At 61.8% G+C, this 56,159-nt stretch carries 58 protein-coding genes and 1 pseudogene (2 of these 59 running past the window's edge); 26 read left to right on the top strand and 33 right to left on the bottom strand.

Annotation, left to right across the window (positions count from 1 at the left end):
* From AB1555_07310 to AB1555_07290, 5 genes are all read right to left on the bottom strand, one after another.
* Positions 1 to 147: the start of a hypothetical protein gene (locus tag AB1555_07310; GenBank protein MEW6246501.1), read on the bottom strand. It extends 300 nt beyond the left edge of the window; only the first 147 of its 447 coding nucleotides appear in the window; it begins with the start codon at positions 145 to 147; the stop codon falls past the left edge of the window.
* Positions 148 to 625: 478 nt separating this feature from the next.
* A complete protein-coding gene (locus AB1555_07305) occupies positions 626 to 1,372 on the bottom strand; it encodes a TIGR04283 family arsenosugar biosynthesis glycosyltransferase (GenBank protein MEW6246500.1) in 747 nt (248 codons plus the stop codon).
* 82 nt (positions 1,373 to 1,454) lie between these two features.
* Positions 1,455 to 2,096, bottom strand: coding sequence for a hypothetical protein (locus AB1555_07300; protein MEW6246499.1), 642 nt, complete (start codon positions 2,094 to 2,096; stop codon positions 1,455 to 1,457).
* Positions 2,080 to 2,883, bottom strand: coding sequence for a DUF547 domain-containing protein (locus AB1555_07295; protein ID MEW6246498.1), 804 nt, complete (start codon positions 2,881 to 2,883; stop codon positions 2,080 to 2,082). The genes AB1555_07300 and AB1555_07295 overlap by 17 nt, the downstream gene beginning before the upstream one ends.
* The gene (locus AB1555_07290; GenBank protein MEW6246497.1) at positions 2,880 to 3,863 is read right to left on the bottom strand and encodes a radical SAM protein; all 984 of its coding nucleotides are present in this window, start codon (positions 3,861 to 3,863) and stop codon (positions 2,880 to 2,882) included. Before AB1555_07290 ends, AB1555_07295 begins: the two co-directional genes overlap by 4 nt.
* 373 nt (positions 3,864 to 4,236) lie before the next feature.
* On the opposite strand from AB1555_07290, the gene AB1555_07285 reads away from it, so the two are divergent.
* On the top strand, positions 4,237 to 4,599 hold the full coding sequence (locus AB1555_07285; GenBank protein ID MEW6246496.1) for a hypothetical protein: 363 nt from the start codon (positions 4,237 to 4,239) through the stop codon (positions 4,597 to 4,599).
* Positions 4,600 to 4,707: 108 nt separating this feature from the next.
* Here AB1555_07285 and AB1555_07280 read toward each other — a convergent pair whose 3' ends face one another.
* From AB1555_07280 to AB1555_07230, 11 genes are all read right to left on the bottom strand, one after another.
* Entirely contained in the window at positions 4,708 to 5,721 is a 1,014-nt protein-coding gene (locus AB1555_07280; protein ID MEW6246495.1) for a molybdopterin-dependent oxidoreductase, read from the bottom strand.
* Between the two features lie 55 nt (positions 5,722 to 5,776).
* On the bottom strand, positions 5,777 to 6,295 hold the full coding sequence (locus AB1555_07275) for a redoxin domain-containing protein (protein ID MEW6246494.1): 519 nt from the start codon (positions 6,293 to 6,295) through the stop codon (positions 5,777 to 5,779).
* Positions 6,296 to 6,340: 45 nt separating this feature from the next.
* Complete coding sequence (locus AB1555_07270; GenBank protein ID MEW6246493.1) at positions 6,341 to 6,871, bottom strand: DM13 domain-containing protein; 531 nt, start codon at positions 6,869 to 6,871, stop codon at positions 6,341 to 6,343.
* A gap of 40 nt (positions 6,872 to 6,911) precedes the next feature.
* Positions 6,912 to 7,352 (bottom strand): hypothetical protein, encoded by a 441-nt coding sequence (locus AB1555_07265; GenBank protein ID MEW6246492.1) that lies wholly within the window; start codon positions 7,350 to 7,352, stop codon positions 6,912 to 6,914.
* A gap of 87 nt (positions 7,353 to 7,439) precedes the next feature.
* Positions 7,440 to 8,000: a peroxidase-related enzyme gene (locus AB1555_07260; GenBank protein ID MEW6246491.1), complete on the bottom strand. Its 561-nt coding sequence runs from the start codon at positions 7,998 to 8,000 to the stop codon at positions 7,440 to 7,442.
* 348 nt (positions 8,001 to 8,348) lie between these two features.
* Positions 8,349 to 8,984 carry a TetR/AcrR family transcriptional regulator gene (locus AB1555_07255; GenBank protein MEW6246490.1) on the bottom strand — a complete coding sequence of 212 codons (636 nt, stop codon included), beginning with the start codon at positions 8,982 to 8,984 and terminating at the stop codon, positions 8,349 to 8,351.
* 79 nt (positions 8,985 to 9,063) lie between these two features.
* Positions 9,064 to 10,275 (bottom strand): hypothetical protein, encoded by a 1,212-nt coding sequence (locus AB1555_07250; GenBank protein MEW6246489.1) that lies wholly within the window; start codon positions 10,273 to 10,275, stop codon positions 9,064 to 9,066.
* A complete protein-coding gene (locus AB1555_07245) occupies positions 10,272 to 10,934 on the bottom strand; it encodes a DUF3047 domain-containing protein (protein MEW6246488.1) in 663 nt (220 codons plus the stop codon). The genes AB1555_07250 and AB1555_07245 overlap by 4 nt, the downstream gene beginning before the upstream one ends.
* A 197-nt stretch (positions 10,935 to 11,131) precedes the next feature.
* Entirely contained in the window at positions 11,132 to 12,682 is a 1,551-nt protein-coding gene (locus tag AB1555_07240; protein MEW6246487.1) for a mercuric reductase, read from the bottom strand.
* 81 nt (positions 12,683 to 12,763) lie between these two features.
* Complete coding sequence (locus AB1555_07235) at positions 12,764 to 13,501, bottom strand: TVP38/TMEM64 family protein (GenBank protein MEW6246486.1); 738 nt, start codon at positions 13,499 to 13,501, stop codon at positions 12,764 to 12,766.
* Positions 13,502 to 13,720: 219 nt separating this feature from the next.
* A complete protein-coding gene (locus AB1555_07230) occupies positions 13,721 to 14,254 on the bottom strand; it encodes an EF-hand domain-containing protein (protein ID MEW6246485.1) in 534 nt (177 codons plus the stop codon).
* A gap of 283 nt (positions 14,255 to 14,537) precedes the next feature.
* Between AB1555_07230 and AB1555_07225 the strand changes: the two genes are divergently transcribed.
* Positions 14,538 to 15,344, top strand: a complete 807-nt coding sequence (locus tag AB1555_07225; protein MEW6246484.1) for a TVP38/TMEM64 family protein — start codon at positions 14,538 to 14,540, stop codon at positions 15,342 to 15,344.
* Here the strand turns inward: AB1555_07225 and AB1555_07220 are convergent.
* The 3 genes from AB1555_07220 to AB1555_07210 form a co-directional block, all read right to left on the bottom strand.
* Positions 15,334 to 15,588 carry a hypothetical protein gene (locus AB1555_07220; protein ID MEW6246483.1) on the bottom strand — a complete coding sequence of 85 codons (255 nt, stop codon included), beginning with the start codon at positions 15,586 to 15,588 and terminating at the stop codon, positions 15,334 to 15,336. The genes AB1555_07225 and AB1555_07220 overlap by 11 nt on opposite strands.
* Positions 15,589 to 15,597: 9 nt before the next feature.
* Positions 15,598 to 15,816, bottom strand: a complete 219-nt coding sequence (locus tag AB1555_07215) for a hypothetical protein (protein MEW6246482.1) — start codon at positions 15,814 to 15,816, stop codon at positions 15,598 to 15,600.
* Between the two features lie 251 nt (positions 15,817 to 16,067).
* Positions 16,068 to 16,205 carry a hypothetical protein gene (locus AB1555_07210; GenBank protein MEW6246481.1) on the bottom strand — a complete coding sequence of 46 codons (138 nt, stop codon included), beginning with the start codon at positions 16,203 to 16,205 and terminating at the stop codon, positions 16,068 to 16,070.
* A gap of 242 nt (positions 16,206 to 16,447) precedes the next feature.
* Between AB1555_07210 and AB1555_07205 the strand changes: the two genes are divergently transcribed.
* The 7 genes from AB1555_07205 to AB1555_07175 all read left to right on the top strand — a co-directional run bounded on the left by AB1555_07205 (position 16,448) and on the right by AB1555_07175 (position 28,804).
* Positions 16,448 to 21,634, top strand: a complete 5,187-nt coding sequence (locus tag AB1555_07205) for an RHS repeat-associated core domain-containing protein (GenBank protein MEW6246480.1) — start codon at positions 16,448 to 16,450, stop codon at positions 21,632 to 21,634.
* Positions 21,635 to 21,658: 24 nt separating this feature from the next.
* The gene (locus AB1555_07200) at positions 21,659 to 21,871 is read left to right on the top strand and encodes a hypothetical protein (protein MEW6246479.1); all 213 of its coding nucleotides are present in this window, start codon (positions 21,659 to 21,661) and stop codon (positions 21,869 to 21,871) included.
* 84 nt (positions 21,872 to 21,955) lie between these two features.
* Entirely contained in the window at positions 21,956 to 24,445 is a 2,490-nt protein-coding gene (locus AB1555_07195) for an RHS repeat-associated core domain-containing protein (GenBank protein MEW6246478.1), read from the top strand.
* Positions 24,446 to 24,479: 34 nt separating this feature from the next.
* Complete coding sequence (locus tag AB1555_07190; protein ID MEW6246477.1) at positions 24,480 to 24,851, top strand: hypothetical protein; 372 nt, start codon at positions 24,480 to 24,482, stop codon at positions 24,849 to 24,851.
* A gap of 257 nt (positions 24,852 to 25,108) precedes the next feature.
* Positions 25,109 to 25,966: an IPT/TIG domain-containing protein gene (locus AB1555_07185; GenBank protein ID MEW6246476.1), complete on the top strand. Its 858-nt coding sequence runs from the start codon at positions 25,109 to 25,111 to the stop codon at positions 25,964 to 25,966.
* A gap of 60 nt (positions 25,967 to 26,026) precedes the next feature.
* Positions 26,027 to 27,373 carry a hypothetical protein gene (locus AB1555_07180; GenBank protein ID MEW6246475.1) on the top strand — a complete coding sequence of 449 codons (1,347 nt, stop codon included), beginning with the start codon at positions 26,027 to 26,029 and terminating at the stop codon, positions 27,371 to 27,373.
* A 48-nt stretch (positions 27,374 to 27,421) separates the two neighbouring features.
* Positions 27,422 to 28,804: a hypothetical protein gene (locus tag AB1555_07175; GenBank protein MEW6246474.1), complete on the top strand. Its 1,383-nt coding sequence runs from the start codon at positions 27,422 to 27,424 to the stop codon at positions 28,802 to 28,804.
* 67 nt (positions 28,805 to 28,871) lie between these two features.
* On the opposite strand, the gene AB1555_07170 is transcribed toward AB1555_07175, so the two are convergent.
* The 3 genes from AB1555_07170 to AB1555_07160 form a co-directional block, all read right to left on the bottom strand.
* The gene (locus AB1555_07170) at positions 28,872 to 29,330 is read right to left on the bottom strand and encodes a YHS domain-containing (seleno)protein (GenBank protein MEW6246473.1); all 459 of its coding nucleotides are present in this window, start codon (positions 29,328 to 29,330) and stop codon (positions 28,872 to 28,874) included.
* A gap of 92 nt (positions 29,331 to 29,422) precedes the next feature.
* Complete coding sequence (locus AB1555_07165; GenBank protein ID MEW6246472.1) at positions 29,423 to 30,526, bottom strand: glucose 1-dehydrogenase; 1,104 nt, start codon at positions 30,524 to 30,526, stop codon at positions 29,423 to 29,425.
* Between the two features lie 55 nt (positions 30,527 to 30,581).
* Positions 30,582 to 30,986: a hypothetical protein gene (locus tag AB1555_07160; protein ID MEW6246471.1), complete on the bottom strand. Its 405-nt coding sequence runs from the start codon at positions 30,984 to 30,986 to the stop codon at positions 30,582 to 30,584.
* 120 nt (positions 30,987 to 31,106) lie between these two features.
* Between AB1555_07160 and AB1555_07155 the strand changes: the two genes are divergently transcribed.
* Together AB1555_07155 and AB1555_07150 are read left to right on the top strand one after the other, a co-directional pair.
* Complete coding sequence (locus AB1555_07155; GenBank protein ID MEW6246470.1) at positions 31,107 to 31,751, top strand: sulfite oxidase-like oxidoreductase; 645 nt, start codon at positions 31,107 to 31,109, stop codon at positions 31,749 to 31,751.
* Positions 31,752 to 31,812: 61 nt separating this feature from the next.
* Complete coding sequence (locus AB1555_07150; GenBank protein MEW6246469.1) at positions 31,813 to 32,928, top strand: dipeptide epimerase; 1,116 nt, start codon at positions 31,813 to 31,815, stop codon at positions 32,926 to 32,928.
* Here AB1555_07150 and AB1555_07145 read toward each other — a convergent pair.
* Both AB1555_07145 and AB1555_07140 read right to left on the bottom strand, forming a co-directional pair.
* On the bottom strand, positions 32,918 to 33,130 hold the full coding sequence (locus AB1555_07145) for a DUF3565 domain-containing protein (GenBank protein ID MEW6246468.1): 213 nt from the start codon (positions 33,128 to 33,130) through the stop codon (positions 32,918 to 32,920). The genes AB1555_07150 and AB1555_07145 overlap by 11 nt on opposite strands.
* Before the next feature lie 84 nt (positions 33,131 to 33,214).
* Complete coding sequence (locus AB1555_07140; protein MEW6246467.1) at positions 33,215 to 33,538, bottom strand: cupin domain-containing protein; 324 nt, start codon at positions 33,536 to 33,538, stop codon at positions 33,215 to 33,217.
* Between the two features lie 301 nt (positions 33,539 to 33,839).
* On the opposite strand from AB1555_07140, the gene AB1555_07135 reads away from it, so the two are divergent.
* Together AB1555_07135 and AB1555_07130 are read left to right on the top strand one after the other, a co-directional pair.
* Positions 33,840 to 34,433 carry a DUF1566 domain-containing protein gene (locus AB1555_07135; GenBank protein MEW6246466.1) on the top strand — a complete coding sequence of 198 codons (594 nt, stop codon included), beginning with the start codon at positions 33,840 to 33,842 and terminating at the stop codon, positions 34,431 to 34,433.
* A 500-nt stretch (positions 34,434 to 34,933) separates the two neighbouring features.
* Positions 34,934 to 35,479, top strand: coding sequence for a DUF3365 domain-containing protein (locus AB1555_07130; protein ID MEW6246465.1), 546 nt, complete (start codon positions 34,934 to 34,936; stop codon positions 35,477 to 35,479).
* A 96-nt stretch (positions 35,480 to 35,575) separates the two neighbouring features.
* Here the strand turns inward: AB1555_07130 and AB1555_07125 are convergent, their stop codons facing one another.
* Positions 35,576 to 35,989, bottom strand: a complete 414-nt coding sequence (locus AB1555_07125) for a DUF86 domain-containing protein (GenBank protein ID MEW6246464.1) — start codon at positions 35,987 to 35,989, stop codon at positions 35,576 to 35,578.
* Positions 35,982 to 36,377, bottom strand: coding sequence for a nucleotidyltransferase domain-containing protein (locus AB1555_07120; GenBank protein ID MEW6246463.1), 396 nt, complete (start codon positions 36,375 to 36,377; stop codon positions 35,982 to 35,984). Before AB1555_07120 ends, AB1555_07125 begins: the two co-directional genes overlap by 8 nt.
* Before the next feature lie 139 nt (positions 36,378 to 36,516).
* On the opposite strand from AB1555_07120, the gene AB1555_07115 reads away from it, so the two are divergent.
* Positions 36,517 to 37,488 carry a hypothetical protein gene (locus AB1555_07115; GenBank protein ID MEW6246462.1) on the top strand — a complete coding sequence of 324 codons (972 nt, stop codon included), beginning with the start codon at positions 36,517 to 36,519 and terminating at the stop codon, positions 37,486 to 37,488.
* Positions 37,489 to 37,503: 15 nt separating this feature from the next.
* Positions 37,504 to 37,740 carry a hypothetical protein gene (locus AB1555_07110; protein MEW6246461.1) on the top strand — a complete coding sequence of 79 codons (237 nt, stop codon included), beginning with the start codon at positions 37,504 to 37,506 and terminating at the stop codon, positions 37,738 to 37,740.
* Between the two features lie 66 nt (positions 37,741 to 37,806).
* On the opposite strand, the gene AB1555_07105 is transcribed toward AB1555_07110, so the two are convergent.
* Positions 37,807 to 38,307 (bottom strand): hypothetical protein, encoded by a 501-nt coding sequence (locus tag AB1555_07105; protein ID MEW6246460.1) that lies wholly within the window; start codon positions 38,305 to 38,307, stop codon positions 37,807 to 37,809.
* A gap of 17 nt (positions 38,308 to 38,324) precedes the next feature.
* Complete coding sequence (locus tag AB1555_07100; GenBank protein ID MEW6246459.1) at positions 38,325 to 38,834, bottom strand: heme-binding protein; 510 nt, start codon at positions 38,832 to 38,834, stop codon at positions 38,325 to 38,327.
* A gap of 217 nt (positions 38,835 to 39,051) precedes the next feature.
* Here AB1555_07100 and AB1555_07095 point away from each other — a divergent pair, with 217 nt between their 5' ends.
* The 11 genes from AB1555_07095 to AB1555_07045 all read left to right on the top strand — a co-directional run bounded on the left by AB1555_07095 (position 39,052) and on the right by AB1555_07045 (position 53,183).
* Entirely contained in the window at positions 39,052 to 40,401 is a 1,350-nt protein-coding gene (locus AB1555_07095) for a hypothetical protein (GenBank protein MEW6246458.1), read from the top strand.
* Between the two features lie 51 nt (positions 40,402 to 40,452).
* Entirely contained in the window at positions 40,453 to 42,696 is a 2,244-nt protein-coding gene (locus AB1555_07090; GenBank protein MEW6246457.1) for an FdhF/YdeP family oxidoreductase, read from the top strand.
* A 151-nt stretch (positions 42,697 to 42,847) separates the two neighbouring features.
* Complete coding sequence (gene fdhD / locus AB1555_07085; protein MEW6246456.1) at positions 42,848 to 43,690, top strand: formate dehydrogenase accessory sulfurtransferase FdhD; 843 nt, start codon at positions 42,848 to 42,850, stop codon at positions 43,688 to 43,690.
* 67 nt (positions 43,691 to 43,757) lie between these two features.
* On the top strand, positions 43,758 to 43,991 hold the full coding sequence (locus AB1555_07080; GenBank protein ID MEW6246455.1) for a hypothetical protein: 234 nt from the start codon (positions 43,758 to 43,760) through the stop codon (positions 43,989 to 43,991).
* Entirely contained in the window at positions 43,988 to 44,434 is a 447-nt protein-coding gene (locus AB1555_07075; protein MEW6246454.1) for a type II toxin-antitoxin system VapC family toxin, read from the top strand. Before AB1555_07080 ends, AB1555_07075 begins: the two co-directional genes overlap by 4 nt.
* A 121-nt stretch (positions 44,435 to 44,555) precedes the next feature.
* Entirely contained in the window at positions 44,556 to 45,893 is a 1,338-nt protein-coding gene (locus AB1555_07070; GenBank protein MEW6246453.1) for an FAD-dependent oxidoreductase, read from the top strand.
* Between the two features lie 471 nt (positions 45,894 to 46,364).
* The gene (locus AB1555_07065; protein MEW6246452.1) at positions 46,365 to 46,700 is read left to right on the top strand and encodes a YnfA family protein; all 336 of its coding nucleotides are present in this window, start codon (positions 46,365 to 46,367) and stop codon (positions 46,698 to 46,700) included.
* 75 nt (positions 46,701 to 46,775) lie between these two features.
* Positions 46,776 to 47,000, top strand: a complete 225-nt coding sequence (locus AB1555_07060; protein MEW6246451.1) for a DUF4160 domain-containing protein — start codon at positions 46,776 to 46,778, stop codon at positions 46,998 to 47,000.
* The gene (locus AB1555_07055) at positions 46,981 to 47,322 is read left to right on the top strand and encodes a DUF2442 domain-containing protein (GenBank protein MEW6246450.1); all 342 of its coding nucleotides are present in this window, start codon (positions 46,981 to 46,983) and stop codon (positions 47,320 to 47,322) included. Before AB1555_07060 ends, AB1555_07055 begins: the two co-directional genes overlap by 20 nt.
* Before the next feature lie 832 nt (positions 47,323 to 48,154).
* Entirely contained in the window at positions 48,155 to 51,589 is a 3,435-nt protein-coding gene (locus AB1555_07050) for a glycosyl hydrolase family 8 (protein ID MEW6246449.1), read from the top strand.
* Positions 51,590 to 51,599: 10 nt separating this feature from the next.
* Positions 51,600 to 53,183, top strand: coding sequence for a tetratricopeptide repeat protein (locus tag AB1555_07045; GenBank protein ID MEW6246448.1), 1,584 nt, complete (start codon positions 51,600 to 51,602; stop codon positions 53,181 to 53,183).
* A 3-nt stretch (positions 53,184 to 53,186) separates the two neighbouring features.
* Here the strand turns inward: AB1555_07045 and AB1555_07040 are convergent, their stop codons facing one another.
* The 5 genes and pseudogenes from AB1555_07040 to AB1555_07020 form a co-directional block, all read right to left on the bottom strand.
* A complete protein-coding gene (locus AB1555_07040) occupies positions 53,187 to 53,345 on the bottom strand; it encodes a sigma factor-like helix-turn-helix DNA-binding protein (GenBank protein MEW6246447.1) in 159 nt (52 codons plus the stop codon).
* A 145-nt stretch (positions 53,346 to 53,490) separates the two neighbouring features.
* Positions 53,491 to 53,847 (bottom strand): annotated as a pseudogene (locus AB1555_07035) (serine protease).
* A gap of 34 nt (positions 53,848 to 53,881) precedes the next feature.
* Positions 53,882 to 54,550 (bottom strand): hypothetical protein, encoded by a 669-nt coding sequence (locus tag AB1555_07030; GenBank protein MEW6246446.1) that lies wholly within the window; start codon positions 54,548 to 54,550, stop codon positions 53,882 to 53,884.
* A gap of 123 nt (positions 54,551 to 54,673) precedes the next feature.
* Positions 54,674 to 54,928, bottom strand: a complete 255-nt coding sequence (locus AB1555_07025) for a hypothetical protein (GenBank protein ID MEW6246445.1) — start codon at positions 54,926 to 54,928, stop codon at positions 54,674 to 54,676.
* 912 nt (positions 54,929 to 55,840) lie between these two features.
* A protein-coding gene (locus AB1555_07020; protein ID MEW6246444.1) for a tyrosine-protein phosphatase crosses the window boundary here: on the bottom strand, positions 55,841 to 56,159 show its 3' portion. 101 nt of this gene lie beyond the right edge of the window; the window shows 319 of its 420 coding nt (coding positions 102-420); its start codon lies off the right edge, out of view; the stop codon is at positions 55,841 to 55,843.

Here is a 56,159-nt window from a genome sequence, read left to right as displayed (position 1 = left end):
CACCCACTCTCCTCCGGAGCAATGCGCCTCCGCGATCGTCGCCCGTTTGACATCGTCCCGCACCAGCGTCGTCGAACACCCGGACAGAAAGAACGCACACGCAACGCCGAGCGACAACCACCGCAAGGCGCGAGATGGCCGCTCCATATGGATCCTCCTCTCGAACTGGCCTGTTTTGAAAATAGGCGCGAGGCTAGCGGCCCGAGGCTAGCGCGCATAATTCATGACGGTTCGTCGCGTTACACCCGTTGCATCGAGAAGAGCAACGGGTACCCGGCAGTCGCCAAGCGAGACTGGCACGCGGAGCCCCACGAGGCTGAGGCGTACTTGCAACAGTACGTTGAGGCCGCGCGGGGCGAGCCTGCCCGCCGGCATGCCGTTCAGGTGCATGCCGGCTTGTCGCAGCGGCGAATCCGCCATTGCAGCAGAAGCGTTCATGAATTATGCGCGCTAGAGGTCGGAGACTGTTCCCCCCTCGCCCCGAGCCCCGTGCCTCTCACCAAACCGTCATTTTCCTCCTGCAGCGTGAGCCGAAGGCTCATGACGACCGTCATGAAATTAGACGAAGCGTGACGGAGTTTGTAAACGGAGAGTTTTGGCTTGAACCACCGAAAGTTAGCAATGCTCAGCGGATATCCTGAAAGAACGCGCGGGGGAGGGTCGGCAGGCGGAACTGCGCATGGAGGATGATAAGGAGGACGCGGACGAAGCTGCGCCACACCCCCATCTTCACGAACTTTCGGGAATCGGTCACGACCGGCGGTGAGAGCAGGATGGGCCTGGTGTAGGCCAGCAACCGCTCGCCGAACGCCACGTCTTCGAGCATCGGCCGATCGGGGAAGCCTCCGAGACGATCGAACAGCGAGCGGCGGACGAACAGGGCCTGGTCGCCGTAAATGATGCGGCTGCGCGAGCAGCGGAAGTTGTCGAGACCCGAAATCAGTTTGAGCCGCCAATCGTCACCGGAGAACCGGTGCAGGAATCCTCCGGCCTGGACGGCGCGATCCGCTTCCAGCGCATTGAGCCGTTGAATGGCGCCGGCCGGCAAGACGGTATCGGCGTGCAGAAAAAGCAGCCATTCGCCGATCGCGTACCTTGCGCCGGCGTTCATTTGGGAGGCGCGGCCCTTAGGAGCGACGATCGAGATCAGGCGCGGGGCACGAGGCGCCTGGCAATGGGCAGGGATTTCGGGCCTCTTGCCTCTCGCCTCTTGCCCTTTGCCCACGTGCGAAGCCACGATGTCGAGCGTGCGATCCGTGCTGCCGCCGTCGACGACGATGACTTCGTAGTCGCCCGGCTGGTCGAGCAGGTGCCGGAGGGTCGCCGGTAGCGCGGTTTCTTCGTTGTAAGTGGGAATGACGACGGAAACCATATCGCGTACGATGGCGAGCGGCGAGAGGCTATGAAGCCGAGCATGTATATTCCGTCACCGACTCGCCCTTAGCCTCATGCCCCTAGCCTTCCCCGGTCAGCCATTCCGGCAGAAACTTTCTCGTATCGTTCGCCCAGGCGGCTGGATCTTCGGCGATCGACTCGAACAAGTCGCCGAGCGTCAACACCATCCGATCGGCGAGCAGCAGATATTCCTGCGCCCGAAGCCGGAGTGTCGCCGCATCGATCCGGCCCTCCGCCATGGCCCGTTCGAGCAGGCGGCAGCCGAATCCGTGATGGGCTTCCTCCTGGCGCAAGAGGATGCGCCTGAGCCGTCCGAACGGAGCCGCGCGTTTGGCCAACCCCTCTTCAATGCGCGTCAGGATCGCTTCGCCCAGCCCTTCCAAAATCACCTGTTCGGCCAACACGGTTTCGAGCAGATCCTGCCGATCCAGCGCGGTGTCGAGCATCTTCCGATAGGCTTCGAGCGGCGGCAGAAAAGGCGCGTCGCCCAGATGCTTGGGCCCGAGCCAGGCGATGGCGCCCTGAAAGACCAGCGCATGTCCGGCCTCCTGCCGAGCCTGGCTGGTGAGAAACCGTTGTGATCCGGAATCCGCCGCCAGCAGAGCCTGCCGGCCGGCGCACTCCTGCGCCAGACGTTCCCCACGCTCGAGGAAGGTGAGCAACCGGGCTATCGGTGTCCGTTCGTCAGGGCGAACCAGCATGGCGTTCCTCCATGGTCGGCTCGGGGCCGTTCAAACTCCAGTCGTACTCCAGAAACTCGACGGTGTAGGGGGCGTCGGTCAGATCTTTCGCCAGGTCGGCGGCGGCCGCATAACGCGCCACATATGCCAGGAGGGACCCGGCCTGGGTCTCAAAGTCCTCGCGGAACCACTTGAAGATCATGGACAGAGAGGCGACCCGGCGCCGGCGGTCGAACCGATTCCGCGTCGGATCGTTGATAAATTCCGCTGCGGCCCGGTCCAGTTGCTCGTTCAGACGTTCGCCGCTGTACGCCCAGGATTGCAGCTTGGGGCACGAAGCCGACGCGCACACGATCGCGAAGTGCACGCGCGGCTCGCGAAAATCCGGAATCAGAAGCTTGCGTTCCAGATCGTAGAGATTGATCGTTCTTCCGCCGACCCGGTAGTCGCGCGCGATAAAGTAGCGGTAGCGCCCCCAGAGCGTCGCCGGCGACAGGCGGTCCAGAATGCCTTTGATCGCGAAGGCGTTGTAGGCGTTGATCCAGAAGGCCAGGCGATCTTCGCGCGTCGGCAAGGCGTTCGGATCGACGCGATCGAGCTGCCTCAAATAGGTCGTCAACCGCTCATCCGACTGAATGCCGGGGTAATTCACCTGACCGTCCCTCACATGCGCCCGCAGGAGTTCGTCGAAGACTCGGTGGGAAAAGTCGCGCGGAGCGATGGGGTCGGGCGGGCTGAAGGACTTGGGAACCGCGGAGCAGCCGGCCAGGAATGCGACTGCAACGGCCAGGATACCGAATCGCTTCATCGGGTCACCGTTGGCTTGATCGATCGGGGCGTCAACAGCGCCGAGACCGGATGCCGGAGCGCCGACCCGACCACACGGCTGCAGAGCATGTTGCAGGACGACCGGTCGGAGCAGGCCTGGATCGCTTCTCCGTCGAAGCGCGTCAGGATGTCGTCGAGCGACGATTCCAGCAGATTGCCGGCCGGCTTCAACGCCAAGCAGGGCGCGACATTGCCCGACGCATCGATCGCGATGCTGTAGCGGCCGGCGTCGCACGGCTCCAACGACTCTCCACCCAGCCAGCGGACGTTGTCGCGCAGATACCGCCGGAAATACCCCGGCGGCACCAACCCCAATTCGAGCACCTGCGAGAAGACGGCCCGCGCGACCTGCCGTTCGTAGAGGAGCGCCGGCTCCACCTTCCCATACCGCTCGATGCCCCAGTGATAGGCGCCCACGACCGGCACAAATCCGCGCGCCCGCGCGAACCGGACGACATCGAGGACATCGCCTCGGTTGACCTCGCTCACGATGCACGTCAGGTACTTGGCGCGGGGAAAATCGGCGAGCAATTCGATCCCCTTCAGCACTTGGTCCAACTGATCCGCCCCTCTGATTTGTCGATAGCGCTCGCGATCCAGCGTGTCCAGACTCACCGAGACGCTGATCTTGAGGCGAGCCAACGCGGCGACCAGGTTCGGAGTCAACCGGGTGCCGTTCGTGATCAGCGTCAGGGCGAACCCGATTGCCGCCAGGTCGTCAAGAACCTCCGGCAGATCACGTCGCAGCAGCGGCTCGCCTCCCTGGATGAACAGAAAGCGAAGGCCATCCCGGTACAGGCTGGAAAAGACCCGCCGGATTTCCTCACGCGTCATCTCGTACCGGCCGACATTGAGCGGGAGATTGCAATAGCCGCAGGCGGAATTGCAGCGCAAGCAGACTTCGAAGACGGCCAGGATCGGCCGCCCGCACAGGAGATTGCCGAGAGGGCGCAGGGTCACGTCACCATCCTCGTTTCACGCTCAATTATGCTTTTTCTGAGCGGTCATCCCGACCCTTCGACCATTCGGCAGGATGAAATAGGTTTCAGCCGGGAGCGAAGAACCAATCGCGAATAGCTCGGAGCTGTTTCTGCTCGCTGTTTTCAGAACAGAATTGCACACTCACGGACGATTTTTCTCCCGTTCCCCATCAGCACACTCAGCTCCTCCTGCAATGTGCCGCCTAACTTCCTGAGAAATCGCGCGATTCACGCTGTGAAGTGTACGGCATAACGTTTGCTGAGCCCTCCGGTCTGTTCCGACGAACGAAATGAACGAGGGCCGAGGCCCACGTCATCGGCCTTTTAACCAGAGACGAGGGAGGGCTACCATCATGAAGAAGAAAAAGAAGAAGACCATCGGCATCGTCGCCCTGGTCGTGGTCGCGGGATGCCTGATCGCCGGCTTGGCCGACGCCGCCGGTTCGAAAAAATCTTCGAAGTCCACCCCGCCCCCGAAGGTTGCATCCAAGCCGGCTCCGATGAAGATGGACACCAAGCCCGGGCCGGCCTTCCAGATGGTCGAGGGCAAGCTGAACAAGATCGACGGGGACATTTACGTGGTCGAAGACTACAACGGGAACGAAGTCCGGTTGTACGTAGGAAAAGACACCAAAAAGCTTCGCGGGAACAAGAAGGTGGGGGACACAGTCCGCGCGGAAATCACCCGCGGCGGCTTCGCGAACTCCATTCAATAGGACAGACCCCGCGAACCCGCGCGGATAGGACTGTGTCCCACGATGGGCTGACCGGTCGGCGGTCGGCCCATTTCGTTTGTGGAGACCGGTTTCGCCCAACTTTCCCCCTTATGTTTCCACGGTTACGGTGATCTGGTGCAGACCGCTGGCCCCATCGGGGGCCGGGTCCTGCTCAAACGATGTCTGCAGTTTCCCCAGTCCATCGGTGGCCCGAACCGCCAACGAATGACGCCCGATAGTCGCCACAGCCCACTCATACGACCAGAACACCCAGGCATAGGGAGATAGCGGGACATCCAGCTTCGCGGGCGCCCAGGTGCCGCCGCCGTCCGTGCTGACCTCCACTTGCCTAATCCCGCGAGTGCCGGCGAACGCCAACCCTTGCACGATCTGCCGACGTCCCTGCAGGACGGCGCCGTGACCCGGCACATCGATGCGCGACATGGTCTTGACGGTCGCGTCGTCCGACCAGCCTTTTTTCTGGTAGTATCCTTGATAATCGAAGTCCACAACCTCGATGTCGGTCAACCACTGGACGCTCTTCATGCCGTAGATCCCCGGCACGATGATTCGCGCCGGGAATCCATGTGCCTGGGGCAAGGGCACTCCGTTCATCCGATAAGCGACAAGCACGTCTCCCGCCATCGCCCGTTCGATCCGGATGCTGTCCGAGTAGCCGTCGGCCGCTCGAAAGACCACGTCGAAGGCGCTCGGGGAGACCCGAACGTCCTCAAGAAGCTGCCTCAGCGGTACCCCCTCCCACGCGGCCGTGCTGATAAACTCCCCGCCCACCGTGTTGCCGACGCATTCCAGGGTGACGATCTCCGCGACCCTCGGTCGAGCCAGCAGGTCGGCGTACGTCAGCGTCATCGGGCGCTCGACCAACCCTTTCACGAACAATTGCCAGTTCTCCAATCGGACCGACGGGGGGCTGCGATAGGACGTGATGTAGAACTCCTCGTTCGGCGTGATAGGCGGCGTCGGTTTGGCTTCCAGCGCCGAGCCGAGAAGACGGTCCAACACCCCGGAGACCGCCGGAAGCGGTTGAACGAGCGACGCCATCGCGGCGACGCCCGCGACCCTGAGCACCTCCCGCCGCGACAACGGTCGAATGCTTAGCATTCTTCCTTCCCTCTCTGCCCCATCGCCCCTGGCCTATCGCCACTCGCCGCCGGGCTTATTCGCCCTCCGCCAACAACCGCTGGATCAGCCGCTCGGTCTCCCGGTACCCACCTTCGCCGATTCGCACGTAGCGGACGATGCCTCGCTTATCGATCAGATACATGGCCGGCCAATAGCGATTGCCGTACCGGCTCCAAGTCGTGAAGTCGTTGTCGATGGGAACCGGGTAGTCGATTCCGTGATCTTGCAAGTAGCGCCGCACCTTCTCAACGTCGCGCTCGTAGTTGAATTCCGGAGAATGGACTCCGATCACGACGAAGCCTTGGTCCCGATACTTCCTGTGCCACGCCTTCACATAGGGTTCGACGTTGCGACAGTTGTAGCAGCCGAACGTCCAAAACTCCACCATGACAACCTTGCCCCTGAGATCCGCCATGCGGGTCGGTGAAGCGTTCAGCCATGTCTCGTTCGCGATCTCCGGCGCCGGCAGGCCTATCCCGGCAATGGCAACGACTGGAGTCATGAAAAGACCCAGTACAACGGCTCCCACCGCCGTAAAGATTCGTTGTGCCATGCAGATCCTCTCCGTATGACGGTGACTTTAACTTTTGAGAATCGACTACATCGTTCTCTTCTCAAAGGATCCTCGGCCGATCACGACATTGAATTTCTTGCACCAGATCACGACGCTGTCGAAGTCCTCGCCGTTGATCCCGGCCGGAATGGGAAGGGTGACCGTTCCGGAAAATTGCGTGAGCTTGCCGAGTTCCACCCCGTTGCGGTAGTCCCCGTTCCTCGCCAGATACACTCGTCCATCGGGCACCTTGTCCACCGTCATGTCTTTGAATTGCAATGTGGCGATCCCGTTCCGGTCGGTTGTGAGCACGACCGTGCCGGTTGCATGGTGGCTCTCAGAACCCTGTAGCTTCGCTATCCTTATCATATTCCCGCGTTGCCCTTTCTCCATCACCGCAACCGAGGTGTCCTTGGAGTCAGCCAGACTCGGCTCCGTCATGGACCGCCCTGTGCTCATGACATCTTTTTCGACCATCATTTCTTTTCCGCTTTCCATCCGTCCTACGCAAGCGGGCACCCCCGTCAAGCCAAGGAGCGTGAGCGCTAGCACGATAGCAACAATCAGGCTTTTCATGATAATCCCTCCATAGCTGGTCGTCCGGTCGAGTGAGTTCTTACAAGTCGGCCACCACCTGTGTGGGAGGTTTCTCGCTTCCCAGCAGCGCTTTTTTGACGTTTTCAAACTCTCTCTCAAGACTCTGGTATTGCCTCTCAAAGTGCTCATCGTCGGTTTCCGGGAATTGAAACATGGTGAACAGGAACGCGGTCGAGCCGCCCCGCAATTCGACAACTCGGCATGAAAACAGGGCCATTTGGTCTTCACTCGGCCCCGTAATCATATCGATCACCCCCGTCTTCTCATCCGCGCGTATCTCAAAAAGCAGCTCCTGCTTGCCGAGCGCCGCGCAGGTCACGACCTTGTGCTTGCCGTCGACCTGTTTGAGTTCGCTGCAAAACTCGGTCGCCCAGCGGGGCAAATTCCGAATGGACGCCAGATATCGAAATACCTGCTCCCGAGGAACCGGCAACACGATGACCGCAATCCTGGAATTCATAACTTGTCTCTTTCCCCGTGCTCGCTTCGTTCAATGCTTGGACAAGAGCAGGATCGGGCTGAAAGAATGCGTTCGCCCTCTCCTTGTTCAGCAGGAACAAGCAGGCTCGTTCGACAGCGCCGGCGCCGCAGGGAAATCCACCTCGGTCCGGGCCACATGGTTGAAATAGTTGGTGAACAGATTGAGCGCAACATTCGCGACAACTTCGGCGATCTCGCCGTCGGTGAACCCCAGCGTCCGCAAATGATCGATATCCTGATCCCGCACCTCGCCGCGCGTCCGGACGACGGTCCGCGCAAACTGAAGCGCCGCTCTGTCCTTGCTGTTTTCCGAGTCGGCGCGGCGACTTCCGATCAAGGTGTCCTCACTGAGTCCGATTTTCTTGCCGATGGCGGTATGCGCCGCCAGGCAATAGGCGCATCCGTTGGTTTCCGCGACCACCAGGGCGATCTGTTCGCGAAGTCTTGCGCTTAGCATCCCCTTGCTCAGCGCCTGGCCGAAGCCGAGATAGGCTTCCAGCACAGCCGGCGAGGCGGCCATGGTTCGAACAAGGTTGGGTATGGCTCTAAGGCTGGTCCGGACCTTCTCCATAAGGTCCTTGGCCTTTCCGGTCGCGGCTTCAGGATCGATCGCGGTGATTCGTTGCATGATCGTTTCCTCCGTGATGATGTGAGTGAACACCAACTCTTCTTCCTTCAACCGTGCTTCAGGGACACTTCGATCAACCTGTCTTCCGCGACAAGATTTTCGAGCCCCCTGTCCAACGATTGGATGTGAGGGGCCTCATCCGAGGTCCCTGAGGTCCGCCGGTTCTCAACAAGAACGGGATCGAGAATCTCTCCGCAATTCGGGCAATGCCACCCGGTGAACTCGAACTCGTGTTGGTCGTCACGAAAGTCATAAAACTGATCCAGAACCATGAGCCCCATGCACGGCGCGCAGGTCATATGCACCCCCGAGGAGTTGACCGGTCGGTCAATTTTCAGGTCAAAAAAACTACGCCCTCGATCTCGGGTTCGCACTGGCTTGTTCGCCCACATTCGCCGCCAAGCGCCCGAGGAACTCCCTGCCGAGCCGGCTGATGAGTTCCGGCTCATTCCTCGTTTTCGCCATCAGCAAGACACCTTGCTTAAACGCCACGACCGCCTGCGCAGTCTTCGTCGCATCCTGCTCGGCAATCTCGCCCTCGGTGACAGCCTCCTGCAGCGCCCGTTCGAAATACCCGGTCATCTCGGCAAAAATCTTCTCCACCCGCCGTCGAATCGCCGTTTCCTGTGTGCTCAGTTCGAGCGCCAGGTTTCCGAATGGACAGCCGAAGACCTTTCCCGTTTTCTCCTTCACATCGCATTGACTCTCGTAGAACAGATCGAAGCAGCGCTCGATCCGCTTCAACGGCGGCACATCTCGAGCAAAAGCCGGCTCGAAGATCTTCGCCCGCGCCATGTCCCATTGGCGATCAAGCGCGGCCAATATCAGGTCCAGTTTCGACGGGAAGAAGTGGTAGAAGCTGCCCTTGTTCACCCCGGCGCGCTCGCAGAGCTCCTGCACACCGACCCCCGCATAGCTGCGGGCATAAATGAGATCGAGAGCGCTGTTGATGAGCTTTTCCCTGGTGTCGGCAGCGGCATTCATGACAAATCCTCTGACTTGACCGAACGGTCAAATCCTATCCGACAAGTTTTCCGCTGTCAATGGGGCCCGGAAAAATCTTTCACTTGGCGATCGCGATGGCCGGCGTCGGGAAGCGGGTCAGGTCGGTGACCGTCATCTGGAAAAGGTTCGACAGCACGGCGAAGGCTTCCTGGTTCCAACTCGGCGACATGCCTTCGCTCACGGGGAATTTCCTGATCGAGTAATACCGCTTGTCGAATTCCACGGAGAATTCAGAATCAGACGGCTTGCTCGCGGATTCCTCGATTTCCAGCGTCCGGACCGGGTTGCGCGCGACGGCCTTCGTCCGAGGATCGGGGTCCACGTGAAACTCCGCCTCTTCGCCGATGCTGCGCGCCACAAACCCGATAATGGCGTTCATGCTGCGGAGGAGGATCGAGCCGTGCAAGGGATAGTCCCCGCCGGGAAAGCCGGCCCGGATATCGACGAGCACATAGTCCGGAGGAAAGCGTTGCGCTTCCTCGTGCAAACGGCGGCGCTCGTCGTTCGGCAGACGGCTCGGGTCGTAGTTCGAGACCAGCAACCGCCCGACGGCCTTGCGCCGCACCGTATGGACCTTACCCTCGCCGTCGCCTTCCCACCGAAACCCCTTTTCGAGCGCCGCTACGACTTCGTCGGGATTGGGAGGGCGGTTCGTCCGCACCGTCTGACTCTCCTCGAACAGAATCGGCCCGATGAACAATTTCCGTTCCGTATCCAGCCACGCCAGGTGTAAGAGCCGCCGGCGAAACTCCCTATACCCTTCCCCTTGAGACGGCGTATTGAACAAGATGCTCGGCCCGTCCTCCCCGTCGAGCGCAATGCCCCGCGCCATGAGGCGCAACACCATGTCGATGTCGTAACCCTGCCGGACGAGAAACTCGAACTTATCCTCATCCAGCGGCCGCAAGACGCGTTTGGTGAATTCCTCGCCCGTGATCGGCACGATCGTGATCGTCGGATTCTCCGAGACGCTGGTGGAATATTCCAATGACACGGGACGCTCGGCGGCGTCCGTCGCCCGGCCGAGGCCCCCGGTGATGCCGGCGTTGACGCGGAAATCGAACGTGGCGGCGACGCTGGAGACCGCGGTGAAATGAACGGGCCGGTGATGCCGCGCGCGGGCGATGTTCAACAGGAGCAGATCCGCTTCGACGTAGCTGACGGTACGGTCGTATTCGATGACCGCGCGGTGCATGGCGATCGGAGAGAGGCAGCCGGAGAGAAGCAAGGTTGAGGCTAAGGCCAAGGTTGAGAGGAGTGTCGGCTTCACGGCGCGGCTTTCTTGAACGCAATGTCGCCGTAGTACGCCGTGGCCGATTCGAGCGTATTGTCCGTATCGGTCATGATGGCCACCCCGGAGATCATCGGCGGTTCCTCGCCGAAGGCCTTCTTGTAGTCTTCGTACACGTTGCGTTCCTCGTCGATCCATTGATTCAGCCGCTCCGTGCCGCTTTCCACGACGATCATCTTGACTTTGTCGGTGTAGGGATTGGGGACAATCGTGCCTTTCAGCGCCTTGCTTTCCCAGATGTAGTTCAGCGCGCCGAGCGGCGGATACTGCCCGTAGAGCAGCCTGACGGCTTCATACTGGGCCTTTTCGAGCAAGCCGACACGCGAGGAGTCGTACTCAAAGGTGATATAGAGCCGGGCCGGATAATCATCGCCTTCTTTCTTGGTCACATCGCCCTTTTTGTACACATTGGTCACTTTCCACCGCCACGAGACGATCGGATATTCTTTCGGATCGATCCTGATCTCTTTCGTCAATCCGGCCGACCCCGCCTCGCTTGTCGCCTTCACCACCACCCGATCCTCGTCTCTGACCAATTCATACTTCGTGTGCCGTTCGATCTTTTTGAACGTCAGCGGCTTCCACCCGTCCGGGAGCGCCTGCCCCTCCTTCGCCGCCGAAAACTTCCCGACCTCCAAAATTCTGGAGACCTCTTCACCATTCCCATTGGAAGGGGTTAGCGTCAGACCCACTAGCACCAAAAAACATACACCTAGAGTTTCAATCCCGAGGCGGGTGGCGTCGAACGGACGCCCAGGCGCGCGCAGCGGGGCCCCACACCGGGCGGGGTGCGAGCACGGCTGGGCTGTTCGACGACAGGACCCGCCTCTACCAATCATCTCGTCCATTCAAACCACTTCCTCAACATCCGCTTCTGCCCCTCCGTAAAATGCGCCTTCCGCCACAAGTTCACGACCTTCTTGTTCACCTCGGCTTGCGTCGGGTAGGGATGAATCGTCCCGGCCAAGGTCTTGGCGCCGGCGCCCGCTTTCATCAGCGCGGTGAATTCGCTGATCAGATCGCCGGCATGAGCCGCCACGATCGTGGCGCCCAGGATCTTGTCGGCGCCCTTCTGAATATGGACGCGGGCGAAGCCCTCATCCTCGCCGTCGAGGATCGCGCGATCCACCTCATCCAGCCGGTAGGTGTAGGTTTCGACCTGGAGTCCCTTCGCTTTCGCCTCCGCCTCATACATCCCGACGTGCGCGATCTCCGGCTCCGTGTACGTGCACCACGGAATCATGAGCGAGTCGGTGCTCGCGTAGGCGAGGCCGAACGGATGCGGGAACAGCGCGTTCTGAATCACAATCTGCGCCATCGCGTCGGCGGCGTGCGTGAATTTGAATCGCGAACAGACATCTCCGGCGGCGTAGATCCGGGGATTGGTGGTCTGGAGCCGGCTGTTCACCTTGACGCCGGTCTTGTCGTACTCGACGCCGACCGCTTCCAGGCCGAGCCCTTCCACGTTCGGGGCGCGGCCGACGCCGACCAGGATTTCATCGACCGTGATGTCGTAGCGCTGACCATGCGAATCGACCGTCAGGCGCTTGCCGCCGTCCGTTTTCTCCACCTTCAGATCCTTGCCGCAACACAGAAGCGTGATACCGTCGCGGAGCATGGACGCCAGGACGATGTCCGCCGCGTCGCGGTCTTCGTTCGGCATGATGCCGTGCAGGGCTTCGATGAGGTACACCCGGCTGCCGAAGCGGGCGAAGCTCTGAGCCAGTTCACATCCGATCGGGCCGGCGCCGATCACGGCCAGTCGTTGGGGCAGTTCGGTCAGCCAGAAGACGGTCTCGTTGGTCAGATACCCCGCCTCTTCCAATCCGGGCGTGGGCGGCGCAGCCGCCCGGGCCCCGGTGCAGAGGGCCGCCTTCGCGAAGCGCAATGTCCGGTTCCCGGCCGGCCCTTCCACCTGAATCGTGCCCGGTCCCGTGAACCGGCCGCTGCCGATGTACACATCCACGCCCAACCCCTTATACCGGTGCGCCGAATCCGTATGGCTGATCCGAGCCCGCAATCGTCTCATGCGCGCCATCGCCGCGCCGAAATCGTATTTGACGCCGGGCGGGATATGGAGACCGAATTCCTCCGCCCGCCGAAGGTCCGCCCAGGCCCGCGAAGCTCGGATGATGCCTTTCGACGGCACGCACCCGACGTTCAGGCAGTCGCCTCCCATGAGATGCTTCTCGATCAACGCCACCTTCGCGCCGATCCCGGCCGCAATGGCCGCGGTCACCAGGCCCGCGGTTCCCGCGCCGATCACGACCATGTTGTACCGGCCGGAGGGTTCGGGGTTGACCCATTGACTCGGATGTACGTTCTCGACCAGCCGTTGATTATGCTCGTCGTTCGGGAGCACCAGGACGCCCTCATGCGTGTTCATCGGCTGAACCCTCACTGTCGGTTGAGTCACCATGGTTTGCGCTTCCGTGGTTGGGGACGCTCTCTGGTCGCGGCGTCCTGCTCATGCCTTCCTGCCGGCAAATTTCCGATAAAGGATCGGCGCCAAGGCCAGCAGCCCGAGCAGAGTAAAAGCCAGAAGCACGTTAGGCGAGGCGATTTCCTTGAGCGAATTGATCGTGCCCAGTTGGCGCCCGGCATAGGCGTACACGAAGCTGCCGGGAATGATCCCGATGGCCGTGGCCGCGACATAGGTCGAGACGCTCATGCGCGTGAGGCCGGACACCATGTTGACCAAGAAGAACGGAAACAACGGGATGAGCCGCAACGTCATGAGATAGCTGAACGCGTTCTTCGAGAAGCCCTCTTGGATCGGCCCCAGCCGGTCGCCGAATTTCTGTTCGACCCAGTCCCGCAGGAGATACCGCGCCGCCAGGAACGCCAGGGTGGCGCCGGTCGTGGCGGCGATATTCACCAACACCGTCCCTAGCACGCTGCCGAAGAGAAATCCGCCGGCCAATGTCAGAATCGCCGCGCCAGGCAAGGACAGCCCGGTCACCACGCAGTAGGTCGCGATGAAAATGCCGACGGCCGCGGCGAAGTTGGCGTCGGTGAAGGCGAGCAGCCGATCGCGGTTGGCTTTCAGCGCCTCCAGCGTCAGGTAATGGCCGAGATCGAAGTAGAAAAACGCGCCGATGGCCAATCCGAAGAACACCGCAACGACGAACTTGCCGGTATTAAACCCGTTTGCCCGCGAAGGTGCCTGGACGTTCGTCGTCATCGTGACCTGTTTGCGTATCATGGTATCTCCTCTTCGGGCTGTCAATGCTGTCAGCCGGCTCACATTTTCTCTACTTTATCCTTCTTTCTCCCGCAAACGCTCGGTGCGACCAATCCGGCGGTGAAGACCCGGTTGCTGCCCCAGCCGCAGAACTCCGCAATCGCTTTTTGGTCACGGCTCGCTGAGAAATCTTACAGGAACGATCAGGGGCGATGTTGGCCGGGATATGGTAACGAGTCGTCAGCGGGTGGGAGGCGAGGTTGCCGATCGACTGCCTTTCCGTTTCACCGGCTTGGGATGGCTGGGCCGTTTGGTGGCCTTGAGCGATCCGCCTCGTTCGCGTGCATAGCCGTCACGTGAAGCGGCGCGCTGAAGTTGAGCCTGTACCCACTCGGCCTCTCTAGGCGCGACCGGCCCGTCATACTCGATATCGAGGCGCGCGAGGGCGCGCTCCATTGGATCCACCATCCCGTCATGGTTCCGATCCAATTGGCGGAAGTGGTCGAAGGCCACGGCTTTCTCAAGAGGATCGATCTGCCCATCCCGGTTCCAATCCACGCGGCGGCTGAAGCGTTCCGGGGGCTCGACAATCCGCTGAACGGATGAGACGGAGGTCTTCCCACGGACTGCCTTCTCTTTCTTCTTCAGCTTGGAAGCACTGGACCGGGATTGCCGCTCCTTCGCCAGACCCCAATCACAGGAGCCTGAAACGACAAGCCCAAGGGCCGCCGCTGCAACGATCGCTCCCCATGTCCGCCATTTGAAAGGGGTCATTGAAAGCCGGTCTAAAAATAGCGCGTAGACGGCAGCGAGCAGCAAACAGCTCTGAGTTATTCGCTATTGGCGATTCGCTGCTGCCTGGTGGCTCTTCTTTCTCATGCCCCAGAATGGGCCGTCTTGCGGCCATGAATGACTTCTGTACAATGCCGGATCTCAGACATCAAGTGTAGCAGGCATACAGCGAGCCGCGAAAGGCCGCTCCTGAACGACGGTGATCCGACCCGCCGTGTAATGTCGGACGAGGTCGCGCGACTCACGACCATCTGGAGGAAGAGTCATGCAACCAGTCGAGGCCGGTTGGATTCCTGGCCGAACTCACCGTCGACTTGCCGGCTTGGGGATGATCGTCCTCGGTGTCGTTGGGTTCGTGTGGCTTTGGCAAGGCTTCGATCTGAGCGACCTGCTGACCACTGAACGGCTCGTTGGCCTCTTCCAGTCCGCCGGCCCCTTCGGCCCTCTCATCTTGATGTTCAGCATGGCGACCGCGGTTGTGGTCAGCCCTATTCCCAGTCTACCAATCGACCTGGCCGCAGGCGCGGCATATGGACCGGCGTGGGGCGCGACCTATGCCGTGATCGGGGCCGAAATCGGCGCGGTGGTGAGTTTCTTGATCTCGCGGGCGCTGGGGCGGGCGTGGCTCTATCAATTGCTGCGACTGGACATCCGCTTCTGCGAGAAATGCTCGGACCGGCACTTGGTCACGGTGCTCGTCTTGGCGAGGTTGCTCCCCATCGTCTCTTTCGACGTGGTCAGCTACGGCGCCGGCTTGACCAACATGTCGGTCATGACGTTCGCCTTGGCGACCTTGATCGGCATGGCCCCGCCGACCTTCGCCTTCACCTACTTCGGCAGCTCGGTCGTGTCCGCCCGGTGGACGCTGATCCTCACCGGCGGCTTAGTCGTGGCAGCCCTCCTGCTCGCTCCCAAACTGGTCCTGCGCCATCCCCACGCCTGGTGGGCGCGCCTGTTCCTCGCTGCGGCGCCGGGATCGCCCGAGGCAACCGCTTCACAGCGGACACAAACGACCGCCGCCGAGTCTCTTCGACCGAACTGCTCCGGCTGCGGCGGACCGCTCACTTCTTGAAGATCAACCGCGGCATCTGAATGTCGCCGATCGCCACGGCCACCAGCTCCCAGCCGGCATTGCCGTAGTCGTTCAAGATCGCCTGCAGAGTCTGCGTATCCGCGGTTGAATCGACGACTTTGTACTGGAACCGCTTGGGCTCCTGGGCAGATGTCGTATAAACCGCCCACAAGACGACCAACAGATTCAACAGCAACAGCATCCCGGCCACGAGCCGGTTCCCATGCCTGCTTTTGAGCCTCATCGCTTCCCCCTATGACTGACGATGTTCCCGTCGTTTTGTCGCTGCGAACCACAAGCGCACATAGCCGACGATCCAGCGGCCTTCTGCAGCACAGAGCCGCGACTTCACCGGTTCGCACATCTCGGTGAGAAAGCCGGCCCGTTCGACGACCGGCATCGGGGCGGTCAAGCTGCCGGCAAAGTCGCCAGGCAGCGGCGTCGGACGGGGAAACGGTGCAGCGAACGTCACACCGCTTCGAGCTGCTGATGGTTGCCGTCTACATCAACCGCGCGGCAGCCGGCCTAGACGAGTTTCTTTCAGCGCTCCGTCGCCGCAACCGAGATTTGGCCAGCATTGTTCACGAAGGCTTCTACTCCAACCGCGGATACGCTGTTCCGACGGGCGTGCTCGACGCTCAGTCGGGCGACATACTGTTGCAAGTATGCCTTCCTCCTTCGCGGCTGCGCTTGCCCGTCTCACGACGCGTCTGCGCGGTTCCGTCACGAACCCTCGTGAACAATGTGGGCCAGAATAGCCTCGTCCGGGTTCGGCGCCAGCAACTCCATCACCGGCGCACCCAGGTCCGAGACGAACCAGGCATGCGCGGCGTACCGTTCGGGATCCCAGGTTTGGCCCATGGCCACCATCCTTGCCCAAAGATCCGCCCACTTCAAGCCATCGCATGCGTGTGACGAAATTTTTTGTAGTTGGTTCGCAGCGGAGGAGAATGCCAAGAGGAAAGAAAAATGGAAGTATTTTTCAGGCATTGTCCGAGATCCTCACTGGCGATGTCACCTGGCAGAGTCGCCAGGTGACCGGGCAGAGGTAATTCTCTACACTCGGCCTCATCGCAACCTCATACGGCACCGAGAACGCGCGCATGGCGGCCCGTCGGCGACCAGTTCTGTTGACGATGGTCTTCGGTCTTCTAACCCTGGCCGGGGCCGGGCTGTCGCACGCGCAAAGCCCCACGGACTTCTTCCTGCACGGCATCGGCCCGGACAACAATCCGCCCACCCTGTTCCTCGACACGACCGCGCCCACGGCCGGCACCGCGAAGTTCCGGGACTCAACCAGCGTCAACTTCAGCGGCGGCAATCCGTGGAAGGAGATCGGCACCTGGCCGGCCGCCTCGGCGCTCACGGGCGGCACGCTCAACGCGCTGAGCGATCTGCATGTCTGGCTGGGCCTGAAGAACAGCGACGATCAGGGTACGCAATTCGATCTGCGCGCCGAGATCTACAAGAACAGCACGGTGCTCGCGTCCGGCTTGACCCGCTGCATCACCGGGATCACGCGCAACCCGGCCAATGCGAAAGAGGCCACGGTCTCCTTCGGGACCGTCTCCCCGACCGAATTCAACGGCTCCACCGACACCCTCTCGCTGAAGATCCTCACCCGCATCGGCACGAATCCCGACGACACGAAATGCCCGGGCCACAACAACGCGGTCGGGCTGCGCCTGTACTTCGACGCGACGACACGGAATGCCCGATTCGACGCGACGATCGTGACGGTGCAACCGCCCACCATCACGAGCTTCACGCCGACGAACGCCAGAGTCGGCACCACGGTCGCCGTCATCGGGACCAATTTCGTCAACGTGTCGTCGGTGACCTTCAACGGCACCGCTGCGACCACCGTCACCGTGCCGAACGCCACGACGCTCACCGCCGTGGTGCCGGCGGGCGCGACGACAGGTCCCCTCGCGGTGACCACGCCCGGCGGTACCGCCACCTCGACCGGCCATTTCGTCGTGCTGCCCACGCCGGATTTCCAGATAGGCGCCGCCCCGTCTACGCTGGTGATCCCCGCGAGCGGCCAGGCGTCGTATGCCGTGAGCCTCACCGGCAGCGGCGGGTTCACGAACCTGGCGACGCTGGCTGTCACCGGGCTCCCCACCGGGACGACCGCAGCCTTCAGGCGTGCCACGCTCACCGCCGGCCAGTTGACCTTGTTGACGCTCACCACCAGTGGGACGACACCGGCCGGGACCTATCCGCTGACGGTGACGGCCGTCGGCCCCGTGGACGGTGTCTCAACCGTGCGCTCCGTGCCCGTCACCATCGAAGTCCAAGCTCCCGGCGTGACCAGTCTCACCGGGCAGGTGCTGGATGAAGACGCCAGGCCCGTGAAGGGCGTGCTGGTCAAGCTGGGCGCGTTGCAGGTTTCAACGGACGACGGCGGGAACTTCCTGCTGCTCAATCCGCCAGCCGGCGCCGATCAACTACTGCTCATCGACGGCGGCCCGGCCTCCACCCCGCAGCACAGCCTGCCCATTGTCCCGTATAAAGTCACCATTGTCGCCGGCCAGGCCAATACGCTCGGCTTCACGCCCCATCTGCACTTCCAGAAGACGACCGGCTTGGTGGACATTTCTGACAGCGCGGTCCAGCGCGTCGTCACCGATCCGGACCTGCCGGGATTCCAAATGACGATTCCAGCCGGCGTGACGATCACCGGCTGGGACGGGCAGCCGAACACGCAGATTTCCATCCGCCGCGTCCCGATCGACCGAGTGCCGCTGCCGCCCTTCCCGGCAGACCGGTACGTCCCTGCACTTTACATGGATTATTTCGGCAAGCAGGGTGGCGGCACACCCTCGGCCCCGATTCCAATCACGTTCCCCAACGACCTGGATGTGCCCCCGGGGACGCAAGTGGAGCTGTGGTACTTCGACGAGGCGCCCGATGGGACGCGCCCCAATCAATGGGTCCAATACGGGACCGGGACGGTCACGGCCGATGGGAGCCAGGTCGTGCCCGATACCGATCCCAGCACGGGGCAGCCGTTCGGCCAGCCACGCTTCTGCTGCGGAGCCGTGTATCTGGCCATGCTGAATCCCCAGAGGAACGCCGTAGTCCCACCAAGCCCCTCGATGAGCGGGACTACAAGCGGGGAGCCGGTTGATCTCGCCACCGGCCTCTTTACCCTGGAGAAGACGGACCTCGTCTTGCCGGATCGGCTTCCCGTGACCTTCACCAGGACCTACCAGACCAACAGCTCCGTGCCCGGTCCCTTCGGACCGGGAACCGGCCATTCGTTCGAGACGCGGCTGCTCGTACAGGCCAACCTCTGGACGCTAGTGCTGCCCAACGGAGCACGCGCCCTGTTTCCGAAGCAACCGGACGGCACTTATCGCAATAGCAACGATCCCTCGATGCAAGGGGCCGTCTTCACGGACATCCCCAGCGGCCCGATCCTACGCTTCAAGGACGGCCGAAGGTGGACGTTCGGAGCCCCGGTGCCCGGGGCCTTGTTCCTGACGAGCCAACGCGATCGCAACGACAACACGATCACGCTCACGCGCAGCGGGACGGCGCAGAACCTCACGACGATCACCGCCCCGTCGGGGCGGCAGCTTAACTTGACTTACGATGCCAACAACCGGATCACGGCCATCCAGGACCCGCTAGGCCGCATTATTCGCTATGCCTACGATAACGCCGGCCGGCTCGCCACCGTCACCGATCCCACCGGCGGCGTGACCCGCTACACCTACGACGCGGCTGGCCGGATGCTGACCATCACCGACCCGCGCGGTATCGTGTTTCTCACCAACCAGTATGACAGTGCCGGGCGCGTGAGCCGCCAGACCCAGGCTGACGGCGGCGTTTGGGAGTTTGCCTATACGACGGCGGGGAGCGTGATCACACAGACCACGGTCATTGACCCGCGGGGCAACACGACGGCCTATCGCTTCAATGGGCGCGGCTACCTCCTCAGTCAGACCGATGGGTTTGGACAGATGACCGCCTTCACCCGCGATACCCGCAATCGAGTCATCGCCACCATCGACCCATTGGGACGCACCACCAGGTTTGAGTACGACGCCGTGGGCAACGTGACGAAGATCACGGATCCGAACAGCCAGGTGACTCGCTTCGAGTATGAGCCGACCTTCAACCGAGTGACGCGGATCGATCAGATCCTCACCCCGACCACCACCTTGACGACAACCTTTGCCTACGATCCCGCGAACGGCAACCGCGTGACCGTCACCGATCCGCTCACCCACACGACGACCATCGGCTACAACGCCTTTGGCCAGCCGACTTCCGTGCAAGGCCCGATTCCGACGGAGCCCCCGACCACGTTCAGCTATGACCCGAACGGCAATCTGATCACCACGACCGATCCGCTCGGCAACACAACCACCCGAGCCTCTGATCTCGTCAGTCGTCTGACCAGACTCACCGATCCCCGCGGCTTCGCCACCCAATTTCGCTACGACCCGCTGAATCGCGTCACCGAGATCGCCGATGCCGCGCACGGCGTGACCAAGTTCACCTACGATGGCAACGGCAACTTGCTCACGGTCACGGATGCGAAGAACCAGACGACCACCTACACGTACGACACCATGGATCGGCTGGCGACGAGAAAAGACGCGTTGAATCGGAGCGAAAGCTATCAGTACGACTCGATGGGGAATCTGACGGAGTTCACGGACAGGAAGAGCCAAGTGAGCCAGTTTACCTACGACGCCTTGAATCGGCGGACGAGCGCGAGCTATCAAGACGGGAGCACGGTGTCGTTTATCTACGATGCCGTGGGCAGATTAAGTCGGACGACGGACTCGCTTTCAGGTTCCATCGACTTTGCCTACGACACCTTGGATCGGTTGACGTTAGAGCTAACGAGCTTAGGCGCCCTGACCTATCAATACGACGCCATCAGCCGCCGGACGAAAATGACCGTGGCAGGCCAGGCGCCGGTGAGTTACCAGTACGATGCCGCGTCCCGCTTGATTCAGATCGCGCAAGGCGCACTCGCGGTGGGTTTGGGCTATGACAACGCGAACCGGCGGACCTCGCTGACCTATCCCAACGGCACCAGTGCGAGCTACGCCTATGATGCTGCTTCGAGACTGACAGACATCACCCACATCGGACCAAGTGGACTCCTTGAAGGGCTCACCTATATCTACGACACAGCCGGGAATCGGACGAGCCTCATACGGGCGAACGGCGCCGCCTCACTCTTGCCGAGCGCGGTCACCTTGGCAACGTACGACGCCGCCAATCAACAGACCCAGTTCGGTGGGGCCACGCTGACCTACGATCAAAACGGCAACCTCACCAACGACGGCACGAATACCTACACGTGGGATGCCCGGAACCGACTCGTGGGGATCAGCGGCGGCGTAACCGCGAGCTTTAGCTATGACTCTCTTGGCCGGCGGATCAGCAAGACGATCAGTGGCTCGACGACGCAGTTCGTCTATGACGGCCAAGATATCGTGCAGGAGACCAGCGGGAGTACGCTCGGTGCGACCTATATCAGGAGCCTGAACATTGATGAACCGTTTGTGCGACAGGTAACCAGCAACGAGTACTATCACGCTGATGCCCTGGGCAGCACGCTAGTGTTGAGCAATGTCACCGGAGTATCAGCGGTCACCTATAACTATGAACCGTTCGGCAAAACGACGAGTACAGGGGCTTCATCTAATCCCTTTCAGTACACAGGAAGAGAGAGCGACGGGACTGGGCTGCATTACTACCGAGCAAGGTACTATCAGCCACAATTCTCTAGGTTTGTGCGGCGCGATCCAATCGGTCTTCGAGGTGGCGTGAACTTGTACTCGTATGTATTCAATAAGCCAACGAACTTCTTTGACCCGAACGGCATGGATGCTTGGACGGCATATGAGACGGGCGGGATCATAGGTGCCGGCCCATTCGCATTCAATTTAGCGCAAGGGATTCTAGCAATTAACACGGCAACCGGCGAGATGTGCACTTACACCATCGGATGCCTCAGACCTGGACTTAGCCTCATCCTCGGTGTTGGCGGAAAGTTCCAGGCAACGTTGGGAGGAGCACATTGTGGAAGGAACCTGGGCGGATTTAGTTTCTCGCTAGCTGGGGACATCATAGTGCCAGAGCCGCCTCCTGCCCCAGGCGGAATCGGGGGGAGCATCGGAATCGGTCTCGATGGTGCCATAGGCGGCGGTTATTCGTGGGGACCGAATTGGGGAGCCGGAATTTCGGCCGGAGTAGACGTCTGCTACGCGAAAGTAAATAGATGCGTCAATTCGCCGAAGAAATGCGAGAGATGTTGACCCTGGTAAAGCTGTTCGGAGAGCATGACCAACCGGATCCTAAAAGCCAGCTATCTCCTGATGGGAATCGGCATAACGCTGCTCGTTAGCGCAGCTGTCGACGCATTTTTGATTTCTTCAGGCTTTTACCGGCTCGATTACTGGCTTGGGATGGTTGGTTGGACTATTGGTCTTCTGGGCTCAATTCTTTATGGGTATGCATTTTTCAAACGTCTTAAACAGAAAAGCGACCTGTGATTCACGAGATTGTCCCGTCCGCGTGTCCGGCAGATGGCTGGATGGGCCGGACGGGAAGTTGGTTGTCATGCGCGGACAGGCAAGATGACAACGATTCAATTCAGAAGTTGGCGGCTCTCGCTGCTGCTCGTAGCTCTCCTGGCGTTGCCCGCCCCGACTCATGCCGACCCACCTCCGTTTGATCATGACTCATTCGATCGCTTGCCTGATCGTGTCGTGAACGAGACTGCCGATGCCAACGGGACATGTCGAGCAACTCACATCGAGATCCGATGGGTGTTTCTTATTTATACCGCCCCCATCCATCCTGCAGGCCTGACCACCACATTCGAGTACGATACGGCGGGCAACGTCACTCGCATCACGGATCACGCGTCACAGGTCACGGCATTTGAGTATGACCCCACCTTCAACCGAGTGACGCGGATCGATCAGATCCGCACCCCGACCACCACCTTGACGACAACCTTTGCCTACGATCCCGCGAACGGCAACCGCGTGACCGTCACCGATCCGCTCACCCACACGACGACCATCGGCTACAACGCCTTTGGCCAGCCGACTTCCGTGCAAGGCCCGATTCCGACGGAGCCCCCGACCACGTTCAGCTATGACCCGAACGGCAATCTGATCACCACGACCGATCCGCTCGGCAACACAACCACCCGAGCCTCTGATCTCGTCAGTCGTCTGACCAGACTCACCGATCCCCGCGGCTTCGCCACCCAATTTCGCTACGACCCGCTGAATCGCGTCACCGAGATCGCCGATGCCGCGCACGGCGTGACCAAGTTCACCTACGATGGCAACGGCAACTTGCTCACGGTCACGGATGCGAAGAACCAGACGACCACCTACACGTACGACACCATGGATCGGCTGGCGACGAGAAAAGACGCGTTGAATCGGAGCGAAAGCTATCAGTACGACTCGATGGGGAATCTGACGGAGTTCACGGACAGGAAGAGCCAAGTGAGCCAGTTTACCTACGACGCCTTGAATCGGCGGACGAGCGCGAGCTATCAAGACGGGAGCACGGTGTCGTTTATCTACGATGCCGTGGGCAGATTAAGTCGGACGACGGACTCGCTTTCAGGTTCCATCGACTTTGCCTACGACACCTTGGATCGGTTGACGTTAGAGCTAACGAGCTTAGGCGCCCTGACCTATCAATACGACGCCATCAGCCGCCGGACGAAAATGACCGTGGCAGGCCAGGCGCCGGTGAGTTACCAGTACGATGCCGCGTCCCGCTTGATTCAGATCGCGCAAGGCGCACTCGCGGTGGGTTTGGGCTATGACAACGCGAACCGGCGGACCTCGCTGACCTATCCCAACGGCACCAGTGCGAGCTACGCCTATGATGCTGCTTCGAGACTGACAGACATCACCCACATCGGACCAAGTGGACTCCTTGAAGGGCTCACCTATATCTACGACACAGCCGGGAATCGGACGAGCCTCATACGGGCGAACGGCGCCGCCTCACTCTTGCCGAGCGCGGTCACCTTGGCAACGTACGACGCCACCAATCAACAGACCCAGTTCGGTGGGGCCACGCTGACCTACGATCAAAACGGCAACCTCACCAACGACGGCACGAATACCTACACGTGGGATGCTAGAAATCGATTGGTGACAATCAATCAGATCGGCGGTATGAGCATTGGGTTCGCCTACGACGCCCAGAACCGGCGCGTGGCTAAAACGATCGATGGCGTGACCCTGCAGTACCTGTATGACGGGCCTGATCTTGTCGCCGAACTCCTCGCCCAAGCTGTGCGCGCCATCTATATTCGTAGCCTGGCCATTGATGAACCGTTCGTTCGGCAATCCAGCGGTGCACAGGAGTATTACCATCTGGATGCGCTGGGATCTGTCCTTGCCCTAACGGACATGGCAGGTGCCGAAACAACTTCCTATGCGTATGAACCATTCGGCCGCACAACAGTCGAAGGGGCTGGCAGCGCAAGCCCTTTTGCCTATACAGGGCGTGAGAGAGAGCCTGGAGGTACGCTGTACTACTACAGAGCGAGATACTACATTGCCACTCTTCAGCGATTCATATCCCAAGATCCGATTGGGTTGGCGGGAGGGATGAACCGCTATGCTTATGTCAAAAATAATCCCCTGAGGTTAAGAGATCCTCTAGGATTGAGACCGGGCGATTCTTATCCTACCCGTGCTGCGGCGGCCAGGGATGCTATTGCGGATGTGCGCGGGCAGACCAGTGTTAACCGATGGGAGTACGGCGGGATTATTTATCAAAGGCCGGATGGGCTGTATTCATACACTGAAGCGAGAACCGACATGCTCCCCGATAGGGTTGGTCTCGTCGAACCGGGTCAACAAATTTCACCTAATGCTGTAGCGGGATACCACACACATGTAACTCTGGAAGATATGTCTGACTTCGACAAGGCTGGTGCTGCAGCGCATAAGCTGTGCGATTATGTCGGTATCCCAGTTGCCGGTATCGCTGCTGAGAGGATTCTGGAATACAATCCCAAAACGAATGAAGTCGTCGACGTGACACAACCGTCTGCACGAATGGAAAAGCCGTGTCGGAAGTAACGCGAAAGTGGAGCGGGAAATGCGACGGCTGCCCATGAAGACGCTGACAGAGTTCATGATCTTGATATCCATTACCGGGAACATCATTTTCTCCACCTGGTTATCAGGAGCAGAAAGGGAGACGATTACAGAGCAGCAGGCCATCATGATTGCCAATCAAGAGGTAAAGAGATTAGGTAGAGCTCTTGATCGTCTTGAGATGGATGTTGATAGAACATGGGAGCTCTTTCGCAATCGAAATCCTCGATTGCTTGAGCACTATCCGAACGCGGCTGCGAGGATCAGAGGTCGAATGTATTGGGCCATTACCTATGGCCCTAAGGATCCAATGATTCGAGGCGGTGGACTGACCATCTTCGTTGACAAGGAAACCGGGAACATTCTGGCCGTCATCCGGTACGAATGATCTCGCAGAGTAAGGTGTCCCGTCCGCATGTCGGGCAAAGGGGGGCCTGAGCTGCGGACGGAGAAATGACCCAACAGGATTTTCGATGTTGATTGCTGAACACTCGAAGCAGATTCATGTGAATGTCCCGTCCGGCTGTCCGCCGTGGTGCGGCACTGAACCGTGAAGACGTTTCTCATCGGGTTGGGCAAGTGGCTTGCCGCAGGCGCGTTAAGAGATCACGTGAAGTATGTGGTGAAGACAGAGTAAGGGTGAACGTGAACGCGTTGTTCCGAAACCTCGTCTGTTCGGTGATCGTCATCGTGATGGCCGGGTTCCTGGCCTGGCCGGCCACTCCGTCTGCCGACCAAGCCCAATACTTCTACGACGAACTCGGCCGGCTCAGTGGGGTCGTCGATGGTACCGGTAACGTGGCGGTGTATCACTACGACCCCGTGGGCAACTTGCTCTCGATCGAGCGGTTCACGCCGGCCGGCACCGGCGTCGGCATCTTTCTGCTTGCCCCGACCCGCGCGCTCGCCGGCGCCAACGTCCAGATTCAGGGGTTCGGCTTCGACCCGACGCCCGGGAACAATCAGGTGGCATTCAATGGGACGACGGCGACCGTCGTGTCTTCCACGCCGACCACGATCATCGCATCCGTCCCCAGCGGGGCCACGTCGGGTCCAGTGACCGTGACGAACGTGAACGGGACCGCGACGAGCCCGCATCCGTTTACCGTGCTGGTGCCGCCAATCGTGACCGGGATCACCCCCCATCGAGCGGCACAAGGGACCACGAGCCAACTCGTCATCGGTGGCTTCAATCTGGCGGATGCCACCGCCGTGACGTTCACCCAGGCGGGGCTCTCCGCCACGGTGTTGGGTGGGGCCACTGCGAATAGCTTGCCGATCACCTTGGCGGTCGGCGCGGCGGTGCCGCCGGGATCCTATCCGTTTTCCGTCGTCAGCCCGGCGGGTACGGCCCAGAGCGGCACGGTGACCGTGATGGTCACCCCGCCGGTCCCGTCCTTCAGCCTCAACAAAGGCAGCGTGTTCTTCCCCTTTCCGGCGCAGACGCCGCCGACGGGGAGCAGCATGAGCGTGGCGCCGCCAGTGAGTGTGTCGATGCCGTAAGAGGCCGTGACGCGTGATGCGTGATGCGTGACGCGTCATGGTGTGTGAGAGAGGTGGTCCGTGAGCAAGGGTAAACGAGCAGCTCTTCCTAGAGTCCTGGGATTCACGGTCGTGCTGAGCGCTTCGAGCCTTGGATGGGCTCAGACGTTCAACAGCGGGAGCACCGGCGCGCTCGGAGCTTTCAATCCCACGGCCAACACGACGGTCATCCTGCCGCCCGACGGCATTCTCAACTACACCACCGTGACCATTCCGTCCGGGGTGACCGTGACCTTTCAGCGGAATACGGCCAATACGCCGGTGACGCTCCTGGCCACCGGCGACGTGACGATCGCCGGCGCGGTCAGAGTTGATGGCACGAATGGGCCGTCGCAGGGAGGTATAGCCGCGCCAGGCGGTCCAGGTGGCTTCCCCGGTGGAGTCGGAGGCGCAGTCACCATTACGGGGTACGCGCCGGTCGGCGGAGCCGGGCCGGGCGGCGGCGCGCCTGGCGACTCGACGGCAAGTAGCAATGCGACCTATGGGGCTCCGATCTCCTTCGCCTCGCTCGTGCCGTTGGTTGGCGGCTCGGGAGGAGGCGGGGGTGTTGCCTCGACCCTCAGCGCCGCCGGGGGCGGGGGCGGAGGCGGCGCGATCGTGATCGCCTCATCTACGAAGATCACTGTCACCGGGATGATTACCGCGAACGGCGGCGGCGGGGCGACCAGTGCCGCTGGCACGAGTTTTAATGCAGGGGGAGGTAGTGGAGGCGCGATCCGATTGGTTGCGCCGCAGGTGACGGGAGCGGGACAGTTGCAGGCTACTGGTGGCCCAGGCACCCCAACCGGCGTGCCCGCCGGATCCGGTCGCATCCGCATCGAATCCGCGACCGGCACCTTTACGGGTATCAGTAACCCGACGGCTTCGGTCTCCACAACGCTTGGTCCGGTGACCCCGGCCAGTACACCACCACTGGTGAACCTGCCGACGCTGACGATCACCTCGGTCGGCAGCATCGCCGCGCCGGTGACGCCCACCGGTGCCTATACAGTGGCTGATATGTCACTGCCGCAGGGCACCACAAATCCCGTGCCCGTCCTGCTGACTGCCAGCGGGCTCCCCTTCCCGACCCCGTTTACCATCAAAGTCATTCCGCAACTCTCCGGGCCGACGACCGTCACCGGAACCTTGACTGGTTCGACGGCCACGGCGCTGGTGACCTTGCCGATAGGCGAGGTCACCCAGTTGGTAGCCTTTGCGAGTTTCACCGTGCCGACGCAAAGCGCGGCGCTCTGGCCGCTCATCGACGGCGAGCCGGTCGAGCAGGTGCTCATCGCCGCAGCGTTCGGCGAGCCGGCGACTGTCACATTTCGCACTCGATCAGGTAAGACCGCCCAGGCCACAGAGACGTGGGTGCAGGGGAGGTAGCGAAGACGCACCTTCTCCGCGCGGGGGACGTATCACTACTGAGCCGACATGAACAGGTCGTACGTTTCTGGATGGATCATCAGTCTGACGTTGACGCTGCTCTTAGGCGGAATCGAACCGCTTCCGGCCCAAACGTACAGCAGCGGCAGCACCGGCACCCTTGGAGCCTTCAACCCCACGACGAACACGACCGTGACGCTCCCGCCTGACGGTGTGCTGAACTACACGACAGTCAACATTCCAGCGGGGGTCACCGTGACGTTTCAGCGAAATGCCGCCAATACGCCGGTCATTCTGCTTGCCACCGGTGATGTCACGATTGCCGGGACCATCAGCGTCAACGGCAGCAATGGTGCGAATCCGGCAAGTACCCCAGCGCTGGGCGGCCCTGGCGGATTTACCGGCGGGCTGCCGGGCAGCACGCCGACCGCCGGCTCAGGACCAGGCGGGGGCGCGGCCAGCGGAAATGCCGACTATGGCGCACCGGCGTCGTTTGTCTCGTTGCTCCCTCTGTTCGGCGGCTCCGGCGGTGGCGGAGGGCTCGTGAACGCGATTTCGTCTGCAGGCGGTGGGGGTGGAGGCGGAGCCATTGTGATCGCCTCTTCCACGCGTATTACCATCGCCGGCACCGGCAGTGTCACTGCCAACGGTGGGAGCGGCGGGTTCGGGGTCGGCGGGACAGCCTTCAACGCAGGCGGCGGCAGCGGCGGGGCCATCCGATTAGTGGCGCCCATGGTTACCGGCACGGGGACGCTCAGCGCCAACGGCGGGTTTGGTTCGGGGACGGGAGCTGCCGCTGGGACCGGCCGCATCAGAATTGAATCCTTCACCGTCGGGTTCACCGGGCCCGCTTTGCCGCTGGATGTGATTCCTTCGACGTCGTTCTCGACCGCACCGGGCCCGGTCACGCCAGCCGGCAATCCGGGATTAATCAATCTCCCAACGCTGCGGATCACCCAGGTGGGCGGTCTCACCACCCCCGCCACCCCCACAGGATCTTACAGCACCGCAGATGTCGTCCTCCCGGGTGGCACAGCCAACCCTGTGCAGGTGACGCTGGCCGTGACCAACACGCCGTTTCCGTCCAGCTTTACCGTGAAGGTTGTTCCCCGGTCCGGCTCACCCAGCACCGTGACAGCGTCGGCCGTGCCCGGCGGGACGTTTGCCAGCGCGACCTACACGGCCAACGTGACGCTTCCTACCGGCCAAGTGAGTCTGTTGAATGCCTTCGGGACCTTCACTCTTCCGCAACTCGCCGGTCTGTTCCCGCCGATCGACGGCGAACCGGTGGATCATGTGCTGATGGCGGCGAGTTACGGTGAAGACTCGGAAGCCTTTCTTGTGACCAAATCGGGGAAGATTGCGCGAGCAGGGAGCGTCTTACAGCTTGGCAAGCCAGCCGCCTCAGATCGACCAGCAGGAATGCAGTAAAGACCCAACTAAGCCTGTTCGCCAAGCAGCGGCACGAAGACGCACGGGTAGAACGACAGGATCGTTTTTATTCAATGACCCTCGTGGTCTTTCGCACCTCCGGCCAGTGTCGGTCGGCCTTGTTCACATAGCCAGGGATGTCTTTTTGCCACCTGGTTCGTACGTCCTCATTGTAGTTCAGATACAGCTTGTCGCCGACGACCGTGAATGCAGCCGGGTCAGTGGCCGCCTTATAGCCCTTGGCCATGCCGAAGGCGCAGAAACCGCCGTATTGGGGCGCGTACTTGTCGGGATGAGCGACGAATGCTTCGCGGTTGGCGGCTGAAGCGAAGCGGAACGTCGAGCCTTTGTATTCCGCCGTGTAACGCTCGGAACCTTTGATCGGCTTCCGTTCGGTGAAGTACCTGACCGGGTCGTAGCCTCCGATCGCCGCGCCGTCTCTCTCGTAGAACTCGCCGGCTATGGCCGCTGAGCAGACGAGGCACAGCGCGGCCGTCAAAGTTGCGATGGTCACCGGTACCTTCATGATGCCTCCACAAACTGGCTGTCCGTCATGCGTCAATCGTCAATCGGGAGGACAGACGATCTGTCTCTCTTTACAGTTGACGGTTGACGGTTTTACTCCGGCGCCACGTTCACGAAGACCTTGATCGCACCCTTGGCCTGCATGAGCAGCCGCATCATCTCCCGGTAATTGTCGAGCCCGTCCACCGGGTGCGTCAGGAACTTCGACAACCAGCCGGGAAATTCCAGCTCCGCCCGGCACAGGTCATAGACGCCCGCCTCGAAGTATTCCCGATTCGCGTTGACCGTCCCGACGACCACCTTGTTCCCGAGCACGAATCCCAGGTTGATCATGTCGGCCGGCACCGGAATCGACCGGTTGCCTCCCGTGACGCTGGAGAGAATTAATACGCCGTTTTTCCCCAGGCACGCCATCGCTTCGAACACCAGCGGCGAATAGCCCGTGGCTTCAAACATCAGATCGAAGGGCCCGTACTTCACGGCCGCGTCCTTGACTGACATCTGTTCCGTCGAGACATACCGCACGCCGATCTCTTGCAGCAGATCGGAGTTGAGATATGGCGCGGGGCTCCGGCCAAAACTTGTCACCTCCAGGCCCCGCATCCGGAGCGACATGGCCGCCAGCAGCCCGATCGTGCCGGCCCCGAACACCGCCGCGCGCCGGGGTCGCCAAATCTTCAGGCGCCGCTGAGCCTCATAGGCTTGCATGATTCCCTTTTCGATCACCGACGTCGGCTCGAGCAGCACGCCGACGTGCTTCAGGCCTTGAGGGACCTTTACGAGATACTCCGGATCTTCCACGAACAGCTCGGTCAAATATCCGTGGCGGAGGTTGATCCCCCGCTCGTAGTACGTATCCTCGGTTGTCATGTCGTATTGGCCGATTGTGTCGTAGAAGCTGCCGCCCGGCCGCCGGACCGTCGGCACGACGTAATCGCCCGGCGCCAGCTCCGCCACGTTCGGTCCGATCTCCACCACCCGCCCGAAACACTCGTGACCGATCACGAGAAAGTCGCAGCCGGGAGGCGCCTGGCCATATTCCGCCGCGTTGATCTCCTTATCCGTCCCGTCCACACCGATCCGCAACACTTGCACGAGCACGCCTCGCCCGTTCGGGATGTCGCCGACCGAAGGCTTGGGCAGTTCGGCGAGATGAATCGAGTCGGGCTTACCGGGAAACACGGCTACAGCTTTCATAGCACCTGCTCCTCGCTTTCCTGATCGTGGTTCCTTTGGAGGGGATGGATCCTGCTCATTCGAATCGCGCCATCGCCATCCGCCCCATGCTGTCTTCCTTATGTCTCCGCTCGTCGATGCCGATCTGCCGGATGACGTCGGCCATCGCATCGAAGCGGTCGAAGATGCGGCGGGCGAAGTCCTCGTGCTCGTACGTGTGCGTGATGGCGATGTAGGCCACATGCTCCCAGGCTTGGTAAGGCACCCGCGCGATCAGCTCCAGCACCTTGAATTTGCTCCAACTGCGGCCGCGGCCGTACAAAAGGCCCATCACGCCGAACAGGATCCTCGCTAAGAGGCCGTACGGCGCCGGCGGGCTGGTCAGCGTCGCCGCCTCTTCTTTTCGCAATTGCTCCGGGCTTAACCTCTGCCGGGTGCTCTGCATGGCGACGGCCTCCTTCCGCTCCTTAGTCGCACCCACGCGGAAGGCCTTACATCTCGGTGCCCACCGATCGACGTCCCCGCGCTGGCGGAGCCCGGTGCGAAAGACCTTGTAAGCCCACCGGGCTTTGCTCTACTCTTGGGATAAGAGGCTTTTCCGATGGACACGAACGAGCGGCTGATCAAAGCCAAAGAGAACTGGGCGCGGGCGCGCCGCGGCGGCGAGGAGCGGGAGGTCTTCGAGACGGGTAACGATCGCCTGCCGCCGGGCCAGCACCTCGTCGAGACCTGGCCCGTGCTCGACTTGGGTTACAAGCCCGAGATCGCGCTCTCAGAATGGACACTCACGGTCAACGGCTTTGTCGCCAACCCGATCATCTGGACCTGGGAGCAGTTTCTCGCAGAAGCGACCTTCAAGTCGGTCTCGGACTTTCACTGTGTCACTTCCTGGAGCCGGTTCGACAACGAGTGGGAGGGCGTGAACTTCAAGCGGCTCATCGAAGTGGTGAGGCCCCTGTCCCTGGCCAAGTTCGTGCTGTTCAAATCGTACGACGACTATACCACCAACCTGCCGCTCGACGCCTGCGACGATGACGACGTGCTGCTGGCCTACACCTGGAACGGCCGACCGCTCACGAAGGAACACGGCGGGCCGGTCCGGATGATCGTGCCCAAGCGCTACGCCTGGAAGGGCGCGAAGTGGATCAAGGAGATCACGTTCTCCGATCGCGACCGGAAGGGCTTCTGGGAAGTGCGCGGCTATTCGAACACCGCCCTGCCGTGGCAGAACGACCGGTACGGATGAGCATGGTCCTCCAGCGCTCTCGATCGCCGGAAGCACCACCTTTCTCTGCACCTCACGACGCGTGACGCTCATCTGCACACATCCCGACGCGATCACCAAAGTCGAACTCTGGCCGGTGGATGTGCCCATCACCGACCCGTTCGTCGTCGCGACCGGCAGCCGTGTCGTCGCGCAGAACGTGTTCGTGCGGATCACCTTGCAGGGCGGCGCGCAGGGGTACGGCGAGATGGCGCCGTTCCCGGAAGTCGGCGGGGAGGATCGTGCGACTTGCCTCTCCGTGGCCATCCAACTCGGGAAGACGCTGCTGGGGCAGTCCGCGGCGCAGTATAGACGCTGGGCCGGCATGCTGCAGGACCTGGCGCCCTCGCACCCGGCCGCGCGCTGCGGGTTGGAGACGGCGGCGCTCGATGCCTTCAGTCGGGCCGCGGGGATCCCGTTCTGGGCCCTGTGGGGCGGCGCCGACGTGCGCGCACGCGAGACGGACATCACCATTCCGATCGCCGATCTCGACCGCACGGTCGAGCTGGCGCGCGGATGGCATGCCCGAGGATTCCGGCTGTTCAAGATGAAGGTCGGGAGGGACGTGGACGGCGACGTTCGCCGACTGGAGGCCGTGCACCGGGCGCTTCCCGACATCGCGTTCATCGGGGACGCCAATCAAGGCTTCAGCCGCGACGAGTGCATCGCGTTTGTGAACGGCGTGAAGCGGTTCGGCGGGCGCCTGGTCCTGTTGGAACAGCCGGTCGCGCGGGACGACCTCGACGGTCTGCTGGCGCTGCGCCATCTGACGGGCATCCCGGTGGCCGCCGATGAATCGGTCCGTTCGCTGGAGGACGCGCGGAGCGTCCTGGAGCAGCAAGCGGCCGATTACATCAACATCAAGATCATGAAGACCGGCGTCATCCAGGCGCTGGACATCGCCGCCTTTGCCCGCGGGGCCGGGTTACGACTGATGATTGGCGGGATGGTGGAGACGCGGATCGCGATGGGCTGCTCGTTCGGAATCGTGTTGGGCTTAGGCGGGTTCGATGTGCTCGACCTCGACACACCGCTCCTGCTCACCGACGACCCGGTCAAAGGCGGGTATCGCTACGACGGTCCGCGCCTGCAGCCCTGGCAGGAATCCGGCCTGGGGGTGACGACCGACGCCGGTCTCGACGTGACGATCATCGAGTAATACCCGCTCGCGATTTCTCGCCATCGCATGTCTTGCAAACCAGCGTCTGTCCAAGCTGTCGCGTGCGGCTTTCTTCCGTCAGGACCCACGGCCGGTTCACGAACGGCGGCTGATGGCGCACGTGCTGTCCGTGGCCGCAGGCCAGATCTGCGACCCAGTCACCATGCTCATCCTGATGAAATCCGAGGATCGTTCGTTCCATAACCACGTATCGGGGCGGCCATTGCCATCGGCACCCGGCGTCACGCGGCGACGGCGATCACCTTCATGAGTGCCGGATGGAGTTTCAAGGACAGGATGCCGACGACCTCACCGCGTCGAGGCTGACCACCGGCTCATCGCCGACGACTTCCGCGGAGTGGACGGCGCCGCGCGGAACCTCAAGGGTATCGCCTGCTCCCAGGATCGCCTCTTCCCCTTCGACGATCAGGCGAAACCGTCCGGAAATCACCGCATCCATCTTATCCACACTGTGCGTGTGATCCGGAAAGTACGTTCCCGGGGGATAGACATACCTCGTCACCGAGTAGCCCAAGCGTTCAAGCTTCCGCCGCAGCGCCGATTCGGAGAGCGTTCCATCCGTCTCGGAATTCCACCGTATGAGATTCATGGCGCTTCACCTGACCTGTCGGGCATCTCCTTCGGTCGATCGACCTGTCTGCATCGGACCAAAACCGTCACGATCGGCACAAATTAGAACAAGCCTCCGTCTTCTCCGCAAGATCTCCTGACCGCTTCGGTCCGAACTGCGCGGCCCGCAACGGGAGCAAAACCCATTGATCTCATGTACTTAAGCCCGCGTCTTTCTCTCGACAGCCGGACTCCTGCCGTACCGGTCGTTGTCCCGGCGCGGAAAGGCCCAGGTCTTGCTGACGCTCCGTCAACAGCCTGCTTTCGCGATGAGAGGTTCCATGAGAACGCAAGACCTGATCGCCTTTCGGCGCAGAGCGGTGATCGCACTGGGAGCGCTTGTCGCCCTGGGCATGATTGATGCCACCGTGCCGCCGGCGCCGCGATCGGCCGAGGACATGCAGTCCGCCAGATTCCGGATCTTGGCTGAATTCCAGGACGAAGCCGTGCTCGATCAGGAAACCCAATTGATCTGGGAGCGTACCCCGAGTTCCACCGGCACGGCGTGGGCCACCGCGCCGACGCACTGCGCGCTCACATCAACCGGCGGTCGCCGGGGCTGGCGGCTGCCATCGTTCTTAGAGCTGATGACGCTGGTGCAACCCTCGGCGCACGGCGTTGCCGCTATGCCCACCTTGCCCGCAGATCATCCGTTCCATGGGGTGAAAGCCTCAGCCTACTGGACGAGCACCCCACTCCCCGACGACCCTCAACGGGCCTATGCCGTGGATTTCCGGGCCGGCGATTTGGCCCCGCATCGCAAAAATCAATCGCACCTCCCCTGGTGTGTGCGTGGCGGGATCGCCGGTTCTCCGGTCCGAAACCCAGCCGGTCCCCGTCCGGAAACCGTGTCGTCCGGCCCCGACCTCGGATAACCGCCTAAACATCAGGCTGGTCTCCCTTCGTCTCTCCATTCCCAAGCAGTAATGCATGGCCACCAAGTGGCCACCCTGGAGCATGAAAATGCGGGTGGCACCGACCTGGGCGCCTGTCCGCGCGCAGCGGGGTCCCTCGGGTACCCGCCTGGCGGGTGTGGGCGGGGTGTGAGCTTGCACCCGTTGCAATCGGAGAGGAGCAACGGGTACCCGGCTGGTCGGTGACAGGCCCCGCATTTTCATACCAGTAATTCATGAACCCTTGGCTCACCCACGCATCATGAAAATTGCGACTGGGCGAGAGGCGAGGGGCGGCGAGAGGCGAGGGGCAAGGGGGTCAACTCCTGGGCTCTGGCCCCGCGCCTCTGGCCCCGCGCCTCTGGCCCCGCGCCCATTTTCTACACTAAAAAACCCGCTTGACAAGGCCGCCGAGGAGGCGCACGGTAGCGTCCGTTCATAGCCGGTTCCGATCAATATTTCTCTTACCCGGGAGGTGGGTTATGAGGCGGAGGATCGGGGTCAAGACGGGTGTCCTTGCTCTTCTCTTGGCAGTGGGAGTGGCGATTCCGATGGCGTTGGCCGCCGAGTTTTCACGGGACGCGGCGGCGCGGTACATTTTGGCGACGGTCAAGGCCTTCCGCACGGTCTATGTGCAACAAGTCATCGGGCAGGCCTCCAAATCCGGCGTCAAGCCGAATGAGAATTGGACCAAAGACGACCACGCGATCATGTTGCCGGCCCAATTCGTCAAGGCCGCAGGCGCCGAATTGAAAGACTTCGAGCTGGGGCTGATCGGATTGACGCCGATCTACAAGTCCAATCTGCCGAAGACCAAAGCCGAGGAAGACGCGCTGAAGAAGATGCTGGCCGACCCCAAGGTGACGGTCCTGACCTTTGAAGACGGGAACCAATTCAAGGGCCTGGCCGCAGATTTCGCGATCGTGGATTCCTGCGTTGCCTGTCACAACGCGCACCCCAGTAGCCCGAAGCGTGACTTCAAGAAGGGCGACCTGATGGGCGCTATCGTCGTGAGGTTCAACAAATAGAGGAAGCCAGGCACGTACGGTGGGCCACAGGGAACGGGCTGGGAGACCGCGAAGGGTCCCAGCCCGTTGTTTTTCCAGCCCATGCAAGGGATGCGCTTAGGCGAACAATTTCACAACCGTCGAGGAGAACTTACGGAAATCGTCCAACTGCTTGGTGATGATGGCGTGGACCACATCCAAGTTCAGGCTGGCATATTCGTGAACGGCGATGTTGCGAAACCCGACCATTCGTTGCATCCGGGCCGCGAGATCGGCCGGCGGGATTCCCGCCTTTTGCAAAAGGCTGAAAGCATCACGGCTTTCTTGCGGCACTCCAAGCCGCCGTTGACTGATCACATACATAGCCAGATCGATGGCCGTCTCACATGCCCGTTGCAGGTTCAGGATGATGGCGTCTTGTTTGGTCTGATTGGCGAAAAGGTTACTCTTGTCTCCAGCGTATTCCTCCAGGACGCGCCGAAGACAGCGCTCGATGCCGGCCGCTTTGTTCAAGACGACGTCGTCAGCCATAGACCAATCCCCGCTCGGCGATCCCTTTGACGATCTCCCGCCGTTCTTCATTGAGGCGCGCATAGTCCGCATAGGCATACATTTCAAATTGCCGGCGCGCCAAATCATCCGGCGCCTCCAGACAGGAACCGGTCGACAGCACCTGCATCCGCATCACTGTCGAGGCCTTGCACAGATCCACGAGGTCGACGTCTCGATGCAGTTGCGCAGCCAACTCCTGTGCGAGCTCGAACCGGCGGACGTCCGGAAGCGGCTCGCGATCCAGCACGGCGAGATCGACGTCGCTGTCCGGGCGCGCGCCGTCCTTGCCCCGGGAGCCGAAGCGGTACAGGGCGATGAGACCAGGAACGGCCTTTTTGATATAGTCAACGAGCGCCTGATCCTTCATGTCACGAACCGTCTTTTGCGCCAAGTCAGGCTACTGATTCCTCGATGTCCTGTCACTCTTCATGGAGTCCGCCAGCCCGCAGACTTGTTCAACACTCCTGGTGGCTCCTGGATCTTCGGTCGCTTGCACGGAGAGGACGATGGCTTACCGAACCGCCGTGATCTTTCTGTTCGGCCTGGCGTCGCTCTGCTTGGTCTTGTCCGGGGCGGAATTGTCTGCCCAGCTCGGCTCCGAACCGGTTTCACCCTATGAGCTACCCGCGACTGCTCTCATCTACGTGTCAGACTACTTCTCCTTCGTCGGCGCCGATCAGCGGGGTCGCGTGGCGTTTGCGTTGGATAACAATCGAGGGCGGGATGGCGAGGCCTATCAGGCGGAGCACTTTGTCGTGTTGCACGACGAACGGAAAGGCTGGATGAATGTCGCCGGCAACGGGCGATACCACAATGCCCAGAAAGAGCTGGGCCGCATCCCGAACTCGCCGTTCTTTCAGTTCGACGGCACGCCCGAAACGGGACTCACAGTGACCAGCCCCACGAACGACCTCATGCTCAAGATCGATCCGATTCCGCAACGGACCCGCCGCACGCATGAGCGGTCGGTGATCTGGATGGGGTCGGCGCCGGCCGTGTTGACCTGGCAAGGGCGGACAATTCCCGGCCGCGTGATCTATGAGTCTCTCGTCATGCCGGACTTCAATCGGTTGACGCGAACCTACTTCCGCCTGTGGAACGATTTTCAAGGCTTGTATTTGCTGGCCGGCAAGGACGGCGATCTCTACCTGCACAGCCAGCGGAGCGAACGTCTCGCGGCGTTGGCCGGCCGGCTCGTCGGGTTTGCGGTTCTCAACGAACAGACCGATCCGATGAACCAGTTGCGCGTCGAGGTGTTGGCCCGCGACTGGGCGCTCGGCTTCTATCGATGGCCGACCGCCTGGGGAATCACCTGGAATGGGACTCGCGGCCCGGCCTCGATGACGCTGCGTCTGTCCGACCAGAAAAAGATCGCCAACTGGGTCATCGGCGGGTTTTCGATGGGCGTCGTGCAGGGCGAGTTGGTGTATGATGGCCGCACGTGGCCTCTCTATGGCCTGGCCGAATTGATCATGTAAACAGGCGCCCGCGACATGGACGACGAAATACGGGCCGCGCTGGAAGAACTGGCCGTGTGGGCCGCGGTCAACGTCGGGCATGCGCCAGGCCGGCTGGAGAAGCGACTGGTCCTGATGAATGCATTCGCCGAAGCCGGCCGCCTCACTGACGGCGAGATCGGGAAACCCGATCTCACGCTCCTCGACAGCCTGCTGGACGAGCCGGAAGGGCTGATTCCCAACCTTCAGCGCCTGTGGATCGAAAGCGACTGAGGCGAGGGTTCATCCGCGGATGCCCGCCGTAGTCGCCCCAGCGAGAGGACAGCCGTCCGACACGCCTCATGTGCTGATCGGCGATAAAGACCGGACCTCGCTCTGAATCGTCCGGACAGCCTGCTTGAAGGCTTCGGGATCCTTCAGCTCCACTTCGACCATGTCCTCCTCGCCGGTTGCGTGCCGGAACCTGACGCGCACTCGATGTCTGGGTAATACCTCTTCCATCTCCAGGATCGCGTGACCCGGGATGCGATAATCCAAATGGAGTCCCTCGGGTATGAACAGCAGGCTCATCGGGAAATGCGGGCTCACCCAGAGATGATCGTGCGTGACAGCGACCCAAAGACAACATCTTACCTCTCCCAACCAGGCGAACACCGCTCGATTGGATCGCCCTGAACGCCAGGTCTCGAGAAACCGCACGTCCGGAAAGTCCGGCCTCAGGATCGGTTTGGCCTTCGACACTCGGTAGGCGATGGACAACGCGAGAATTCCGACGATCCCTCCGGCCGCCGCCAGCAACAGAACCTTCAAGAACTGTTTCCCGCCCTTCTTCCCATCCATTTCATGAGTCGACGGGATCACGGCTTGGGCGACGGCGCTTTTGGCGCCGCGCCGATCGCGTCCAATCCGGCCTGCGCGCAGGCGTCGTCCAGGTGGGCCCCGGGGGCGCCGCCGACCCCGATCCCGCCGACCACTTCACCGCCGATCTCGATCGGCAAACCGCCGCCTAGAATTAATATCCTGTCATCCATCTCGCGCAGGCCTTGCAGCGCCGGCATCTTGGCCGCCAGGTCGGCCAACTCGCTGGTCGGCCGCCGCAGGCTCGCCGCTGTGAAGGCCTTCTTCGAGCTGCTGCTGACGGTATGCGGCCCCGCGCCATCCCCACGCATGAGCGCGCGCAGCACCCCGGCCCGGTCCACCACCGCGACGCTGACCTTGTACCCGTCCTTCGTGCATTTCTCCAAGGCCGCATGAACGGCCTTGTCCGCCTGCGCGACCGGCAACACCGCCTCTCGCGGCGGCTCGTCCGCCCCCGCGGCCTGGACGAATCCGAGCATGAGGCCCACGACAAACGCGAATGTTTTCATCGGCTCCTCCCTGTTGTCCTCTTCGATAGGCGAACCAGCCGGCGGAATCTCACGGATGGTTGGCGTGAACCGCTGTATAGTACTGAGACCACTGACGTGACGCAACGGTCGCCGGGACGTGCCGGCATCGCATCCGCTTGCCCAACAGCCTCAAAAGGAGTGCTACAATGGCGTCAACCGACCCTCATCCGAAAATAACTGGCTGAAGAGTGACACGATGGAATCGTCACGTGGCCGGGATCTAGTGTACGCGTTGCTCGAAATTCTCAGCGGACGACGGTCCCGACGCTTCGGATTGGGCATGACCATGCAGGCCGGTCCGCTGGCGTACACCAGTGGGAAGCCGGGCCTGCCCTTGAGCGAAGAAGAGGAAGCCTTGCTGGCGTTTGCCGCTTGCGGTATCACCGGCTACGCGCTTGCCGACCTGGCATACGAGCGAGGCCAGGGAGGCACGATGATGGCCAGCTTTCTGGGACGGACGATTCCGAGCGGTGACGCTCTCCATACGGTGGCGCTGATCGTCATGAACGCGCACGCGACGTATTACATGAAACGCCCTCAAGATTTTGCCGTAGAGGAATACGATGCGCTCGTTCAGTTGGTCAAGCAGGAAGCCTACGTCGACCTGTACCGATGCAGCAGGGTGAGGATACGCGACGGAAGTGCCAAGCCTCCGGCGGCCCCGCCGTTCAACTTGAATGTCAATCAGTGGTCGCTGTATGACGCCGCAGCGACATATTTTCTGCCGGTCAATGAACTCACGTTCATGTACATCAACGGATTGCTGGAATGCTTCAACGAGACCACCAATTATTTCGTTCTAGACGAGCGCGCCGGTTATCATCCCGCAGGCATCGCCCGGTTCGGCCGCAGCAAGGGCGGGCATCTCATGGACGATCCTCGGGAGAATCGGGTGGTCACCGTCCAGCAACTTGAGAGTCTCGTCGACGAGTTTGTGACCGTCGAGCAAGGGCTGATGATTCAGAATCTGGCCCTGATGTCTCACGCTCTGGGCCTAGGCGGTTTTCCGCACTGGGCGGCTCATCCCTATGCCTGGTTTCAGGCTCTTGGCTTTCGCATGAGTGAGATGAAGGCCACACAATTTTTGGGAATGAACCGGTTTCAGCGAGTAATGGGGAAGCTGTTGGGGCGCGATCAACCGGTGCCGTACGTCATCGGGCTCGAGCACGATGGTGCCACCCTCCTGAAGCCGTTCTGTCCGCCCTACTACCCGTCCATGGAAGCTGCCGTGCGAGCGGTTGTGGAGCTCAAGTTCGGTCCCCAAGGCGTGTTTCGGGAAGGGGCAACCCCTGGCGCGTGGTTGCATCCCGCATCCATTGCCAAGGCCTCGCCGAAGCTCAGCGAGTGCGCTATCGAAGCAACCATTGCGTATTGTGAGTACATCTATCACCGGTACGGCAGATTCCCGGCCTATCACTCCCCGCTCAAAACGAGTCTCGGGTTTCAGGTCAATCACCTCGACATGGAGTTCTACGATCGCTATTACCGCCCTGAGGCTTTGACCAGGACGCAAAGAGAGCATTTCAAGAACTGGCACGAACGATAAGCAAGAAGGAAGGTCTAGCCCCCACCCGAAAATATGTCAGGTCACCAAAGCATGAGTGATCCGCACGCATCACTGAAGCGATCAGTGCAGCGGCACTGGGTGAGCTGGGTTCCTTTCGGTCTCGACCAGCAACACCCGAACAACTACAAGGACATTCTCGCCGCGGTCTGGGAGAACCGGGACAACCTCGGCTACGCCTTCCGCATCCTGCGCGACGGGTGTTGTGACGGCTGCTCGCTCGGCACGACCGGCCTCCACGACTGGACCATGAAAGACATCCACCTGTGCTGGGTGCGGCTCCAGTTGCTGCGGCTGAACACGATGCCGGCCATGAACTGGCGCGTGCTCGAGGACGTCGCCCCGCTGCGCCGGTTGAAGAGCCAAGCGCTCCGGCAACTCGGGCGCCTGTGCGTGCCGATGGTCCGGCGTCGCGGCGACACCGGGTTCCGGCGCGTCTCCTGGGATGACGCCATCGGGCTCATCGCCGACCGCCTTCGCGTCACCGATCCCCATCGGTTCGGCTGGTTCCTCACCGCCCGCGGCGTGACCAACGAAGCCTACTATGCCCATCAGAAAGTCGCCCGTTTCATCGGGACGAATCACGTCGATACCAGCGCGCGCGTCTGCCATGCGCCGAGCACGGCCGCGCTCAAGGACACCGTCGGCTGGTCGGCGACCACCTGTTCCTACACGGACTGGATCGGCGCCGATCTCCTGGTGTTCGTCGGGGCCAACGTCGCGAACAACCAGCCGGTGACGCTCAAGTACCTCTACTATGCGAAGAAGGCCGGCACGAAGATCTTCGTGGTCAACCCGTATGTCGAGCCCGGCATGGAACGGTATTGGATTCCTTCGGTCGCCGAAAGCGCCCTGTTCGGCACACGGTTGGCCGACGCCTTTTTCCACATCCACGTCGGCGGGGACATTCCGTTCTTCTACGGCGTGCTCAAGCACCTGATCGAGCGGGACTGGATCGATCACGCCTTCATCGCCGCTCGGACCGCCGGCTGGGATGAGCTTGAAGCGAAGGCGCGAACCCTGTCTTGGGAGGACCTCGAGCGTGGCGCGGGGGTGGATCGCAACGAGATGTTTCGCTTCGCGGAGGCGTTCGGCCGCGCGCGCCATGCCATCGTCGTGTGGAGCATGGGCGTCACTCAGCACCGCTACGGCACCGACAACGTCAAGGCGATCGTCAATCTGCAGTTGGCTCGCGGGAACGTGGGGCGGCCGCACACCGGCCTCATGCCGATCCGGGGCCACAGCGGGGTGCAGGGCGGCGCCGAGATGGGCGCCATGCCCGGCGCCTATACGATGGATTATCCGGTCAACGACGCCAACGCCGACCTCTTCGCCACGCCGGAGTTCTGGGGCTTTCGTCCGCCCTCCTGGAAAGGCCTGGGTGCCGCGCACATGATCCTGGCGGCCGAGCGCGGCGAGTTCGACGTGCTGTGGCAGAGCGGCGGCAATTTCCTGGAGACCTTGCCCGAACCGGACCGGGTGCGCCGGGCCTTGAGTCGGGTCGGCCTGCGCGTCCATCAGGATATCGTCGTCAGCTCCACCATGCTGGAAGATCCGGCCGATGTCGTCATCCTGCTGCCGTCGCGCACGAGGTATGAGCAGCGCGGGGGCGGGACGGAGACAAGCACCGAACGGCGGATCATCTACAGTCCGGAGATTCCCGGGCCGCGGCCGGGCGAGGCCCGGGACGAGTGGGAAATCCCCGTGCTGGTCGCGCGACGGCTCGATCCGGAACGCGCGGCCCAGGCGTTCCCCTGGCGCGACACGCAGCACATCCGCCAGGAGATCGAGCGGGTCTGTCCGACCTACCGGGGCATCGCGAGCCTCCGCAAGAAAGGCGATCATGTCCAGTACGGAGGTCCCCGCCTGCTGGTCGATCGGTTCGGGACGCCGGACGGCAAAGGCCGGTTCACCCCGGTCGATCTGCCGGAAGAGACGATCCCGACCGGACGATTCTTCCTCACTACCCGGCGGGGCAAGCAGTTCAACAGTATGGTCGGGGCCGAGGTGGATCCGTTGATCGGCGCGGCCCGCGACAGCGTGCTCATGGCGGCCGAGGATGCCGGACGTTTGAAGCTTGAGACCGGTGACGTGGTGGTCTTGCGGAACGAACTTGGCGAGTATCGAGGCCGGGTGGTCATTGCTCGCGTGAAACCCGGGTCGGTGCAGGTGTATTGGCCGGAGGCGAACGGCCTGGTGCCGGCGGGACGCCTCGACCCCAGCGGCGTGCCGGATTACAACGCGACCGTCGAGATCATTCCTGTCTGCTCTCAGTAGCGGGTAGCGAATAGCAGGCAGTGAGTAGCGATCAAGAGCGATTCGCTGTCGGCGTTGCGGCTTTCGCCCGCAAGGAGCCAGTCAGAACATGGCCGAGCAGCACAGGCGCGCGAAGATTCACCCAACTCGCTCCCAGAAGCAAGGCGGCTCTGTGCCTCCCTCCCCTCAGACATCCTCCCGCCCTCTGGACGTCACGCAGGTGACCGAGTGGCAGGAAGGCAAGGTCTCGCGGTTCGACGATTACCTGGTCGGCGAGGAGCCGCTGGAGATTCGCCTCGGCGGTCGTCCGATCAGCGTGACGATGCGCACGCCCGGACATGACCTCGAATTGGCCGCCGGCTTTTTGTTGACCGAAGGGGTGATCAGCGGTCGCGAGCAGATTGCGAGCCTTCGCCAGGTCGCTGCGCGGGGCCGCAAAAGCAATGTCGTCCGCGTGACGCTGCGTCGCGGCGTGTCCGTTCCGACCACCCGCGTGCGGCGCAACTTCACCGTGTCGTCCAGTTGCGGGCTGTGCGGGAAGACGTCCATCGATGCAGTGCGGGTCCGCGGCATCGCCCGGCCCAATCCGGACCTGCGCGTCTCCCCGGATACCCTCTGCTTCCTGCCCGACGCGCTGCGGTCCGCTCAAGCCCTGTTCGGGCGAACCGGCGGCCCTCATGCCGCCGGCTTGTTCGACGCCACGGGCAAGCTGATCGCCTTGCGGGAGGACGTGGGCCGGCACAACGCTGTGGACAAGCTGATCGGCTGGGCCCTGCTGGAGCAGCGTCTGCCGCTCGAAGACTCCGTCTTGCTCGTGAGCGGCCGCGGGAGCTTTGAAATCGTCCAGAAGGCCCTCGTCGCCGGCGTCCCCATCGTTGCGTGTATCTCGGCCCCCTCCAGCCTCGCCGTCCAACTCGCCTGGGAATTCGGCCTCACGCTCGTCGGCTTCCTGCGCGGCAAACGGTTCGTCGTGTACACGGGAGAAAACCGCGTGCTGTACCATGCTCCACGCTGAAAGCGCGCTTGACACATCCGTAAAGAATCCATACGCTTGTTGAAGATTTCAACAAAAGGAGCGAGCGATGGCCACGGTGAACTTCAGCGTGCCGAGCGATATCAAGCAAGCCTTTGACAAGGCGTTTGCCGGGCAGAACAAGAGCGCCGTGTTAGCCGATCTCATGCGCCAGGCCGTGGAGGAGCGGCGGCGACGGCGCCAGCGGGCGCGCGCGATCGAGCGCTTGCTGCAACTGCGCAAGAAGGCGCGACGGGTCAGCGACAGGACGATCCGGGTTGCTCGCAGGCAAGGACGACCGTGAGCACGGTCGTCCTTGATGCCAGCGTCATCATCAAATGGATCTTTCCCGATCGACCTGAAGAAGCTCACTCCCACCTGGCCCTTCAAATCCTCCAACACATCAAAGAAGCCCGCTTAGCGGTCATCCAGCCGTCTCATTGGTTGGCTGAGGTCGCGGCGGTCTTGACACGCCTGGAGCCCCGCGTGGCCAAGGAAGCGCTGCCCCTCCTCTATGCTTTGGAGTTCCCTGTATCGGGAGGGCTGGAAGTTTATCAAAGGGCCTGCAGTCTGGCCGTCACCTTCAGCCAGCACGTCTTCGATACGCTCTACCATGCGGTGGCGTTAACAGAGCCTGAGGCCATGCTCATCACGGCGGATGAGCGATACTATCGGAAGGCTGCCAAGGCTGGACGGATTGTGCGCCTGAGAGATTACCGTCCGGTCCTTCTCGGGTCTGAATCGTAGGCATCATTAGCGGTAAGCGGTTCTTATCCATACGGGCGAAGACCGCGTGCGCTTGTGATCTACCCCCAGCCCGTGCATGGTCCGCCTGCGACCATGCATATGTGATCCTCTGCAGGGCCTGATGGACTTCAATGTGCTGATCGTCGGCGGAGGCATTCACGGCGTCGGGCTGTTGCATGACCTCGCCACCCGGAAGATCGAGGGCGTCCACCTGCTCGAACAGGCCAAGCTGGCCTCGGGCACGTCCAGCCGCACCACCAAGTTGGTGCACGGCGGGCTGAGGTACCTGGAGCATCCGGCGCAATGGGGCCTGGTGCGCGAAGCCCTCCGGGAACGCGTGCTCCTGCTCAGGAACCTGCCCGAACTGGTCTCGCCTCTTCGCTTCGTGCTGCCGAACGTCACGGGCGGGAGGCCCGCCTGGCTCGTCCGTGCCGGGCTCGCTCTCTATGACCGACTTGCGCGGGAAGGCGGGCTCCCCAAGACACGCCGTCTCACCAAGACCGAGATCGCGCAGATGGCCCCGTACCTCCGCCGCGAGCGCCTCGAACAGGACGTGCGGTCAGGCTTCCTCTACTACGATGCCCAGATGCTGGACGACGCGATCGTGCGCGTCGCGGCGCGGGCCGCCACCCGCTTAGGCGCCACGTACGCCGAGCACACGCGCGTGGAAGAGGTCGCGCCGCACGGCGGAGGATTTCGCGTGCGCCTCACTTCCCCGGAAGGTCGGCAAGTCGTGACGAGCCGGGTCATCGTGAACGCGACGGGAGCCTGGGCGAACGCCAACCTATTGATTTGGGGATACAGCCCGCGGGTGCCCTGTCTCCTGAACGTAGGCTCCCATCTCCTGTTGTCACCGGAGGCCGTGGCCGCCCGCTCTGAAGACTGCGCGGCGACGCTCTTGCAGCACGATGACGGGCGCGTGCTCTTTTTCATCCCGTGGCAGGGACACTGGCTGCTCGGCACCACCGAGTCGGTGCTCGAAGGGACACCGGACAAGTGGGAATGCCCGCCGGGCGATCGGGACTATCTCCTCCGAGCGGCTGAGCGGAATCTCGCCCTCATCGAGCCGGCGCGCCATATCAGGGAATTCTTCTGCGGCATCAGAACGATTCCCCTTCCCCACCATAGAGTGAAGCTTCAAACCCATTCGGCGCCGGACGCCTGGCGCGACCAGCCCTTTGCGTCGCCCTGGTATCTCCGCACGGAGGATCGCGATGTCTCCGCGTTGTCCCGCGAAGCCGTGGTGGATGAAGTCACGCGTAATCTGTTCACCATCTACGGCGGCAAGTTCACCACCTACCGCGCGCTCTGCGAGCGGGTCGGCAATCGCCTCGCCGCCCGCCTGGGCCGCCCGACGCCCAGCGGCACTCATCTGAAAGAGAATTGGTTTCTGGACGATCTCAAGCAGACAGAGCCGGACCTGTTTCGCTCCGACCCCAGCCTCCGCCAACGGCATTGACTCTCTCACAGCCCGAGAAGCTGGACATCTGGGAGCGGCAGACGAATTTCACCTTTCCTTCGAGGCCGGTGAGAACCGCGCCTTGTTCACACATGACACGCGAGGCTTCTTGCGTCTGGCAAGCGGCTGGTCTTCAGCTCGTCGCGCTCACGCCGGAATCCTCTTGGCGCACCAAGTCCCCCTTCTGGAACTGATCCTCCGCTTCCGCGCGCTTCTGCTCCGTTGCCAAGCCACTGACCTTTCCAATCAAGTGCTGTGGCTTCCTCCTCCGCTTGAGGATGAGTAGCTCGGCTGCCTGTTGACAGAATCGCGTGCGGTTCGGCTGCGAAGGATCGCGAAAAGACTCCGCTGCCTTTTCTTTTCCATAAGCTCGATTGCGCAGTCCCGCCATTGCGAGGACACCGGCGAGGGCTTATACTGCCCTGGACCGGTCCGGTGACATATGGAAAACCAGATAATCCATCGTTAGGCATGAGTGAGTTTTTGAAGACCTTCGGTTTGTTTATCCTGACCGCAGTCGCGGAGATTGTCGGCTGTTATCTTCCGTACCTCTGGCTGAGGAAAGGTGGGTCCGCCTGGCTTCTGGTGCCGGGCGCGTTGAGCCTCTGTCTGTTCACGTGGCTATTGTCGCTTCATCCCACCGCTGCGGGCCGCGTCTATGCTGCCTATGGCGGCGTGTACGTTGCCGCAGCCATCTTGTGGCTCTGGCTGATGGATTCTGTACGGCCCACAGCATGGGATCTTATCGGCTCAGGCGTGGCGATATTGGGTATGTGCATCATCATGTTTGGACCGCGTCACACATAACCAGCACTTTGAGCGGATGGCCTGGCTCCGCTCGGCTGGCGCGGAAGTGCGGCGTTAGAAAGTTAGAGCGGGGGTCTGACCCCTTATTTTGTCTCGTTTCTTTTTTACGCGGGCGACCGCGATGAACCGCCGCATGTTCATGTTGAGCGCGAGGATAAAGTTGCAAAGTTCTGGCTTGATCCGATCCGGTTGCAGCGGAGTGGCGGATTTTCCCGGCGAGAGATGAGCCGGATTCAGAAACTCCTGAACATGCGCCACACCAAACTATTGAAGGCTTGGGATGAGTATTTCCGCGGTTGAAATCGAGGGCCCAAAGGCCGAACGCGTCACGGTAACAGAAGACACCCTTACTGTTGATCTCAGCGACGGACGGACCATCTCTGTCCCTCTTGCCTGGTTTCCGAGGTTGTTACATGCTTCGCCTGCGGAGCGCAAGAACTGGCGGTTGATCGGCAAAGGGCAAGGAATGCATTGGGCGGACCTAGACGAGGACGTTAGTGTTGAAGGTCTGCTGGCGGGCAAACCTTCCGGTGAGAGCCAGTCGTCTTTCAGGAAATGGCTGGCAGCCCCCAGATCTCGCCCGACAAAGCGCTCCAGCCGCTGCCTCACGCAACGCGGCTGAGCTTGGTCGTCAGCCTTCAGGGGGAGACGAGTCAATGAACTAATGGAAATGGAGGTCGCCATGGCAGACCTAGCCGAGGTCTTAAAAGAGGCCCTGAGCTTAGAGGTTCGTGATCGTGCCGCTCTGGCGGAAAGGCTGCTCGCCAGCTTGGAAGATCTCACCGAAGAGGAAGCAGAGCGTCTCTGGAGTGTTACCACACCGAGCGTGGAGTCCCCTACATGGAGTTGAGCCTTTACGGCAATCAGCCAACGTATGTCATTGACTACATGCAGCCTGACCACGGTCGAGAGGGAACAAAGGAGGCATGAGTCTAAAAAAGAGTTCTTCCGGAGATCACGCAGTTCCACCCAGGGGCTGGGTCGGCCTGCGTCGCGAATTGCGCGGAGGCTCGGGTCCCGCACTTGCCGAGCAGATGCGGTGCGCGAAGCGCAGGCCGAGGACTGTTCGAAGCTGGGTTTGCGCGTGGCGCAGAAGCCAGCAAGTTCCGCAGGCCAGCAGATGCGACGCTTCGTGCAGTCGGGCCGGAGCGCCTGAGCTGCGCAGGCCGACCCAGCCCCTCCTCTGTGCCAGCGTCCGTGATTACACCGTTGCCCACACAGGATTCAGAAGACCATCAAAATAGGTGCCCGGTCTCTTTCCTCCCCGCGGACGCGCCTCTGCAATTCAGCATCATTGCCGATTCCACGCTGAATATGCTTTAATCCTCGGCATGTCAGCGACCGGCCGATCACATTCCTTCTTGCTGCGTTCCCTCCCGCCGCTCCACCCCCGCTAATCACGCCGGCTTCTGGTTGTTACACAGGTTACGACTATGACTCAGTATTGGAGACTCATGCGCGCCTCCGTCGCTCAAGGCAGCCTTGCGCTGCTCCTCACGCTCGCGGTGCCGGCTGCGGGACTGGCCGATGTCCCGCGCTCGTCCAGCGATCTGTACATCCGGCAGTTGGACGAACTTTCCGCGCTGTGGAGCTTCTACAAGCAGAAGTACATCCTGAACGGCCGCGTCATCAGCTTGGACGAGAACGGGATCACGACCTCGGAAGGCCAAAGCTATGCGATGCTGCGGGCCGTGTGGTCGAACGACCGCCAGACTTTTTCCAGCGTGTGGACATGGACGAAACAGAACTTGCAGGTCCGGCCCGACAAACTCTTTGCCTGGAAGTGGAAAGGCAAGGTCCTCTCGATCAACTCCGCCACGGACGCCGACACCGACATCGCGCTGGCGCTGATCCTGGCGTCGCGGCGATTCGACGAGCCGGCCTACGAGCAAGAAGCCCTCGCGATTCTGGATGCGATCTGGAAGACGGAAGTCCTGACGATCGGCCAACGATCCTACGTGACCGCCGGCAACTGGGCGCCGCAGGAAGACTATCCGACGATCCACATGGCCTATCTCGCACCCTATGCGTACGAAGTCTTCGCGAACCTCGATCGGCGCCATCCGTGGAGACAGCTCATCGAGAGCTCCTACGCGATCCTCAGGTGGCTCTACTTCGAGAAGAACCTGCCGCTGCCGCCGGAGATCGTCTACCTCAACAAGCGCACCGGTGAGCTGCTCCTGAAGCATCCGCAGTCCGGCGCGTCGGCCCAGTTCAGTTATGATGCGGTGCCGTTGTTCTGGCGGATGGCGGTGGACGCGAATTGGTTCGGCCGCCGTGCGGAAGCCGATCTCCGCCGCCACATGCTGGCCTTCTTTTGGAAAGAATGGCAGGCGCGCAAGAAATTTTTCGACCAGTACACCGTGACCGGCGAGCCCCGCTCCGCCTTCGAAGGGCTGCCGCTCTACGCAACCGTCCAGGCCCTCGCCGTTCAGGAAGGCCACGATCTCGCTCGAGTCCTGAGCGAAACGAAGCTCGGAACGCTGCACGACAAGGCCCTCGCCGGCAAAGACACGCCCTACTATCTCCACAACTGGCTCTGGTTCGGGCGGGCGTTCGAGCTGCATCTCATACGGACCTACGACGAGTTCCTCGGCTTTCTTCGGCCGTTCGACTTCAAAGGCTTCTCAGCCCACTTCCCCTGGGAACTGTTCTTCCTGACGATCGGCCTCTACTTCGTCGCCAGGTACCATCCGCTGTTGAAGCTTGCGTTTCTCGTCTGCGGCTTGACGCTGTGCGGCCGTTATCTCGTGTGGCGTTTCACCCACACGCTGAACTTCGTGGAGACCGCCGGCCCGTTCATCAGCCTCTCGCTCTGGGCAGCGGAACTCTATGCCTTCTCGACGGTGGTACTGCTCCTGGTGCAGGTGGGACTGGGGAGGAAACAACCGCGCCACGCGCCTCCTCCGGCGCCGCCCGGTTTCGCGCCGTCCGTGGACATCTTCATTCCGATCTACACGGAGTCGTGCGACATTCTCGAAAAGACCCTCATCGGCGCCGGCGCGATCGAGTATCCGAACAAGCGCCTCTACGTCCTGGATGACGGCCACCGGCCGGAAGTGGCCGAGCTGGCCGCCGACTACGGCGCGGTTTATCTCAAGGGACCTCGCCGGCATGCCAAGGCCGGCAACCTGAACCATGCGTTGACCCACACGTTGGGCGAACTGGTGGTCGTGTTCGATACCGACCACATTCCGGTCACGAGCTTTCTCAAGGAGACCGTCCCCTTCTTCGCCGACCCGAAGGTGGCGTTCGTCCAGACGCCCCACCACTTCTACAATCAGGACATTTACCAGCGCGCGCTCTCCGCCGGGCCGCGGATTCCGAACGAGCAGGATCTGTTCAACCACGCCATTCAGGGCGGACGCGCGTCGTGGAACGGCGCCTTCTTCGTCGGCAGCGGCGCGGTCTTCCGGCGCAGCGCGATCGCCGAGATCAACGGCTTCAACCTGATGAGCATCACCGAGGACATTCACACCAGCCAACACCTCCACGCCAAGGGGTGGCGGTCGGCGTTCGTGGACAAGGATCTCGCCGTCGGACTGACGGCGGAAAACCTGTCTTCCTACCTCGTCCAACGGCGGCGCTGGCTGCTCGGCTGCCTGCAAATCTTTTTCAAGGACAACCCGCTCCTTTGCCGAGGATTGACGCTGCGCCAGCGCCTGGGCTATTTCGCCTCCCTTTATTACTTCTTCTTTCCCGCCGCGCGCGTCGTCTTCTGGATCACGCCGCTCTACTACCTGCTGTTCCATCTCCATCCGATTTTCTCGGACGTTTCGATCCTGGTCGCCTACCTGCTTCCGTTTCTCGTCATCCTGCCGTTGCTGTCTTATGCGCTCTTGCCCGGCTGGCCCCGGCTCCTTTGGGCGTCGCTCTATGAGATGCCGGTCAGCTTCCCTCTCTTTCGATCCATGTTCGACCTGCTGCTCCCCAGACGGCTTGGCTTCAAGGTCACGCCGAAGGGCCTCACGTCGGACCGGCGGGCCTTCGACTGGGGGTCGTCAAAAGGCCTCCTCCTCGCCACCGTCATGACGGTCATCGCCATCGGCAAGGGCTTGGCCGAGTTCTTCTATTTCGGCATCGAAAAGGATGCCTATTTCTTCAACCTGAGTTGGGCTTCGCTGAACCTGCTGTTCCTGCTGGCCGGTCTCCTGATCGCCTGGGAGAAACCGCAACGGCGCGCGGAGGAGCGGATCAGAAAATCCGTGCCGTTCACGCTGCAGGCAGATACCTTTAGCGTTCATGGGCAGACCGCAGACCTGAGCCTGGCCGGCATCTCATTCATCACGCCGTCGAGTGACCCGATCCCGCCCTATGTCGAACTCACACTGCACGACCGGCGCCCCGTCACGTGCCGATGCCGGGTCGTCTACCACGAACGGGTCGGCCGCCGATACCGATGCGGCCTCGCCATTCTGGCGGCGAACCAGGAGACCCGCCGGGCATTGATCTTGAATCTGTTCGCCGACCCGAACACCTGGCGGAACGCACACGAAGACCGTGTGCGGAGTAATCTGCTCATGGCCTGGCATTTCTTTCGCGGGATCGTGCTCGGCTTTCGACCAGCCAGACGGACTCGCCGTCAAACCGTTCGCCGCAAGACCTGGCGGCTCGCGCACGTCCGTATCGGATCGCACCGGAGGCGGGTGCTGGTCCGCGACTGGTCCCCGCGCGGCGCCGGCGTGTGGTGTCTGGGCCGCCGGATTCTTTCGGAGGAACCGTGGCGACTCGTCAACCCGTCGCACATCGACGCGCCGTTCCGGCCCGTGTACCAGCGCCGCGTCCTCATTCTTTTCCGCCGTGTCGGCTTGCAGGCCGACGCGCAGACCTCGCGAGAGCCTGAGCCGCAATCGGCGCTCGCGATCGCCGTCCAGCATTCGCATTCATGAGGATACGACGATGATGTGGTTGAGAAAGATGCTTTCTGCCGCAGGCCTGCTGTGCGCAGTCTTCGGGAGCGCGACCGTCTGGGCCGCCGACTTCACCGAGTCCTGGTACATGTCCCGCGGGCGGGCGAACATGGAGATCGGCAACTACAAGGCGGCGATCGAGGCGTTCGAGAAAGTGGTGGAGAAAAATCCGGACAACCGGGAGGCGATGCGCAGCCTGGGTCTTGCGTATGAGAAGCAGGGCCTGAAGGACAAAGCGATCGAGCAATTCGACCGGTATCTCGACAAGTGGGAGGACGATCCGGAGATCGCGTTCAAGCAGGCGCAGGCACTCGAATGGTCGCGCTACGCCTACCGCGAGAAAGACATGATGAAGTATTACCGGATGGGGCTAAAACGGAAGGATGACCCGCGCATGCGCCTCAAGTACGCGGCCCATCTGGCGAAGCGCAAGGAGACCAGTCAGGAGGCCATCGTCCAGTATGAAAAGGTGCTGGCGAAGGAGCCCCGCAACGTCGAGGCCCACCGCGGCTTGGCGAAGGCCTACGCCTGGCTGGGCGACAACGACAAGGCGCTCTATTACAGCAACCTGGCCCGCGACTATTCCCGGCGCGAACCCGGCGACATGACCGTGCTGCGCCGCGAGATGATGAAAGGCCGGGAGCCGACGGTGGAAGCCTCGGCGGGCGTCCTCGTCCAGCCTGAACGGCCCTTCGAACTGTACGGGCTCCGCCTCGGTTCACGCGGGAAGATGGACTTGACGCCGTTCACCACGAGCACGCTGGAAGTGGGGGCCGAGCACTTCTGGGATTCATCGGAGAACCGGTCGGGCGGGTATCTGTCGCTCGGGAACCAGCTTCGGTTCAACCCGACGAACCGCCTGGACGCCCTCCTGGAGTATCACGGGGTGACCAGAGGCGACGGGCTGGCCTACAAATTCGAGTTCACGCACGAGGCCGCGGCGTTCACGGTCCGGCCGGGCGTGAAGCGCGAATACCGCTACGACTCGTTCGCCGCCCTGGTGGGATCGCGCAAGACCGGTCCCATCCTCGGTCTCGCCCGTTCGACACTCTTTTACACGGACCTCACCTTCGAAACCGGCCAGGCGCGGGTTGATGTGACGCCGTTCGTGGGCTGGGTCTCGGCCGAAAACCTCGACAACAACGGCCAGGTGGGGCTCGACGCCAAGATCGCGGTGCCGTTCTGGCAGGACGACCGCTGGGACGTCTACGCGGAATACCTCTTCTACCTCACCCACTACGCCGAGGACCAGTCCGGCTTCCGGCCCAGCGCGGTCGAGCCGCTGCCGGGCGGCTATTTCAGCCCCAGCGTCTTCGTGAACCAGATCCCGCGTCTGGCGGCCACCTACATCACCGAGAACAAGGGCGAACTCTATATGGCGGCCGGCCCGGCGATCCAATACATCGACGAGGCCGTGAAGTCCCCGGTCTTTCGGGTCGGCGGCGACGCGCACGCCTCATACACGATGAAGCTCCCGCAGCGGTTCCTGTTCAAAGTGCTGGCGGACTTCACTCAGATCGCCACCGTGTATGTTCGCTTCCAGACCAACGCGCTGCTGGTGTATACGTTCTGACTGTCAAATAGCTGTAGCGAACAGCGAAGAGCTCAAAGCTCTTTGCCATGAGCTTTTCACTCTTGTGCAGATCTCCTTGCATTCCAACCCTTCGACCTCCCGCAGCACCAGAACCTCCCGCAGCGTGTCCGGCAGGGCTTGAATCGCCTGCTCCAGCAACATGGCGTTGTCCTTCTATGATTCAGACGCCGTTGTGCAAAGACTCCCGACCCCTTTTATCCGACCCCAGGCCAGCACATGTTCCAGCAGGCCTGGCCAGTCCTGCTTGCGCTCCAGCTCAAGAGCTGTCATGTACCACTGCATCCGTTCAGACACCCGCTGTCATACACCACATGACCGCGTGCTGGGCGGCTAGCTTGGTCGTCGTGCTCCGTTGTGAGAGCGCGGCGACCCACTCAACCGGTACCGCGAAATTCAACTGCTGTCGGCCGCTGAGGAAGGAGGTCGACAGCCCGATCAGCCGGCCTCGCTCATCAAAGAGCTCATCGCCACTGGAGCCCGGCGAGAGCGGCGCACTGATTTGCAACACGCGCCCGCCAGGCACGTCGCGCAAACCCGAGATAACACCTTTCGATACCGTGAGCTTGGGACTTTGCGGGGCACCGATGGCAACGACCTTCTGCCCGATCTTGAGCGACTGCCTCTCACCCCGCTCGACCGCAGGGGCATCGAACCCCGTCTCGGTATTCCCGCGATGCTCAGAAGACTAGCGCGTGGCGGCGCGGAAAGTAGCCCACGGGACGACCACAGAGGATCTCGTTGCCGACGATGCCCTGGGTGTCGGCCATCATCAAGGTCCCGCCAAGCAAGCCGGGCAACCGACCGCAGCGAAGCGTCAACACGACGCCTCCGAGCGCAATCTCCACCTGATAGGTCTCGGTCTGGAACTGGCCAATGCCAGGGTAGAAATCGGTGACGCGGCCAGCGGCAGGAAAGGCCGCTAGCGCGTCATCCTGCCAGTACGAAATCTGCGCGCCGGTATCGAAGAACATCCGATACTCACGACCGGTAATCCGCGCCGTGAGGATCGGGATCCCCATCCACTCGGACAACGGCACGGTCTGGCCGCTGTGCGCCAACTCGTTCGTCGACACGGTGAGCGTGCCGCCGGCGACATCAAAGATATAATCAAAACACCCCAACACGTCTGCGCCGAGAAGCCCGGCACACGGGACGCCGACGAAGCGCGTAAGCGTCGAAGCCGTAAGTCCGAGATAGGTGGCACCGAGGCTGAACCGCTTGCCAGCCAGCGAAAGACTGCCGGAGGCACCAAAGCTGGTTGGCGCTCCGGTATCAAGAAGCCAGAACTCACCGTTCAGTTCGAGGAAGAGGTGTCCGTCTCGAAGTTTGAGCGGGACTGTATTCATCGGCGAGGTACGAGACCGCCGAACCGCCCCCGGTTCAGCGCTGGACCATCCGGCGGACCATCGGCTACGACTCTTTGTGTGGGATCCACATAATATGTGTCCATTCCTCCACCGACACTCCTCCTACCCATCCGACGAGCGTTCCTCAGACTCCGCCTTCAGCCGGTGTTCAATCATCCGCCGCAGGCGGCCCCATGCACCTTTTCTTCGACCGATCCGAGCAACGAGGGCCACCGCCTCCGCGACCCCCAGGTTCGCAACCTCACTCTCCTGTGTCGGGATCAGCTCGGGAGGCACGGAATCGAGGTTCACCGCCGAATCCGTCGCAAACCGCGAGAGGCGTTCGGCTCCGGACATGGAAGCAAGGACCGCAAGCATTTCCCTACGCTCCTCATTCCTTTTTCGCGTTTGGGCTAGACGGATGGCATGTGCCCGTGCTTTTTCCTCTCGCTTCAGGCGCCTTCGCTCTTCGACGGCCTGGGGACTCTCATAGGTCTGACGCCGCTCCCGCTCTGCGTGTCTTGCTCGCTCACGAGCCTCCATGTGTGCCAACTGCTCGCCGGCCGGACTACCAGAGAGCTCGGTGGCGAGATCCACCGGAACCCCATGCCTCAGCAACGGTGGATCCAGATCAAGGATGATCGTGCGGAACGCATCGGTGCTACACCACTCCGGCGGCAAGTGACGCAAACCGGCAACCAGGGCTCGGACCGTCGCCTCGCGTTCGTCGGCGGACAAGCTTTCAAGCAAACCACGGGGGTCGCCAGCCGAATTGAGCCGGGCGCGAGCCACTCCTGCCTGATGAGCTGCCGCAGTCCAGAAGGCCCGTCGAAATTCCAAGCCCCCGCACGTCGTGCAGTATGGCTTGGTACACCATCTCGCATCTTGAGCGGCAACGATCACCGCCTCTAGCCAGCCCCTGACGTCATGATCGGTCATGACTCCTCCCATGAAGAGGGCCTCGGTCAACAGCGAGGAGAACGTGCCCCGGACCGTTCCGGTCCTCTCCTCCCCACCAAGTCGAGAGGATGGTCCCTTCTCTCCCCTGCGGGCTCGGTCGCCCATTCCTCGGGCGCACGCTCAGCCCTTTGCTGTCGTCAACGAGATCTACCGTTAACAACGTCGGACGAATCTTCGCAGTCCCTCATGTCGAAGGCTGGTTCTTTACTTCTCCAAACTTTCCACATGGCTAGTATGGCGACCTGCGAACGACATCTCCGTGACATGCGCTCGCCCGTTGATAGCTTCGGGCACTATGCGAAAGCGCTAGTCGTCCGATCGAATGTGAGGCTAGACCTCGGGCCACCGACGAACAACATCACCCTGCCACGTGGATTCAGGCCACCCCGACTTGCCTCGCGCTATGTGAATTTCGTTCAGATACGAGACCACGTCCTCGCCGTCATAATCGAGTTCACGCAGGACGCAGCCGAGAACCGTGCCAGTGCGCCCCCGGCCGCCGTGGCAATGGACAACAACCCCGCGCTTTTTGTGAAGCGATTGGATTGTGGCACGCACCGCCTCTCGGATGAGTCTCAGTTCCCGATCTGGACAGCCCGGCGGGCCACCGTGTACCAGGTCTTCAAGCTGAGCCCTAAAGATCACTGTC

This window comes from Nitrospirota bacterium (genome assembly GCA_040755395.1).
Lineage (GTDB): Bacteria > Nitrospirota > Nitrospiria > Nitrospirales > Nitrospiraceae > DATLZU01.
The sequence above is the reverse complement of the archived record's forward strand: the minus strand, read 5'-3'. Positions and strand labels throughout refer to the sequence as shown.

What these genes read in the sequence shown, in the direction of transcription:
- AB1555_07125 (MEW6246464.1), bottom strand. Translation starts at nt 35,989, where the DNA reads ATGGCTGACGACGTCGTCTTGAACAAAGCGGCCGGCATCGAGCGCTGT.
- AB1555_07295 (MEW6246498.1), bottom strand. Translation starts at nt 2,883, where the DNA reads ATGAAGCGATTCGGTATCCTGGCCGTTGCAGTCGCATTCCTGGCCGGC.
- AB1555_07280 (MEW6246495.1), bottom strand. Translation starts at nt 5,721, where the DNA reads ATGCTAAGCATTCGACCGTTGTCGCGGCGGGAGGTGCTCAGGGTCGCG.
- AB1555_07260 (MEW6246491.1), bottom strand. Translation starts at nt 8,000, where the DNA reads ATGCAACGAATCACCGCGATCGATCCTGAAGCCGCGACCGGAAAGGCC.
- AB1555_07275 (MEW6246494.1), bottom strand. Translation starts at nt 6,295, where the DNA reads ATGGCACAACGAATCTTTACGGCGGTGGGAGCCGTTGTACTGGGTCTT.
- AB1555_07090 (MEW6246457.1), top strand. Translation starts at nt 40,453, where the DNA reads ATGAGTGATCCGCACGCATCACTGAAGCGATCAGTGCAGCGGCACTGG.
- AB1555_07045 (MEW6246448.1), top strand. Translation starts at nt 51,600, where the DNA reads ATGATGTGGTTGAGAAAGATGCTTTCTGCCGCAGGCCTGCTGTGCGCA.
- AB1555_07025 (MEW6246445.1), bottom strand. Translation starts at nt 54,928, where the DNA reads ATGCTTGCGGTCCTTGCTTCCATGTCCGGAGCCGAACGCCTCTCGCGG.
- AB1555_07175 (MEW6246474.1), top strand. Translation starts at nt 27,422, where the DNA reads ATGAACAGGTCGTACGTTTCTGGATGGATCATCAGTCTGACGTTGACG.
- AB1555_07170 (MEW6246473.1), bottom strand. Translation starts at nt 29,330, where the DNA reads ATGAAGGTACCGGTGACCATCGCAACTTTGACGGCCGCGCTGTGCCTC.
- AB1555_07080 (MEW6246455.1), top strand. Translation starts at nt 43,758, where the DNA reads ATGGCCACGGTGAACTTCAGCGTGCCGAGCGATATCAAGCAAGCCTTT.
- AB1555_07255 (MEW6246490.1), bottom strand. Translation starts at nt 8,984, where the DNA reads ATGAATGCCGCTGCCGACACCAGGGAAAAGCTCATCAACAGCGCTCTC.
- AB1555_07205 (MEW6246480.1), top strand. Translation starts at nt 16,448, where the DNA reads ATGGCGGCCCGTCGGCGACCAGTTCTGTTGACGATGGTCTTCGGTCTT.
- AB1555_07055 (MEW6246450.1), top strand. Translation starts at nt 46,981, where the DNA reads ATGAGTATTTCCGCGGTTGAAATCGAGGGCCCAAAGGCCGAACGCGTC.
- AB1555_07095 (MEW6246458.1), top strand. Translation starts at nt 39,052, where the DNA reads ATGGAATCGTCACGTGGCCGGGATCTAGTGTACGCGTTGCTCGAAATT.
- AB1555_07030 (MEW6246446.1), bottom strand. Translation starts at nt 54,550, where the DNA reads ATGAATACAGTCCCGCTCAAACTTCGAGACGGACACCTCTTCCTCGAA.
- AB1555_07105 (MEW6246460.1), bottom strand. Translation starts at nt 38,307, where the DNA reads ATGGATGGGAAGAAGGGCGGGAAACAGTTCTTGAAGGTTCTGTTGCTG.
- AB1555_07120 (MEW6246463.1), bottom strand. Translation starts at nt 36,377, where the DNA reads ATGAAGGATCAGGCGCTCGTTGACTATATCAAAAAGGCCGTTCCTGGT.
- AB1555_07300 (MEW6246499.1), bottom strand. Translation starts at nt 2,096, where the DNA reads ATGCTGGTTCGCCCTGACGAACGGACACCGATAGCCCGGTTGCTCACC.
- AB1555_07240 (MEW6246487.1), bottom strand. Translation starts at nt 12,682, where the DNA reads ATGAACACGCATGAGGGCGTCCTGGTGCTCCCGAACGACGAGCATAAT.
- AB1555_07270 (MEW6246493.1), bottom strand. Translation starts at nt 6,871, where the DNA reads ATGAAAAGCCTGATTGTTGCTATCGTGCTAGCGCTCACGCTCCTTGGC.
- AB1555_07100 (MEW6246459.1), bottom strand. Translation starts at nt 38,834, where the DNA reads ATGAAAACATTCGCGTTTGTCGTGGGCCTCATGCTCGGATTCGTCCAG.
- AB1555_07070 (MEW6246453.1), top strand. Translation starts at nt 44,556, where the DNA reads ATGGACTTCAATGTGCTGATCGTCGGCGGAGGCATTCACGGCGTCGGG.
- AB1555_07130 (MEW6246465.1), top strand. Translation starts at nt 34,934, where the DNA reads ATGAGGCGGAGGATCGGGGTCAAGACGGGTGTCCTTGCTCTTCTCTTG.
- AB1555_07050 (MEW6246449.1), top strand. Translation starts at nt 48,155, where the DNA reads ATGCGCGCCTCCGTCGCTCAAGGCAGCCTTGCGCTGCTCCTCACGCTC.
- AB1555_07065 (MEW6246452.1), top strand. Translation starts at nt 46,365, where the DNA reads ATGAGTGAGTTTTTGAAGACCTTCGGTTTGTTTATCCTGACCGCAGTC.
- AB1555_07155 (MEW6246470.1), top strand. Translation starts at nt 31,107, where the DNA reads ATGGACACGAACGAGCGGCTGATCAAAGCCAAAGAGAACTGGGCGCGG.
- AB1555_07145 (MEW6246468.1), bottom strand. Translation starts at nt 33,130, where the DNA reads ATGGAACGAACGATCCTCGGATTTCATCAGGATGAGCATGGTGACTGG.
- AB1555_07225 (MEW6246484.1), top strand. Translation starts at nt 14,538, where the DNA reads ATGCAACCAGTCGAGGCCGGTTGGATTCCTGGCCGAACTCACCGTCGA.
- AB1555_07220 (MEW6246483.1), bottom strand. Translation starts at nt 15,588, where the DNA reads ATGAGGCTCAAAAGCAGGCATGGGAACCGGCTCGTGGCCGGGATGCTG.
- AB1555_07305 (MEW6246500.1), bottom strand. Translation starts at nt 1,372, where the DNA reads ATGGTTTCCGTCGTCATTCCCACTTACAACGAAGAAACCGCGCTACCG.
- AB1555_07140 (MEW6246467.1), bottom strand. Translation starts at nt 33,538, where the DNA reads ATGAATCTCATACGGTGGAATTCCGAGACGGATGGAACGCTCTCCGAA.
- AB1555_07135 (MEW6246466.1), top strand. Translation starts at nt 33,840, where the DNA reads ATGAGAACGCAAGACCTGATCGCCTTTCGGCGCAGAGCGGTGATCGCA.
- AB1555_07040 (MEW6246447.1), bottom strand. Translation starts at nt 53,345, where the DNA reads ATGTTGCTGGAGCAGGCGATTCAAGCCCTGCCGGACACGCTGCGGGAG.
- AB1555_07165 (MEW6246472.1), bottom strand. Translation starts at nt 30,526, where the DNA reads ATGAAAGCTGTAGCCGTGTTTCCCGGTAAGCCCGACTCGATTCATCTC.
- AB1555_07210 (MEW6246481.1), bottom strand. Translation starts at nt 16,205, where the DNA reads ATGGGCCAAACCTGGGATCCCGAACGGTACGCCGCGCATGCCTGGTTC.
- AB1555_07115 (MEW6246462.1), top strand. Translation starts at nt 36,517, where the DNA reads ATGGCTTACCGAACCGCCGTGATCTTTCTGTTCGGCCTGGCGTCGCTC.
- AB1555_07200 (MEW6246479.1), top strand. Translation starts at nt 21,659, where the DNA reads ATGACCAACCGGATCCTAAAAGCCAGCTATCTCCTGATGGGAATCGGC.
- AB1555_07285 (MEW6246496.1), top strand. Translation starts at nt 4,237, where the DNA reads ATGAAGAAGAAAAAGAAGAAGACCATCGGCATCGTCGCCCTGGTCGTG.
- AB1555_07110 (MEW6246461.1), top strand. Translation starts at nt 37,504, where the DNA reads ATGGACGACGAAATACGGGCCGCGCTGGAAGAACTGGCCGTGTGGGCC.
- AB1555_07190 (MEW6246477.1), top strand. Translation starts at nt 24,480, where the DNA reads ATGAAGACGCTGACAGAGTTCATGATCTTGATATCCATTACCGGGAAC.
- AB1555_07230 (MEW6246485.1), bottom strand. Translation starts at nt 14,254, where the DNA reads ATGACCCCTTTCAAATGGCGGACATGGGGAGCGATCGTTGCAGCGGCG.
- AB1555_07235 (MEW6246486.1), bottom strand. Translation starts at nt 13,501, where the DNA reads ATGATACGCAAACAGGTCACGATGACGACGAACGTCCAGGCACCTTCG.
- AB1555_07265 (MEW6246492.1), bottom strand. Translation starts at nt 7,352, where the DNA reads ATGAATTCCAGGATTGCGGTCATCGTGTTGCCGGTTCCTCGGGAGCAG.
- AB1555_07195 (MEW6246478.1), top strand. Translation starts at nt 21,956, where the DNA reads ATGACAACGATTCAATTCAGAAGTTGGCGGCTCTCGCTGCTGCTCGTA.